This is a genomic window from Mucilaginibacter sp., from assembly GCF_964263795.1.
Lineage (GTDB): Bacteria > Bacteroidota > Bacteroidia > Sphingobacteriales > Sphingobacteriaceae > Mucilaginibacter.
Map to the genome: position 1 here is coordinate 1 of NZ_CAXVWK010000055.1, position 57,671 is coordinate 57,671.

Annotated in this window: 55 protein-coding genes (1 of these 55 running past the window's edge); 26 read left to right on the forward strand and 29 right to left on the reverse strand. The window is 43.6% G+C overall.

Going from position 1 to position 57,671, the window contains the following annotated elements; genetic code table 11:
- Positions 1 to 491: 491 nt before the first annotated feature.
- The 4 genes from ACE5CV_RS09105 to ACE5CV_RS09120 are packed head-to-tail and all read right to left on the reverse strand — an operon-like array spanning position 492 to position 7,389.
- Complete coding sequence (locus tag ACE5CV_RS09105; protein WP_374949853.1) at positions 492 to 2,057, reverse strand: hypothetical protein; 1,566 nt, start codon at positions 2,055 to 2,057, stop codon at positions 492 to 494.
- Complete coding sequence (locus tag ACE5CV_RS09110; protein WP_374949854.1) at positions 2,054 to 3,898, reverse strand: glycosyltransferase; 1,845 nt, start codon at positions 3,896 to 3,898, stop codon at positions 2,054 to 2,056. The genes ACE5CV_RS09105 and ACE5CV_RS09110 overlap by 4 nt, the downstream gene beginning before the upstream one ends.
- A 42-nt stretch (positions 3,899 to 3,940) precedes the next feature.
- The gene (locus ACE5CV_RS09115) at positions 3,941 to 6,028 is read right to left on the reverse strand and encodes a cellulose biosynthesis cyclic di-GMP-binding regulatory protein BcsB (RefSeq protein WP_374949855.1); all 2,088 of its coding nucleotides are present in this window, start codon (positions 6,026 to 6,028) and stop codon (positions 3,941 to 3,943) included.
- A 14-nt stretch (positions 6,029 to 6,042) separates the two neighbouring features.
- A complete protein-coding gene (locus ACE5CV_RS09120) occupies positions 6,043 to 7,389 on the reverse strand; it encodes a sensor histidine kinase (protein WP_374949856.1) in 1,347 nt (448 codons plus the stop codon).
- A gap of 49 nt (positions 7,390 to 7,438) precedes the next feature.
- Between ACE5CV_RS09120 and ACE5CV_RS09125 the strand changes: the two genes are divergently transcribed.
- Together ACE5CV_RS09125 and ACE5CV_RS09130 are read left to right on the forward strand one after the other, a co-directional pair.
- A complete protein-coding gene (locus ACE5CV_RS09125; protein ID WP_374949857.1) occupies positions 7,439 to 8,572 on the forward strand; it encodes a glycoside hydrolase family 5 protein in 1,134 nt (377 codons plus the stop codon).
- A gap of 41 nt (positions 8,573 to 8,613) precedes the next feature.
- Positions 8,614 to 9,594, forward strand: coding sequence for an acyl-ACP desaturase (locus ACE5CV_RS09130; RefSeq protein ID WP_374949858.1), 981 nt, complete (start codon positions 8,614 to 8,616; stop codon positions 9,592 to 9,594).
- A gap of 163 nt (positions 9,595 to 9,757) precedes the next feature.
- Here ACE5CV_RS09130 and ACE5CV_RS09135 read toward each other — a convergent pair whose 3' ends face one another.
- Complete coding sequence (locus ACE5CV_RS09135) at positions 9,758 to 10,084, reverse strand: hypothetical protein (protein WP_374949859.1); 327 nt, start codon at positions 10,082 to 10,084, stop codon at positions 9,758 to 9,760.
- 113 nt (positions 10,085 to 10,197) lie between these two features.
- On the opposite strand from ACE5CV_RS09135, the gene ACE5CV_RS09140 reads away from it, so the two are divergent.
- From ACE5CV_RS09140 to pyrH, 7 genes are all read left to right on the forward strand, one after another.
- Entirely contained in the window at positions 10,198 to 11,217 is a 1,020-nt protein-coding gene (locus ACE5CV_RS09140; protein ID WP_374949860.1) for an aldo/keto reductase, read from the forward strand.
- 115 nt (positions 11,218 to 11,332) lie between these two features.
- Entirely contained in the window at positions 11,333 to 11,770 is a 438-nt protein-coding gene (gene rplM / locus ACE5CV_RS09145; protein ID WP_067062091.1) for a 50S ribosomal protein L13, read from the forward strand.
- Positions 11,771 to 11,789: 19 nt separating this feature from the next.
- A complete protein-coding gene (gene rpsI / locus ACE5CV_RS09150; protein WP_374949861.1) occupies positions 11,790 to 12,176 on the forward strand; it encodes a 30S ribosomal protein S9 in 387 nt (128 codons plus the stop codon).
- A 20-nt stretch (positions 12,177 to 12,196) separates the two neighbouring features.
- The gene (gene rpsB, locus ACE5CV_RS09155; RefSeq protein ID WP_374949862.1) at positions 12,197 to 13,051 is read left to right on the forward strand and encodes a 30S ribosomal protein S2; all 855 of its coding nucleotides are present in this window, start codon (positions 12,197 to 12,199) and stop codon (positions 13,049 to 13,051) included.
- A 149-nt stretch (positions 13,052 to 13,200) separates the two neighbouring features.
- Positions 13,201 to 14,052: a translation elongation factor Ts gene (gene tsf, locus ACE5CV_RS09160; RefSeq protein WP_374949863.1), complete on the forward strand. Its 852-nt coding sequence runs from the start codon at positions 13,201 to 13,203 to the stop codon at positions 14,050 to 14,052.
- Positions 14,053 to 14,169: 117 nt separating this feature from the next.
- Positions 14,170 to 15,288, forward strand: a complete 1,119-nt coding sequence (gene nagA, locus ACE5CV_RS09165) for an N-acetylglucosamine-6-phosphate deacetylase (protein ID WP_374949864.1) — start codon at positions 14,170 to 14,172, stop codon at positions 15,286 to 15,288.
- Between the two features lie 49 nt (positions 15,289 to 15,337).
- A complete protein-coding gene (gene pyrH, locus ACE5CV_RS09170; RefSeq protein ID WP_374949865.1) occupies positions 15,338 to 16,042 on the forward strand; it encodes a UMP kinase in 705 nt (234 codons plus the stop codon).
- 160 nt (positions 16,043 to 16,202) lie between these two features.
- Here the strand turns inward: pyrH and ACE5CV_RS09175 are convergent, their stop codons facing one another.
- From ACE5CV_RS09175 to ACE5CV_RS09200, 6 genes are all read right to left on the reverse strand, one after another.
- Entirely contained in the window at positions 16,203 to 17,957 is a 1,755-nt protein-coding gene (locus tag ACE5CV_RS09175; protein WP_374949866.1) for an ABC transporter ATP-binding protein, read from the reverse strand.
- Between the two features lie 90 nt (positions 17,958 to 18,047).
- Positions 18,048 to 18,524, reverse strand: coding sequence for a GNAT family N-acetyltransferase (locus tag ACE5CV_RS09180; protein WP_374949867.1), 477 nt, complete (start codon positions 18,522 to 18,524; stop codon positions 18,048 to 18,050).
- Between the two features lie 67 nt (positions 18,525 to 18,591).
- On the reverse strand, positions 18,592 to 19,155 hold the full coding sequence (frr, locus tag ACE5CV_RS09185) for a ribosome recycling factor (RefSeq protein ID WP_374949868.1): 564 nt from the start codon (positions 19,153 to 19,155) through the stop codon (positions 18,592 to 18,594).
- Between the two features lie 112 nt (positions 19,156 to 19,267).
- Positions 19,268 to 19,465 carry a lipocalin family protein gene (locus ACE5CV_RS09190; protein WP_374949869.1) on the reverse strand — a complete coding sequence of 66 codons (198 nt, stop codon included), beginning with the start codon at positions 19,463 to 19,465 and terminating at the stop codon, positions 19,268 to 19,270.
- A gap of 106 nt (positions 19,466 to 19,571) precedes the next feature.
- Positions 19,572 to 19,976, reverse strand: a complete 405-nt coding sequence (locus ACE5CV_RS09195) for an RNA recognition motif domain-containing protein (protein ID WP_374949870.1) — start codon at positions 19,974 to 19,976, stop codon at positions 19,572 to 19,574.
- A 143-nt stretch (positions 19,977 to 20,119) separates the two neighbouring features.
- Positions 20,120 to 20,572 (reverse strand): 3-oxoacyl-ACP synthase, encoded by a 453-nt coding sequence (locus ACE5CV_RS09200; RefSeq protein WP_374949871.1) that lies wholly within the window; start codon positions 20,570 to 20,572, stop codon positions 20,120 to 20,122.
- Positions 20,573 to 20,853: 281 nt separating this feature from the next.
- On the opposite strand from ACE5CV_RS09200, the gene ACE5CV_RS09205 reads away from it, so the two are divergent.
- Positions 20,854 to 21,039, forward strand: a complete 186-nt coding sequence (locus ACE5CV_RS09205) for a hypothetical protein (protein ID WP_374949872.1) — start codon at positions 20,854 to 20,856, stop codon at positions 21,037 to 21,039.
- Here ACE5CV_RS09205 and ACE5CV_RS09210 read toward each other — a convergent pair.
- Together ACE5CV_RS09210 and ACE5CV_RS09215 are read right to left on the reverse strand one after the other, a co-directional pair.
- Positions 21,036 to 22,133 carry a CapA family protein gene (locus tag ACE5CV_RS09210; protein WP_374949873.1) on the reverse strand — a complete coding sequence of 366 codons (1,098 nt, stop codon included), beginning with the start codon at positions 22,131 to 22,133 and terminating at the stop codon, positions 21,036 to 21,038. The genes ACE5CV_RS09205 and ACE5CV_RS09210 overlap by 4 nt on opposite strands.
- A gap of 97 nt (positions 22,134 to 22,230) precedes the next feature.
- Positions 22,231 to 22,809, reverse strand: a complete 579-nt coding sequence (locus tag ACE5CV_RS09215; RefSeq protein WP_374949874.1) for a C40 family peptidase — start codon at positions 22,807 to 22,809, stop codon at positions 22,231 to 22,233.
- A gap of 578 nt (positions 22,810 to 23,387) precedes the next feature.
- Between ACE5CV_RS09215 and pdhA the strand changes: the two genes are divergently transcribed.
- The 7 genes from pdhA to ACE5CV_RS09250 all read left to right on the forward strand — a co-directional run bounded on the left by pdhA (position 23,388) and on the right by ACE5CV_RS09250 (position 30,598).
- The gene (pdhA, locus tag ACE5CV_RS09220) at positions 23,388 to 24,383 is read left to right on the forward strand and encodes a pyruvate dehydrogenase (acetyl-transferring) E1 component subunit alpha (RefSeq protein ID WP_374949875.1); all 996 of its coding nucleotides are present in this window, start codon (positions 23,388 to 23,390) and stop codon (positions 24,381 to 24,383) included.
- A gap of 46 nt (positions 24,384 to 24,429) precedes the next feature.
- Positions 24,430 to 26,172, forward strand: coding sequence for a 2-oxo acid dehydrogenase subunit E2 (locus ACE5CV_RS09225; RefSeq protein WP_374949876.1), 1,743 nt, complete (start codon positions 24,430 to 24,432; stop codon positions 26,170 to 26,172).
- 127 nt (positions 26,173 to 26,299) lie between these two features.
- Positions 26,300 to 27,019 carry a DUF3667 domain-containing protein gene (locus tag ACE5CV_RS09230; RefSeq protein WP_374949877.1) on the forward strand — a complete coding sequence of 240 codons (720 nt, stop codon included), beginning with the start codon at positions 26,300 to 26,302 and terminating at the stop codon, positions 27,017 to 27,019.
- Positions 27,020 to 27,070: 51 nt separating this feature from the next.
- Positions 27,071 to 27,844: a zinc-dependent peptidase gene (locus tag ACE5CV_RS09235; protein WP_374949878.1), complete on the forward strand. Its 774-nt coding sequence runs from the start codon at positions 27,071 to 27,073 to the stop codon at positions 27,842 to 27,844.
- Between the two features lie 10 nt (positions 27,845 to 27,854).
- Positions 27,855 to 28,562 (forward strand): uracil-DNA glycosylase family protein, encoded by a 708-nt coding sequence (locus ACE5CV_RS09240; protein ID WP_374949879.1) that lies wholly within the window; start codon positions 27,855 to 27,857, stop codon positions 28,560 to 28,562.
- A gap of 160 nt (positions 28,563 to 28,722) precedes the next feature.
- A complete protein-coding gene (locus ACE5CV_RS09245) occupies positions 28,723 to 29,295 on the forward strand; it encodes an RNA polymerase sigma factor (protein ID WP_374949880.1) in 573 nt (190 codons plus the stop codon).
- The gene (locus tag ACE5CV_RS09250) at positions 29,273 to 30,598 is read left to right on the forward strand and encodes a TonB family protein (RefSeq protein ID WP_374949881.1); all 1,326 of its coding nucleotides are present in this window, start codon (positions 29,273 to 29,275) and stop codon (positions 30,596 to 30,598) included. The genes ACE5CV_RS09245 and ACE5CV_RS09250 overlap by 23 nt, the downstream gene beginning before the upstream one ends.
- A gap of 29 nt (positions 30,599 to 30,627) precedes the next feature.
- Here the strand turns inward: ACE5CV_RS09250 and ACE5CV_RS09255 are convergent, their stop codons facing one another.
- From ACE5CV_RS09255 to ACE5CV_RS09300, 10 genes are all read right to left on the reverse strand, one after another.
- A complete protein-coding gene (locus ACE5CV_RS09255) occupies positions 30,628 to 31,353 on the reverse strand; it encodes a DUF4197 domain-containing protein (RefSeq protein WP_374949882.1) in 726 nt (241 codons plus the stop codon).
- A 33-nt stretch (positions 31,354 to 31,386) separates the two neighbouring features.
- Positions 31,387 to 32,415, reverse strand: a complete 1,029-nt coding sequence (locus ACE5CV_RS09260) for an anion permease (RefSeq protein ID WP_374949883.1) — start codon at positions 32,413 to 32,415, stop codon at positions 31,387 to 31,389.
- Positions 32,416 to 32,429: 14 nt separating this feature from the next.
- Complete coding sequence (locus ACE5CV_RS09265; RefSeq protein WP_374949884.1) at positions 32,430 to 33,080, reverse strand: DUF47 domain-containing protein; 651 nt, start codon at positions 33,078 to 33,080, stop codon at positions 32,430 to 32,432.
- 48 nt (positions 33,081 to 33,128) lie between these two features.
- The gene (locus tag ACE5CV_RS09270) at positions 33,129 to 34,193 is read right to left on the reverse strand and encodes a sensor histidine kinase (RefSeq protein WP_374949885.1); all 1,065 of its coding nucleotides are present in this window, start codon (positions 34,191 to 34,193) and stop codon (positions 33,129 to 33,131) included.
- Between the two features lie 95 nt (positions 34,194 to 34,288).
- Complete coding sequence (locus ACE5CV_RS09275) at positions 34,289 to 34,822, reverse strand: YceI family protein (protein WP_374949886.1); 534 nt, start codon at positions 34,820 to 34,822, stop codon at positions 34,289 to 34,291.
- Between the two features lie 51 nt (positions 34,823 to 34,873).
- Positions 34,874 to 36,184 (reverse strand): carbohydrate porin, encoded by a 1,311-nt coding sequence (locus ACE5CV_RS09280; RefSeq protein ID WP_374949887.1) that lies wholly within the window; start codon positions 36,182 to 36,184, stop codon positions 34,874 to 34,876.
- A 24-nt stretch (positions 36,185 to 36,208) separates the two neighbouring features.
- Positions 36,209 to 36,865 (reverse strand): HD domain-containing protein, encoded by a 657-nt coding sequence (locus ACE5CV_RS09285; RefSeq protein ID WP_374949888.1) that lies wholly within the window; start codon positions 36,863 to 36,865, stop codon positions 36,209 to 36,211.
- 31 nt (positions 36,866 to 36,896) lie between these two features.
- Positions 36,897 to 37,136 (reverse strand): helix-turn-helix domain-containing protein, encoded by a 240-nt coding sequence (locus ACE5CV_RS09290; RefSeq protein WP_374949889.1) that lies wholly within the window; start codon positions 37,134 to 37,136, stop codon positions 36,897 to 36,899.
- 279 nt (positions 37,137 to 37,415) lie between these two features.
- Positions 37,416 to 37,910: a hypothetical protein gene (locus ACE5CV_RS09295; RefSeq protein ID WP_374949890.1), complete on the reverse strand. Its 495-nt coding sequence runs from the start codon at positions 37,908 to 37,910 to the stop codon at positions 37,416 to 37,418.
- The gene (locus ACE5CV_RS09300) at positions 37,910 to 39,085 is read right to left on the reverse strand and encodes a class I SAM-dependent RNA methyltransferase (protein ID WP_374949891.1); all 1,176 of its coding nucleotides are present in this window, start codon (positions 39,083 to 39,085) and stop codon (positions 37,910 to 37,912) included. The genes ACE5CV_RS09295 and ACE5CV_RS09300 overlap by 1 nt, the downstream gene beginning before the upstream one ends.
- An 80-nt stretch (positions 39,086 to 39,165) precedes the next feature.
- Between ACE5CV_RS09300 and ACE5CV_RS09305 the strand changes: the two genes are divergently transcribed.
- A complete protein-coding gene (locus ACE5CV_RS09305) occupies positions 39,166 to 39,528 on the forward strand; it encodes a DUF3127 domain-containing protein (protein ID WP_374949892.1) in 363 nt (120 codons plus the stop codon).
- Between the two features lie 113 nt (positions 39,529 to 39,641).
- On the opposite strand, the gene ACE5CV_RS09310 is transcribed toward ACE5CV_RS09305, so the two are convergent.
- Positions 39,642 to 40,595 (reverse strand): T9SS type A sorting domain-containing protein, encoded by a 954-nt coding sequence (locus tag ACE5CV_RS09310; RefSeq protein ID WP_374949893.1) that lies wholly within the window; start codon positions 40,593 to 40,595, stop codon positions 39,642 to 39,644.
- A 137-nt stretch (positions 40,596 to 40,732) separates the two neighbouring features.
- On the opposite strand from ACE5CV_RS09310, the gene ACE5CV_RS09315 reads away from it, so the two are divergent.
- The 3 genes from ACE5CV_RS09315 to ACE5CV_RS09325 all read left to right on the forward strand — a co-directional run bounded on the left by ACE5CV_RS09315 (position 40,733) and on the right by ACE5CV_RS09325 (position 45,044).
- Positions 40,733 to 42,547: a sensor histidine kinase gene (locus ACE5CV_RS09315; protein WP_374949894.1), complete on the forward strand. Its 1,815-nt coding sequence runs from the start codon at positions 40,733 to 40,735 to the stop codon at positions 42,545 to 42,547.
- Positions 42,548 to 42,637: 90 nt separating this feature from the next.
- Complete coding sequence (locus ACE5CV_RS09320) at positions 42,638 to 43,330, forward strand: response regulator transcription factor (RefSeq protein WP_374949895.1); 693 nt, start codon at positions 42,638 to 42,640, stop codon at positions 43,328 to 43,330.
- Between the two features lie 139 nt (positions 43,331 to 43,469).
- A complete protein-coding gene (locus tag ACE5CV_RS09325; protein WP_374949896.1) occupies positions 43,470 to 45,044 on the forward strand; it encodes a M20/M25/M40 family metallo-hydrolase in 1,575 nt (524 codons plus the stop codon).
- A gap of 154 nt (positions 45,045 to 45,198) precedes the next feature.
- On the opposite strand, the gene ACE5CV_RS09330 is transcribed toward ACE5CV_RS09325, so the two are convergent.
- The 3 genes from ACE5CV_RS09330 to dxs form a co-directional block, all read right to left on the reverse strand.
- Entirely contained in the window at positions 45,199 to 46,005 is an 807-nt protein-coding gene (locus ACE5CV_RS09330; RefSeq protein ID WP_374949897.1) for a sterol desaturase family protein, read from the reverse strand.
- Positions 46,006 to 46,078: 73 nt separating this feature from the next.
- The gene (locus ACE5CV_RS09335) at positions 46,079 to 46,669 is read right to left on the reverse strand and encodes a Crp/Fnr family transcriptional regulator (protein WP_374949898.1); all 591 of its coding nucleotides are present in this window, start codon (positions 46,667 to 46,669) and stop codon (positions 46,079 to 46,081) included.
- A 40-nt stretch (positions 46,670 to 46,709) separates the two neighbouring features.
- The gene (gene dxs, locus ACE5CV_RS09340) at positions 46,710 to 48,638 is read right to left on the reverse strand and encodes a 1-deoxy-D-xylulose-5-phosphate synthase (protein WP_374949899.1); all 1,929 of its coding nucleotides are present in this window, start codon (positions 48,636 to 48,638) and stop codon (positions 46,710 to 46,712) included.
- Between the two features lie 44 nt (positions 48,639 to 48,682).
- On the opposite strand from dxs, the gene ACE5CV_RS09345 reads away from it, so the two are divergent.
- From ACE5CV_RS09345 to ACE5CV_RS09355, 3 genes are all read left to right on the forward strand, one after another.
- The gene (locus ACE5CV_RS09345; RefSeq protein ID WP_374949900.1) at positions 48,683 to 49,516 is read left to right on the forward strand and encodes a segregation and condensation protein A; all 834 of its coding nucleotides are present in this window, start codon (positions 48,683 to 48,685) and stop codon (positions 49,514 to 49,516) included.
- A 347-nt stretch (positions 49,517 to 49,863) separates the two neighbouring features.
- The gene (gene glyA, locus ACE5CV_RS09350; protein ID WP_374949901.1) at positions 49,864 to 51,150 is read left to right on the forward strand and encodes a serine hydroxymethyltransferase; all 1,287 of its coding nucleotides are present in this window, start codon (positions 49,864 to 49,866) and stop codon (positions 51,148 to 51,150) included.
- Between the two features lie 3 nt (positions 51,151 to 51,153).
- Positions 51,154 to 54,279 carry a PAS domain-containing protein gene (locus tag ACE5CV_RS09355; RefSeq protein ID WP_374949902.1) on the forward strand — a complete coding sequence of 1,042 codons (3,126 nt, stop codon included), beginning with the start codon at positions 51,154 to 51,156 and terminating at the stop codon, positions 54,277 to 54,279.
- 94 nt (positions 54,280 to 54,373) lie between these two features.
- Here the strand turns inward: ACE5CV_RS09355 and ACE5CV_RS09360 are convergent, their stop codons facing one another.
- A complete protein-coding gene (locus ACE5CV_RS09360) occupies positions 54,374 to 55,072 on the reverse strand; it encodes a ComF family protein (RefSeq protein ID WP_374949903.1) in 699 nt (232 codons plus the stop codon).
- Positions 55,073 to 55,093: 21 nt separating this feature from the next.
- Positions 55,094 to 56,167, reverse strand: coding sequence for a 23S rRNA (adenine(2503)-C(2))-methyltransferase RlmN (rlmN, locus tag ACE5CV_RS09365; RefSeq protein WP_374949904.1), 1,074 nt, complete (start codon positions 56,165 to 56,167; stop codon positions 55,094 to 55,096).
- Positions 56,168 to 56,309: 142 nt separating this feature from the next.
- Here rlmN and ACE5CV_RS09370 point away from each other — a divergent pair, with 142 nt between their 5' ends.
- Positions 56,310 to 57,482, forward strand: a complete 1,173-nt coding sequence (locus ACE5CV_RS09370; RefSeq protein ID WP_374949905.1) for an amidohydrolase family protein — start codon at positions 56,310 to 56,312, stop codon at positions 57,480 to 57,482.
- A gap of 119 nt (positions 57,483 to 57,601) precedes the next feature.
- Positions 57,602 to 57,671, forward strand: the start of a protein-coding gene (locus tag ACE5CV_RS09375) for an acylphosphatase (protein WP_374949906.1). The gene runs 212 nt beyond the window's last position; 70 of the gene's 282 nt are visible here — the first part of the coding sequence; it begins with the start codon at positions 57,602 to 57,604; the stop codon falls past the right edge of the window.

Below are 57,671 nucleotides of genomic sequence, written 5' to 3' on the forward strand. Positions count from 1 at the left end.
TCTTAGGCCGTAAGTCCCGAAGCTCAACTCACATTCCACCCCAAAGCGTTCACGTTCACTGCCGTGAACACCCGCTTTTCTGCATAAATAACTGTTAATCAAACCATTCCGTTTTGCACTACTGACATACTACTGTCACCACTTCCTTCATTTGCTATAGGTATATTTGGGTATAACCTGCATCCCCATCTATAACTGGCTGCCCTCAGGCTGTACACCTGCGAGTTATTTGAACAGATTTGCTTATCCAAAGATGGTATATAGTATTGATTCGCGTGCTAAATATCGTTGACGTTTCGAACCAGGCAGCGTTGAGTTGTGTGCTTTGGGGCGTGTTCCGGACTGGGAAAGGTGAGTTGCTTTGAGAAGAAGATTTCTCCCTCGCTATCGCTTGGTCGAAATGACAGGGGGTGGTTGTTCGACAGGCTCACCATGACAAGAACGACAGGCTAATCATATGGATTTCGCAGTCCACTAAGAAACCGGTTGATTTAATTGCCTGATATTACGCGGTAAACGATCCAGTCGCGGGTTTCAAAAACCTTGCGGAAATCTATTTGGGGGACGGTGCGCTTTATCTCGACTACGTACTTATTGTTCAGCTGGGTGTAACCGGTAAGGGCGTTTTTAGCAGTAGCGATCACGATGTAGTCTGCATATTTATCCGGCGACTCCAGCGCACTCAAAAAGTTGCCTTCGTAAGGCATTATCAGCGGTTTAATATCGCGGGTAAAGGCTACAATAGGATATGCGGTGGCATCATCTACCAGTATGTGCATATCGCTGGGCAGGCTGCTGATGTAGTTGGCCACGTCCATATTGTCGGTTTGGGTAGCGTCATCGTTCCGTTCAAATAGGATGCTTACAAAATTCTTTTCTTCGGTGATGGATGATGTGGTTAAAAAGTACCCGCCCATATAGATCTGGATGGACACGATGATAGCGATCATCACCTTAAACGCCCCCTGGCTTCTGACGGTGTGCGAGCGGATAACCACGCACAAAAAGCTAAGTACAATAAACAGCATGTAATACTGGTATGCCACAAAAACCTTATCGTACTTAATGTGCAGGAATTCGATAAGCGCAAATGGCGTCAGAATAGTTAACACCTGGTAAGTGCTTTGCCTTAACAGGTACACGGCAACCATTATCATGGGGCAAAATAGCAGCACACGGAACGATAGCAGGATAGAAATTTCAGGAATGCGGTAGGTGATGCCCGTTGTCTGCTCGTCGAAACTGAGCTTATCTATCAGTACGTTCCAAGTGGCATAGGGGCTTTCATTAAAGTAGTTAAGATCGTTAGCGTGGGTAAGGTTAAGCAGCTTGTAGCAAAGCACGGCCACCAGCGGCAGCGCAAATATGATCACGTATAACGAGAAGGTTTTATTGGTAAGCTTACGCCTTAACGACGGGCTGTTAAAACTCTGGAACAGCCGGAAAATAGATTCCTGCTCGCCCAAACTTAAGCTGTGTATGGTGATGGATAGCACCAGCGGTAAAAAGAACAGGGTGAGCCAGATGAATTTATAATCGCAAAAGATAAGTGTTACCAGGCAGATGCTGGCAATAGATACGTGGAATGTGGTGTTGGATTTGTAGAACTTGAACAAGTTAATAAAGAACAAAAAGAAAAAGATGAGGATTATATAAATGTTCTTGCCGGAACAGGCGGTGTACAGTATCCCGGGGTGAAAAAGGAACAGGGCCAGCAGTATCCACAGGTAAAAATCGTCTGCAAGGCGGTTAAGCAGCGTAGTGGCCATCAGGTAAAAGAGCACGGCTGTACCTAATGCCGATGCCAGTACCGGTGCCAGCGTATAACTGATAGGGGTAAAAATAAATGTGGCGTAAAAGGGGATCATGGGCGCTGTTAAGCCCATTACCTTTAGCCGGTTGCCCAACCCGTCGAATACGATCTTAGCCTTTTCAATATAAAACAACGACTCGTTATTGTAATATCCCAGATCATGCAGGTAGATGGCGCAAACTAGGTAATATATGACCAATATCACCGTAAGAATAAGCAGGAATACGGGTTTAGAAATTCTCATTTAACAACGTTTGTAGGATTGTTAACCTTACTTAAACCATGGTTTGTTTTTTCCCAGTAAAACGGTTTTACAATTAGCTGGTAAAGGCCTTTGTAAGCCGCTATAGAGTGCATCAGCCAGTAAATGGGGTTGGCTATCGCAAACAATATCAGCTCGTAATAGCGACGCTTAAATACCGCCATCATATTTACATATATCATCAGTATGTTGCCCACCATCAGGTTAAATATCGACATGAACAGCACCCAATCCGGAAACAGCGTACGGATAGATGACAGATCGAATATGACATAGCAGATAAAGAACATAAGCAGCAGCGGGTAAACCAAAAAGGTTATTGGCGTAGCGCCGATAAAGAAACCGAAACCTAAAAAACCTTTCCAACCGATTTTTTTCCAGAGGGCTACCGGATTACGCATATGTACCAGGTAGGTTTGCATATACCCTTTTATCCAGCGCGATCGCTGGCGGATCCAGTTAAAGGGTTCGTTATTGGCTTCTTCGTAAGTGGTAGAATTAATGATGGCTACTTTATGCCCCTTGGCGTATGCACGTACACCTAAATCGGCATCCTCGGTAACATTAAACGGATCCCAGGCGCCAAGGTCAACCAGTTCGGCCAGCTTAAAGTGGTTGCTGGTACCTCCCAGGGGGATAGGGATATCCAGGGTATCCAGCCCGGGCAGCATATAATCAAACCAGTATGAATATTCCAGGGTGAACATCCTGGTCAGGAAGTTCTCGTTACGGTTAAAGTAGTTTAGCGCGCTTTGAATGCAAATGTATTCATCGGGCAATTTGGCAAACAGCGTAACTATCTTTTTGAGCTGATCGGTATCGGGTATGTCCTCGGCATCGTAGATGGTGATGTACTTGCCCCTTGAAAAATGCAGGCCGTAGTTACAAGCCTTGGGCTTGGTTTTAGGCATGTGAAAAGGGACTACGATCACCTCGAAAATGGCCGGGAAATCCAGGTTTTTTACCGCGTTAAGCGTTTTATCGTCGTCTTCTTCAATAAGTAGTTTGATATCGAGCTTTTGGCGGGGGTAATCCAGCGCCTGCAGGTTCCAGATCAGTTTTTTGATCAGCTTATCCTCTTTATAAACAGGCAGCAGTATGGTGTAGTTGGGCAGATCGTCATCTACCACCAGCTTCAATTCGTCTTTAGTAACAGCCTGGTGCAATTCAAACCGCGAGCCTACCAATGCAAGGAATAGTTTAAAGATTATGGCGATCAAAAAGAATGAACTGAGGATAACATTGATGGTGATGGAGGTGTTTTTAAAACTCACCACCATACCAATAGTTACCAGCGCAATAAGCACAAAAATAAATATCAATTGCGGCGATGTGAATGTTACCACTGCCGAGCTGTCCGGGTCACGCTTTAACAGCTCAAAAACTGCAGACTTTACATATTTTTCGCCCAACAGTTTATTGCTCAGCCACACAATTTCCAGATCGGATGCAAGGATAACCTCAGGCTCCATATCATAGGTGAACTTGATGAAATCCAGAAACAGCGTATCATCCGGATTTGCCATAAGCGTGATCACCTTGTTGTTTTCTATCCGTAGGGGCATGGCCACCCTTTCGTAGGCAAACTGCAGGTCAATCTTGCTCAGCACCTCTTTGTCAAATGCCATGTCCCGTATTTCGGCGAAGGTATAACCGGCGTTGGTTAACGAGCGCTCGTAGTTTTTACGCGATACATAGCCATACGTCAGCAAAATTTTAATGAACGAAATGCCCGATTCTGCTGCGAAAATGTCGATCTCCTCCCTTTCCCTCATGGTTACGAAACCGTCGCTTATCAATAATTCGGGGATGGACATGCTCATTAAAAATATTTATAATAGCTAAAGCGTAAGGCAAAGGGCAGCTTAATCGTTAAACAGCTCCTGCGATTTTTGAACTTTTGAGCGTATGTACAAGAATGACAATAAGATCAACACCAGGATACCTAACAATATGTAAAGGTTGTAGTTGTCCCAGAAACGGGTAAGCGCGCTTTTGGTATCAATGTACTCCAGGTTTTCGCTCGATTTATTGATGTTGAACAGGTATTTATTGTTGTTAACATCAGATATACAAACGTTACTTGACAGGGTCGACAGCTGTTCGGTAATTGATTTTGAGGCCGCCAGGAATGCTTCGGCAAGGTGTTTACCTGTTGCCGTGAGCACCAGCGTAGCATTGTTGCTTCGCCCGTAAAAAATCTGTGCCAAACCATTTGACGTAGTGTCGGACAGCGAGTACACCACCGTATTATTGTCAGTATTGTAAAGCCTGAAGTTGCGGTTAAATTTAATAGGCGCATCCGGGAACTCGTTAAGTAACGGATCATCCTTAGTTAAAAGGGCAATGATGTTATTCTTTTTCAACTCAGGCGCCTCAACCGCGTCAGAGTATATAAACTCGGGGAAGTTGTTGGCGTTAATGTTGTTGTTCAGCTCGTAAATGATCTCGCCCATTGCACCGGCAGCATATTTAGCAAACGGTTTTGATACCACAATGCGGGTAGTGCCGCTGTTAAAGGCTTCCGGATACTGATAAAAGCTCAGATCGCTTGTGATGAATGGGTTCTTTGATTCGAGGTAAGATTTATCTACGTCTATCTCTGCAAAGAAATTGGTAAAGCTGTTATTACAGTTACCGTTGGTTGGATAAAAACGGAATTCGGCTTCCAGCGTATTGTATTTATGGTGCTGATAACGGTTAATGGTTACCGCCGTGTTTAACTTGCCGGATGCATCCAGCTTTTCGCTGCTCAGCAGCAGGCCGTTAAGGTAAATGTTAAAGAAACCACGGTCGCCGGGATTAAGGCTGCTGTAATTGGCAATAATCCTGATCTCAACCTCCTTAGGTGTAAAACTAAAATCGGAGTTTTTAAAGTTAAAAGAGCTTTTTAACGACCCGATACCCGACATAAAGTCGCCAACGCCTCCAATTTGTTTCAACGATAATTTTGAGCGGTTCTCATCAATGGTTTTAAAGAAGGTGTTTTGTGCCTTGTTAACCAGCAGGTAGTCGCCAAAGGTTGAGTTGAGGATATTCATGTTACCCAACGCTGTGATGGTTTTTTCGTAACCGGCATCGTCTCCGCCCGATATGAACAGGATCTCTTTAGGTACGGTTTCTAAACCAATGGTTTTTACAGGCAACAGGCGGCCTTTAAAATCTACCAGGGTGGTTATGGTATCAGTTACGCTTATTATTGATTTGTGCAGGTAAAATAAGCCCTGGTTGTTTTGCGGCGTAACCTTTATTAACGGGCGTTGTGCCGCCGGTATAGATGCCAATTTGCCTACCATAATGTAGTTGCGTACACTATCCGGCAGATTTTTGGCTTCAAATACCTTTATTTCGTGTTGGTTGGTTTTTTTTAATCTGGCGTAAGCCCATGCCACTGCCTTTAAATCGTGCAGGGTAGGGTTTGACGGATAAACAATTGCGGTTTTAGAATCGAAACAATTGCTGACGTTTACATTATTAAAAAAGTTTTTGTTGCTTTTAACCAGTGATATGTAAGAGTAATTTTTAACCTTTAACCACATGGCCGGGTTATCCAGATCTTTACACTGATCATTACTGATAGCCAGCAAAGTTTTTACCTGTATCTTCAAAAAATTATCTGCGCTTACATCCGCACGGGTTAAATTAATGGCAATGCGTTGTATCGAATCGCGCGTCAGCTTACCACTGTAAACCGGTTTTGAACCGATAGAAAGGTTGATGAATGATTTTTCACGAATAAGCGCCTGCGAAGGCTCAAAGTAAATAACCAGCTTACTGCCGTTAACCTCGTAATTAGGAGTTATTTTATAATAAAATGATGATGCACCGCTCATGCCGAAGATAGGTTCATCATCATTATGGCCCATTGCTTTAAATGATATAATAGCCTGCGACTGTGCAAAGGTAGCCGAGCTTAATAATATGAAAGCTAAAATGGAAAGTATTCTCTTCATCGGATTTGTAAGTATTAGTTTATTACGTAAAATTCTACCCTAAAGTAATTGCCGTTATCGTCGCTGCGGTACACAATATCGCCGCCCAGCTCTTTGGTCATCAACTTGGCTATTGATAATCCAAGGCCAAGTCTGCTCTCCATAGAGCCGGATGCATCATTAAGCGTTTTTAATTTGTTAAACATCATATCCAGCTCTTCCTGTCCTATGGCAACACCTTCGTCAATAATCTCAAACACGAACCGCTGGCGCTGCAGGCTGGTAACAACCTTAATGTTGTTGTTGGTTTGCGAGAATTTAATGGCATTTGACAGTAGGTTTTGAAAAACCTGACCGGCAAACACCCTGTCAAGCTTAACATTTAGCGGCAGTTTCAAAATATTATCAACCAGGTGTATGTTCTTCATCTGCGCGGTTTCCTGCAGGCCTCTAAATACGTGAGACACCTCCTGGTTAATGTCGAAGATCTCCATATTAAATTTCATTTCCGGCGATTCGATCTCTTTCACATCCATCAGCTTGTTAAGCATGTACTGCATTTTTTCTGCAGACTCGGATATATAACCGGCATACTCTTTTTGGTCGGCGCTTAGGCGGTAATCTTCCTCTTTGAGCATGTTATTACTCATAATTACCTGGCCAATCAGGTTCTTTAAATCGTGGCCGGCAATGTTGATAAAACTGTTCTTTTGATCGTCCAGTTTTCGCAGCTGCTCATATTGCCTGTCGATAATGTTATTCTTTTCGTTGATGTCGCGGTTCTGATCTTTCAGCTGATCGTTAGATTTTTCGATCAGGATCTGTGAGCGTACTTCACGCGCGATAACTTTGTAGCGGGCGTTGGGTATCAAACAGGATATAAAGGCAATGATGAAAAAGAACTGGCCGCCGTTGCTCACCACCAAATCTAAAGTGTACTCGCTTAGCGTGTTATAAAATATCGCCAGCAGTAAAATAGCTACCAGGGTTTGTACAATAGAGTTGATAGGTTCCCAAAAAACCTGCAGGTTAAAAAACAGCAGGATGGCCGCGTATATTAAATAATAGATATTTTGCTGCTGTATGTTTACTACGTTACAAAGTATGGCCGATGTAACTGAGAGCAGGAAAAAACAGATGTGCAGCAAGGTGCGGTAATTATACCGGCGGGTTTGAAAAAGGTTGTACAAACCTAATATCACCAGCACTGTTATGATCCTGATGATCAGGAACTGTAACCAGATGCTGTTAGCGTAAATAAAATCAACAATGCTGAATATCGGGTAAAGAAATATGATTGTCCAAATGATATTATTTGTTTGGTACCAAGCTTTTTTTGATATTTCTTTTTGATATTCTTCTTTCGAGATCTGAACAAACATTCGCTGTTACTTAGTTTTATAGTGTCAGTATTAAATTCGGTTAAAATAAGTGAAAAATAAATTCGGCACTAACATTTTCTTAAAGCTGCTGGTTATAATCGTAACGATAACCATGCATGGTATTGTTGCAAAAAGCCAACCAATAAGGTTAGCAGAAAGGCAATTAGCATTTAAGCGTGCAAAGAGCCTTGATAATGGTGTAAGCGTATCGGGCCTCGAACAAACCTGGAACAAAGCGCTTTTAAGCGAAAGTATTCTAAAACCTGCCGATTTTAAGCTTATTAAACAGTTAGGTTTTAAGAGCATCAGGCTACCTGTCGCCTTTAACTATTTCGATACTACAGGTACACCTGTTGAGAAAGTATTTACTCATATTGATGATGTTTTGAAACAATGTAAGGTATACGGTATAAAATTAATAATAGATTACCATTACGGTAATTTAAATGATAACAACTATTTAACGGAAACGCCAAGATTAATTGCCCAATGGTTAACCATTACCAGGAGATATATACGGGAAAGCCCCGAAAATGTTTTTTTTGAATTGTACAATGAACCGCCCCACATGAACCCCGCTGTTTGGAAAGACGCTGTTTATAATTTAGTTACGGCCATCCGCAGGGTAGACAAAAAAAAGACATTAATTGTTGGCGCATCGAACTTCAACAGCATTTACGAATTGAGCCGAATGGACCGGCTTGCCGACGAGAATATCATTTATACCTTTCATTTTTACGAACCTTTTTTGTTTACCCACCAGGGAGCAGCATGGGTGGGCAACCAGGTATCCACAACCGGGATCCCGTTTCCATACCGGGCAGATAAATACCCCCCGCTAAATCCCAAAACCAAAGGTACATGGGGCGAAACCAACTATTACCAGTATAAAACAGACGGTAACGAAGTGTCGGTAAAAGATAAGCTGCAGATAGTTAAAAACTGGGCGAATAAATTTGCGGTACCGGTGCTGTGCGGCGAATATGGTGTGTACGATAAATATGCCGATGCCGAAAGCCGGTGCCGGTATATTAAAGCGGTACGCCGCAATTTAAAACTGTTGGATATCCCGGGTATTTTGTGGGATTATAATACTAATTTTTCTATTTTTAACGGCCCCCCTTCAATTGGTAATTTGTCTGATTGTATGAAAGATGCTATTGATTACAAACCATCAAACTGAAATCATATTTAATCGTTAACTTTGTACACTAACATAGTACTATGAAATTTTTCGAAGAAAAACGCAAAGAGGTAATGGGGCATATTGAAACGTTCATGCTGGAAAAGATGAACGAATATCTTAAGCCCATAGATACTATTTGGCAGCCGTCAGATTTTTTGCCCGATGCTTCAAGAAGCACATTTTTTAGCGAAATAAAAGAATTACAGGAAAGCGCCAAAGGCTTGTCTTATGATCTGGTAGCCGTTTTAATTGGCGATACCATTACCGAAGAGGCACTGCCTACCTACGAATCATGGTTGACCATGGTTGAAGGGGTGTCTGACAACGAAGAAGGTGGCTGGATGAAATGGACCCGCCACTGGACTGCAGAAGAGAACCGCCACGGCGACCTGCTTAATAAATACCTTTACCTGAGTGGCCGCGTTAACATGCGGATGATGGAGGTGAGTACCCAATACCTTATTGCTGATGGCTTTGACATTGGTACCGGGCACGATCCTTACCGTAACTTTATTTACACATCTTTCCAGGAATTGGCCACAAATGTATCGCACCGTCGTGTGGCCTCGCAGGCTAAAAAGGATGGTGACGCCTTATTGTCAAAAATGTGCGGCGTAATTGCAAGTGATGAAGCCCGCCATGCTAAGGCCTATAAGTACTTTATAGAGAAAATATTTGAGGTCGACCCCAACGAAGCGATGCTTGCGTTTGAGGATATGATGCGTAAAAAGATTGTGATGCCTGCCCACTTCCTGCGCGAAATAGGCCTGAAGATAGGCCAGACATTCGGCCATTTTACCGATGCAGCAGAGCGTTTAGGTATCTATACCGCTATAGACTATGTAGATATTTTAAAAGAGTTAATTGAAGACTGGCATATCGAAAGCGTTGTCGACCTGAAGGAAGACGGAGAAAAGGCACGTGATTATATCATGAACCTGCCAAACCGCCTGATCCGCGTTGCCGAACGAATGAAAAACCCGATGCTGGAATACAAGTTTAGCTGGATAAACGGATAGACAACATAAGGGCATTAACAAAAATCCCGCTTTGCTTTGCATAGCGGGATTTTTGTTTTTTATATTGTTGTCAGTCTGAGCTTGTCGAAGACTTATACGCCCGGCAAAGTAATGCAGCTAATGGTTCGACAGGCTCACCACGAAATTCCCGGGTTAGGGAAAACTATCCCTCCTGCACCAGATCCGTACCTTGCCCGTCGGATACATCATCAAACAGACTATTTAATATCGATTCTATGGTGATGGAGTTCACATCATCCACGTAATGCTCACTGCGGGTTATCCATAGCTCATCGTCCTGCACGGCAATGGTGAATAATGCGCCTTCGTAAAGTTCAGGCTGGCTTATCTCAATACCGGCCGGTGTGTTAGTGATGGTGAAGGTAATGGTGCTTTGGCGCTGCTCTCTAAAAAGGGGGTTCAGCCGCTGGTTAATGTGCTGATAAAGTTCGTCGATGCTAACCGGTTTATGCAGGGTGATGATCTTCATGATGATGTGTTTGTTATATTTACAATTGCCTTTGGTTATTGTTTACCGTGCATTTTTATTTAAACGGATAAAACAGGAAGTTTGCTAATAACGTTGCATTAAAAAATATCGCTATGAAATATAAATTGCTGGGCCGGTCGGGCCTTAAGGTTTCTGAACTTTGCCTGGGCACAATGGGCTTTGGTACCGAAGGTGGCTGGGGTGCAGATGCTGCCACAAGCTTCGAAATTTTGGATGCTTACGCCAACGCCGGCGGCAACTTTTTAGATACAGCTAACATTTACAAACTGGGCACCAGCGAAAAAATAATTGGCGATTATGTGGCCAATCATGATCGCGACTACTTTGTACTGGCTACCAAGTACAGCCTTAAGGATAACACCACCAACCCAAACTCAAGCGGCAATAACCGCAAAAATATGATGCGCAGCGTAGAGGATAGTTTAAAGCGCCTGAAAACGGATTTTATTGATGTGCTTTACCTGCACATTTGGGATAATATCACCCCGATAGATGAAGTGATGCGCGCTCTCGACGATCTTATTAGACAAGGTAAGGTAACCTATGCCGCCATCAGCGATACCCCGGCCTGGGTGGTAGCCAAAGGGAATACCCTTGCCGAGTTGATGGGCTGGAGCCAGTTTATAGCCCTGCAGGTAGAGTACAGCCTGCTGGCCCGCACGCCCGAACGTGAACTGATCCCGATGGCGCAGCACTTCGGGATGACGGTTACGCCGTGGGCACCATTGGCCGGCGGGGCTTTAACCGGCAAGTATTTAAAAGGGGATAAAGGCCGCATTAAACCCGAAAGCAACCGCCTGAATGAGCGCGCCGAAAAAATTACCCGCGTGGTAATGGAAGTAGCGCAAGAACTGGGTGTATCTGAAAGCCATGTGGCCCTGCAATGGACCATGAGCAAAGGTTTTAGCTGCATCCCGATTGTGGGTGCAACCAAGATCGATCAACTGAAGGACAACCTAAAAACCATAGACGTTACCCTAACGGCCAACCATATCCAGAAACTGGACGAAGCCAGCAAAATTGAGTTAGGTTTTCCCGGCGATTTCTTTAACGAGGACGCTGTGAAGATGAATACGTTTGGTGGGTTTTACGATAGGGTAGAGAAGCGGTAACAAATCATGGTTGAGAAAACCAACAATCCATTTGTTAATTAAATAAATAGGCGTATCTTTGCAGTCCCGTAAATACGGGGTAAAGAATACGTTTAATAAATTTAATTTAAAGCAAGTGAATACGTTAAGTTACAAAACTGTCTCAGCCAACAAGAAAACCGTCAATAAAGAATGGGTTGTTGTTGATGCAAACAATGAGATTTTGGGGCGCTTGTGTACTAAGATCGCAATGATGATCAGAGGTAAGCACAAGCCAGGGTTCACCCCACACGTAGACTGCGGCGATAATGTAATTGTTATCAATGCAGACAAGGTTAAACTGACCGGAAACAAATTCAGCGAAAAGCAGTATGTTTCTTACACCGGTTACCCGGGTGGTCAGCGTTTCATTTCTCCAAAAGAGTTAATGGCCAAACATCCTGAGCGTGTGATTGAAAAAGCCGTACGCGGTATGTTGCCTAAAAATCGTTTAGGCCGTGCTATCTACGGTAACCTGCATGTTTACGCAGGTGCAGAGCACCCTCACGCAGCTCAAAATCCAACAACCATTTAATTAACAGGAGAAAAGAAAAATGCCAACAACTAACACTTCAGGCAGAAGAAAAACAGCAGTTGCCCGCATCTACTTAAATGATGGATCTGGCACCATTACCGTTAACGGTAAAGATTACAAAGAGTACTTCCCTACCTTACCTTTACAATACATTGTTATGCAAAGCACAGAAGTATCTGGCAGCGCAGGTAAATTCGATGTTAAAGTAAACGTAGCAGGTGGTGGTGTAAAAGGACAAGCAGAAGCCGTTCGTTTAGCTATCGCGAAAGCTATTGTTGAACTGGATCCGGAGAAAAAACCGTCACTGCGCGCTAAAGGTTTAATGACACGTGATGACCGTATGGTTGAGCGTAAGAAACCAGGTCGCAAAAAAGCACGTAAGAAATTCCAATTCAGTAAACGATAATTTTAAGGAGGACACAAACAATGGCAAGAACAACATATCAGGATTTACTGGATGCAGGTGTACACTTTGGTCACCTTACCCGCAAATGGGACCCGAAAATGTCACAATACATTTTCATGGAGCGCAACGGTATCCACATTATTGATTTAAATAAAACCTTATCTAAGGTTGAAGAAGCTGCTGCAGCTATCAAACAAATTGTAAAATCAGGTCGTAAAATATTATTCGTAGCAACAAAGAAACAAGCGAAAGATATCGTAGCTGAATATGCAAAAGGCGTAAACATGCCTTATATCACCGAGCGTTGGTTGGGTGGTATGTTAACCAACTTTGCTACCGTACGTAAGTCGATCAAAAAGATGTCAAACATCGATAAATTGACTAAAGACGGTACTTACAGCAACCTGTCTAAAAAAGAGCGTTTGATGATACAGCGCGAGCGTATCAAATTAGAAACTTTGTTAGGTGGTATTGCGGATCTTAACCGTTTACCGGCTGCATTGTTCCTTATCGACGTTAAGAAAGAGCACATCGCGGTATCTGAAGCTTTAAAGCTTAACATACCAACATTTGCAATGGTTGATACCAACTCTGATCCGTCTAACATCGATTTCCCAATCCCGGCGAATGACGATGCTACCAAATCAATTTCATTGATCACCGGTATTATCATCAAAGCTATTGAAGAAGGTTTAGATGAGCGCAAACGCGAAAAAGAAGATGAAACTGAAAAAGAAGCAGCTGCTGCAAAAGCAAAAGCTGATGCCCCTGAAGTAGCAGACCGCTCTGAAGGTGGTAAAAGAAAAAGGACTGCAGATGTAACAGCTGATGCTGATACCGAAACAGCTCCTGCTGCCGATTCGACAGAGGAATAATAATTTAAGTGAGTGGTGATTAGTGAATAGTGAGTTGTTAAAACTTACCGTTTACCATTCACCACTTATTCATTAATGAAATTTAGTGTTTGGAATGATAAGTAAAACAACTACGCGCCACTCACTAGTCACTATTTAACCAAAACAAAATGTCTACAGTACAAATTTCTGCATCAGATGTAAACAGACTGCGCCAGCAAACAGGTGCAGGTATGATGGATTGCAAAAAAGCTTTAACAGAAACCAATGGCGATTTTGAAGCTGCTATTGATTTTTTAAGGAAAAAAGGTGCTAAGGTTGCTGCAAGCCGCCAGGACCGCGAAAGTAACGAAGGTGTTGTTATAGCACGTACTTCAGAAGATTTTAAAACCGGTGTTGTTATTACCCTTAACTGCGAAACCGACTTTGTTGCCAAAAATGCTGAATTTGTTGCATTTGCCAATGAAATTGCAAACGCTACTGTTGAGAACAAGCCTGCTTCTATAGAAGCCTTATATGATTTAACTATCGACGTTGAAAACGTACGTGTTAAAATTGCTGATGCCATTATTGACAAAACCGGTAAAATCGGCGAGAAGATCGGCGTTTCTAAATACGAAGTTATCGAAGGCGAAAAAGTTGTTGCTTACATTCACGGTAACTACCGTTTAGGTGTACTGGTAGGTTTAAGCAAAGCTGTTGAAGGTGCCGACGAAGCCGGTAAAGATGTTGCAATGCAAATTGCTGCCATGAACCCGGTTGCTATTGACAAAGACGGTGTTGACGCTACTACTATTGAGCGTGAAATGGAAATTGCAAAAGATGTTATCCGTGCAGAAGGTAAACCAGAAGCAATGGTTGAAAAAATTGCTGCCGGTAAGCTGAATAAATTTTATAAAGATTCAACTTTATTAAACCAGGAGTTTGTTAAAGACTCATCTAAATCTGTTGCACAGTTTTTAGATACGGTTGATAAGGGCCTTACCGTTACCGCCTTTAAGCGGGTAGCTTTAGGAGCTTAACTATATTATCCCCCTCGTTATTAACGAGGGGGATTTTTTTTGCCCTTTTATTTTGTTATCCTCCGCTTTGCCGAAGGGTAGCATTCGTGAAATACTTAACATCATAATCGCGACGCTATGATAACAGCACTTCATAATCTCCAACTTATCACTAACGGTACCATTGCTACAGGTAAAGCCGTTTTAATTGAAGGCAGCCAAATAACAGCCGTTATAGATGAAGCCGACATTCCGGGTGACGCCTTGAAAAAAGACCTTAACGGCAGTTACCTTGCACCTGGGCTGATAGATTTGCAGATATATGGCAGTGGGGGCAAATTGTTTGCCGGTACTCCCGAAGTCGCAGCCCTGCAACGGATGGAAGACGACCTGCTAAACCAGGGGACAACCGGCTTCTTTGCCACAATAGGCACTAACACTAATGAAATTGTAGAAGAAGGTATTGCAGCTGCAAAGGCTTACCGCGCAAATGCGCGTGGTAACTGCTGGGGGCTGCACCTGGAAGGCCCGTATCTAAACCCGGCGAAAAAAGGCGCCCATCCTGATAGATACATCAAGAAAGCGACTTTTGCGGAAGTTAAAGGTTGGGTTGAGCAGGCAGAAGGCACCATTAGTATGATGACCATCGCACCGGAGTTACAGGACCAGGAAGTGATAGATTACCTTCATGCGCAGGGCATCATCCTTTCATCCGGCCATAGTAATGCTACTTACCAGCAGGGCAAAGGATTTTTAAATAAGCCCATTCCGGCCGTTACACATTTGTTTAATGCCATGCCGCAAATGCATCACCGCGAGCCCGGTTACATTCCTGCCATATTTGAAGAAAAACCTTATACCAGCATCGTTGCCGACGGCATTCACGTTGATTTTGCGATGATCCGGCTGGCTAAACGCGAATTGGGCGATAAGCTTTTTTTAATTACCGATGCCGTTACTGCTGCAACGGTTGGTACATACCAGCATCAGTTTACAGGCGACAGGTACGTAATGCCTGATGGCACGCTATCAGGATCATGTCTTACCATGCTCAAGGCTGTGCAAAATTGTGTGGAGCATGTGGGTATAGATTTGGCAGAAGCTGTGAATATGGCCACACTGTACCCGGCACAATTGGCTAAGAAGAACAAGGGGCAAATTGCAGCCGGTTTTGATGCAGATCTGGTAGTTTTTAACAGCGCCTATGAAGTTGAGCACACCATACTTACTGGTAATTTTTCAACGAAGACGACTTAAAATTTTAACAATACCAATTAATACCTATTTTTGATAAATCCTCTGATAAATGAAGTACAAAAGAATTTTACTGAAGCTAAGTGGCGAATCCCTGATGGGGCAAAGGCAATATGGTATTGACAATAACCAGGTTTTACAATACGCGCAAGACATCAAGGCAGTAGCCGATCAGGGTATTGAGATTGCTGTTGTAGTTGGGGGCGGCAATATATTCAGGGGGTTAAGTGCCGAGAAAAGCGGTATGGAACGCGCCCAGGCCGATTATATGGGTATGCTGGCTACAGTGATCAACTGTATGGCAATGCAAAACGCTTTAGAAACCATTGGTGTAGAAACCCGCTTACAATCGGCCATTAAAATGGAGCAGATCTGTGAGCCGTACATTCGCCGCCGTGCTATGCACCACCTGGAGTGTGGTAAAATTGTGATCTTTGGTGCAGGTACAGGTAACCCATACTTTACTACAGATACGGCAGCATCTTTGCGCGCTATCGAGATCAAAGCCGATGTGGTGTTGAAAGGTACCCGTGTTGACGGCATTTACACCGCCGACCCGGAAAAAGACCCATCTGCAACACGTTATGATGAGATATCTTTTCAGGAAGTGTATGACAAAGGCCTTAATGTAATGGATATGACCGCCATTACCCTTTGTCAGGAAAATAAACTGCCGATAATTGTGTTTGACATGAACAAACCCGGTAACTTCATGAAAATTGCTGAAGGCGAAGCCATCGGTACTTTGGTTAGATAAAAGAGCTTAAGATAATTAACAAAGCCCTGCTGAGTTTCAGCGGGGCTTTGTTATGTAATGCGTAATCGATTCGTATGTTGCAATTAAACGCGCAATGAAAACAGGTTGGAGATTATTCTCGTCCGTACGTTTTCCTCGAAAAGGACATATAAGGATTACCTTAAATTTCTACCACATCCTTTTCACCTATTTGCTGTCTCCACATGGCGTAATACAGTCCTTTCTGATCTATTAGGTCCAGATGTTTGCCCGATTCAATTATGTGGCCCTTCTCCAGCACGAAGATCCTGTCGGCGTGCATAATGGTTGACAGGCGGTGGGCGATAAGTATGGTGATATGGTCTTCCAGTTCAGATACATCACGGATAGTACCGGTGATCTCCTCTTCAGTTATCGAATCAAGAGAGGATGTTGCTTCGTCAAATACCAGGATATCCGGCTTACGCAACAACGCGCGGGCGATAGACAGGCGCTGCTTTTCACCACCTGAAACTTTTACGCCACCCTCGCCAATTACCGTATCTAAACCTTTATCGGCACGGGCCAGCAACGTTTGGCACGCCGCACGCCGCAGCACATCCATACACTCTTCGTCTGTAGCGCCCGGGCGCACAAACAGCAAGTTTTCGCGGATAGTGCCGGAGAATAACTGCGTATCCTGCGTTACAAATCCTATTTTTTCACGCAGCTGATCAAGGTCTATTTCGTTGCTTGGGATGTCATTGTAGCTTACTTCGCCCTGGTAAGGTTGATATAAACCAACCAGTAATTTTACCAACGTGCTTTTGCCTGAACCGGACGGCCCCACAAAGGCAATAGTTTGGCCGGCTATAGTTTCAAAGCCGATGTTGTTTAAGGCATTCCTGTTGGCTGTTAAATGCTTAAAGCTTACATCCTCAAAGGTAAGTTTGCTTATTTTTTCTAACAATACCGGTTTTTCGGGCTTTTTGTCAATCGGCACACTTAATATACCTTTAAAATTATTTAACGATACCTCTGCTTCCCGCCAGCTTAATATCACATTACCCAGTTCCTGCAGGGGATTAAATAAAAAGAAAGAATAGAACAGTAGGCTAAGATATTGGCCGGGGCTGATAGTCTGCTCAAATATCAGCAATAATAAAACCACCACCATAGTACTGCGCACCAGGTTAACGGTAGTGCCTTGCACAAAACTCATGCTGCGTACATACTTAACTTTTTTCAGCTCCAGATCAAGGATCTTGTAGGTAGTATTATTTAAACGCTCAATTTCCTGTTTAGCCAGCCCAAGGCTTTTAACCAATTCAATGTTGCGCAACGATTCTGTTGTAGATCCTGCCAGCGCGGTGGTTTCGCCAACAATTTTTTTCTGGATCACTTTTATTTTTCGGCTCAGCACCATGCTCACAAAAGCAATAACCGGGATTGCGGCAAGGTAAACCAACGTTACTTTATAGCTGATGCTCAGTGAATAAAAAATAACGAACAGCATACCCGTTAAGCTCACAAACAAGATACTGATGAACGACGTGATGAATTTTTCACAGTCTAACCGTACCTTTTGCAGTATGCCCAAAGTTTCGCCGCTGCGCTGATCTTCAAATACCTGGTAAGGCAGCTCAAGCGAGTGTTTTAAACCGTCGGCGTACATTTTGGCACCAACCTTTTGGGTAATAATACTGGTATAGTAATCCTGAAAGTTTTTGGCAATACGCGATACCATGGCCACACCAATAGCTGCACCAACAAAAGTTAAAGCGGCAACTAAATAGTTGTGATAAGTATAACTGTTGCGGTTGCCGATAACCTTATCGAGAATGCGGCCGCTAATGTAAGGATCAAGTAAAGAAAAGCCGATGTTGACGCCCGCAAGCAGTAGTGCCAGCACTACAACGCCGCGGTAATTTTTTAAATAAGAAAGAAGAATTTTCATTGCCGCAAAACTAAAAAAAGGGAACGGCTATGTTGCTCATTCCCTTTAATTTGACAATAAGGTTAATTACTTGCCAAATGGTTTCCCGGATTATTGTAATGGCAACTCCATTTGGATATTGCAGCGCTCGTAGGGCGAGGCTGTGCCTGTAATTTTCTTGAACCCTAATTTATGATATAGTGCAATGGCCGGCTCAAGGATGGAATTGCTCTCCAGGTACAATTTATCAGCACCCATTTCTCTTGCCTGATCAATACAGTGGCTACCCAACAAGTAACCGATGCCCTTACCTTTGGCTTTAGGCGATACGGCCATCTTAGCCAACTCGAACATGTTATTATCCATTTTAATTAGCGCGCAGGCACCAACAGGTTCATTATGATTCAGTGCGATGTAAATGTGCCCGCCTTTGCTTAAGATATAATCGTCCGGATGATCTAAGCTTTTATGATCGTTTGTTTCCATTTTAAACCAGGTGGTTATCCATTCCTGGTTTAGCCGTTTAAAGTCGGGTTGGTATTTTGGTTCGTAGTTAACGATCTGTACAGCGTTGTTTTCCTGTTCCATATCAAGTTGCTCATAAAAAAGGGATGGACCATTGGCCATCCCCTGCTTTAAATTAATTACAGACTGATTAAACAGTCATGATATCTTTTTCCTTAGCGTCGGATAGTTGATCAACCTTTACAATATACGTATCGGTTAATTTTTGCACTTCGCCTTCGCCAACTTTGATCTCATCTTCAGAAACACCTTCCGATTTTAATTTTTTGATCTTCTCGTTAGCGTCTTTACGGATGTTACGGATAGCGATTTTGCCTGTTTCAGCCTCGCCCTTAGCTTTTTTAGCCAGTTCGCGGCGGCGTTCTTCTGTCAACGGTGGTACGTTGATACGGATAATTACACCATCGTTTTGCGGATTAACGCCAAGGTTGGCTTCTTTAATAGCCTTTTCTATAGCGCCCAAAAGGTTTTTTTCCCACGGTTGTACAACTATGGTTCGTGCATCCGGAGTGTTCACACTACCTACCTGGCTTAACGGTGTTGGAGAACCGTAGTAATCAACCATTATATCATCCAGCATAGATGGACTGGCTTTACCTGCACGGATCTTATTTAATTCACTATCTGCGTGAGCAATCGCTTTGTCCATTAAAGCTTTTGCATCATTTACTTGTTTTTTAATGAGTTCGCTCATTGTGTATGGATTTTTGACAAAAATAATAAAAAGTATCAAAGCCCCTCACTTCCTGTGGGATTGATTGGCATTTTTTACCAGTGGCTTTGTTTTTAATCTGTATAACAACTGCTTAGCTGCCGCTATGTTTTTGCGAGGTGAGTTTTTCTACCGGGTAACTCATAGCCTTGTATTTGGCAATTAACATATCATAAGTTTTTTTATCGATACCGGGTTTGCGGCTCATGATAAACAGAAACTGGTGTTCCGTATGGCCAACAACCACGTATGAATAATCGGGGGCAAGGTAACGCAGGAGGATACGATACAAAATGTCGTATACGAAAAAGCACGCTGACAAGTTAATGAAAGCGTGTACAACAGTAGTTAAAGCAAAACGCTATGGTGAAAGCGTTTTGCTTTAATAGGTTAACAGATTACCAACGGCTACCGCCGCCGCCGCCGCCGCCTCTGTTGTTATCTTTTGAGTAGCCGCCACCGCCGCCACCTCTGCTGTCTCTTGAGTAGCCACCGCCACCGCCACCGCGATTGCCGCCACCAAAACCACCGCCACCGCCACTGCTTCTGCGGTCGCCTGGTTTTTTATCTTCTGCCTGGCTAACTGCGATTGAACGGCCGCTAACTTCTGATCCATTTAAGCCAGAAATTGCTTTTTGAGCAGCTTCGTCATCTGACATTTCAACAAATCCAAAGCCTTTGCTTCTGCCAGACTCTCTGTCAATAATAATTTTAACGGTGCTTACTTCACCATACGCTTCAAAAAGCTCTTGCAAATCTGCTTCCTGTAATGAATAAGGAAGGCTTCCTACGAAAATGTTCATTAAAAATTTTGTTTAGTTCTGGCAGTTGCCCGCCATTTTACGTTTTGTTTACACCAAATATAGAATAGATATTAATCACTTGTACATTAATTTGTTAAACTATGTTTTTTATTTTTTGATTTTAGGCGGTTTTGCGTCATTTTTTAGCCAATTGACTGTATTTGATACCCTTTTCCGTTTAAAATAAATTCATCGCCAGCCTGTAAACCTTTCATTTTTATTCCAATCGGCGATTCTGGCGATACAGCATGATAGCTTTTGCCGGCTAACTGCAGCGTCCCGGCGCTTATTGCCAGGTAAAAGTTGCCGTTATCAGTAATAACCAGGCTACCTGGCTCTGCTTTAATTGCCGTGCCTTTTACGCTTAGCTGATTTAATGCTACCATTAATTTATTGGCTTCATTCAATTGCGCAAAATTGCGGTTAGTTTCCTGCTGGGCCATTTCGCGGCCGGTTTCATACTTATCGCCGGCGCTGCTTTTGGTATCATCATTTTGTGCCTGCTGCGCTTCGGCAATAGCTTGTCCGGCAGCCTGCATGCGGCTTTGCACATACGCTACGCACAATTTATATAGCTGCTCTTTAATTTCGCTCATTTTTATTTAATAAAAAAACGAATATGGATAAATGGGAGGAGAAGTTGCAACAGGCATAAATAAAAGCCCCAGGCACTCGCTGCCCGGGGACTTTCAACCTAAACCTTATCACAATGTAAGTGCAGATGCGCTTACAGAAACATAAACGAAATTTTGCCGCTATGGATATGTGACTGATTTGAAATTGACCTGAAAATGATAATTGGGTACTGAGTAAAACAAACCGTATGGATGTTGGTTAAAGTGTAAATCATTTAACAACAACAGCTTATTAAAACGATATGAATTTAAAACGTACTTTTGGCGCTATCCTAACTGTGTTAGGTATTATTGGCCTGATCTATACAGGTGTACAGATCATTCAGCACACCGGTGCTGCTACAACTTTAATTGTTATAGGCCTTATTTCAATAATTTTCTTCTTTACCGGCATTAGCCTGGTGCGTAATACTAAAGACGAAGCTTAATTTGCCCTAACCGGCGTTAGGCGGCCATCTGCGGCGATAATTAATCCGGGCTGCTCAAAATCTGACGTGGTTAAAAACCGGATACGGTTTGCTGCGGCATTACTGCTATCGGGCAGTAAGCCCCTGTCGTGCGATTGCTTGTAAGATATGATACGGCCACTTAAAAAGTGGCCGTTTTTATTTAAGGTAACCTTTAATAAGGGTGCCAGGCCGCAAACACCTTGTACGCTTACACTTTTGTAAGTGCAAAAATTACCCAAGCTGTAGGCAATCAGCCTGTTCTTATAAACTTCCATCGCCCTGCTTACATGCGGGCCGCTACCCAAAACAATATCCGCCCCTGCGTCTATAGCATCATGGGCAAAGGCATTTACGTTGCCGCGGTTCTCGCCTAAATAATGCTCCGTTATACCGAACACATGTTCAAACGGGACGCCTTCTCCACCGCCATGGAACGACACGATCACGATAGCGCATTGCTGTTTAAGTGAATTGATAGTTGCGTTTACATAGGCCTTATCAAGCAATGGGGCAGTTTGGCTGTTTGGCGAAAATGCACAAAAGCCGATCTTGATACCTTTAACGGTAAATGTTGTAGCAGGACGTACACGCAAGCCGGCATAATTTATTGCAAGACTATCCAGGATCTTCCTGGTGCTTTTGCGGCCGGCGCTGCTAAAATCATCTACATGATTATTGGCCAGGCTAATGAGATTAAAGCCGGCCCTTTTAAGCACTCCGCCGTAGTAGGTAGGCATCCGGAAAAAGTAACCTTTACTTTTATGGCGCAGTTTGTAACCAACCGCAGCGCCTGTATCTAATAAAGTACCTTCTAAATTGCCAAAGGTGATGTCCGCATTTTTTAGTTCATGTAAAGCGTGCCTGAAACTCTGGCGGCCGCTATCCGGTGGCAGGCCCCTTTCATCCGGATAGGATGTACCCAGCATGATATCGCCAACGGCAGCAATAGTAAGCGTGGTATCGTTATCAACTTCAAGGCTTGTCGTGTCGGCAGGCTGTGCAACAGGTTTGGAAGTGATAACAACAGGAGGTGCTTTTTCAGGCGCATTCCGGCAGGCAGTTACTATCAGCATTAGAAAGGTAGCTATAACTAAGTGTGAACGTTGAATCATAGGCATAAAAAAACCTCTCATGAACATGAGAGGCTTAATTAATTTATCAGGTTTATAGTTAGTTAGCGTCTTGGTCGGCAGTATTATTTGATGCCGAAAGTTCGTTTTTAAATGACTCCAGCATGCGGCCGCCTTTGTAAAAGAAACGGCTGTAATAAGCGTCATCAAGGCTTGATATAGCAACACCTTTAGATGATGCATGTGCAAACCTGTTATTGCCCAGATAAATACCAACGTGTGATATGCTGCGGCTGTGTATTTTAAAGAAAACCAGGTCGCCTTCTTTCAGGTCGTCTTTACCAACAGGGCTAACCATGCTGAAGATATCGCGTGAACTACGGCGGATAGTGGTGTTGAATACTTCGCTGTAAAGTTGCTTAGTGAATGCTGAACAATCAATTCCTTTTCTTGAACTGCCACCAAAACGGTAAGGAGTACCTATCCAATCGTAAACAAAATGAAAAAGTTTCATGTTAGATGTAGCCGACATAGCGACACCCATTATCTGTGATAAGTAATCTTTAGCTAAGCTCTCTTGTTCTGAGTTATCAGCAACCTGAGTTGGAATAGTTTTTGTTTGTGCCTGAGCTGCTAATACGCTCAGGAATAATGCAATAGCAAGAGTAATTTTCTTCATTTAATCTCTTTAATTGTTGTAATCAGGACAACAAATGTATATTAAATTGGACGTTGTGTCTATTGTTGAATACAAATCTATATATTATTTCTAATCCACCAAATTAAACATGAATTTTTTTTCATGTTCGTTGCGATTAATTTTATTAACCGTTGTTAATTAAACTATCGAATAACTAAATCTTCATCGTAAAAATTTCTGAAACTGCATATAAATTTTCGCAGGGCGATGCTTGGACAACTAGTTAGCATGGATTACTAGTCTATGTGATTACGAAAGGTAGTAGAATCCATGTTTTAATAAGTGGATGCAAGTAGAGGATTTTTAACATCATAATTCAGAGTCAGCATTGCGGTTAAATTAGATAGATTATTGCGGGTAAATAACATTTTCAGCAATTTAAAATGCCTGTGGGATTACTGCTCCAAATGAAATTCGGACTTTGAAAAAATGTAGGCATTGTGCCTAAAAAGCGCTATTTTCAGCCCGGAATAATCTTTACAACAAATTCGTTGCAGTTTCGGTTATTTGCAGGATATAATTAGATTTGCACTTTCTCTTAGAATTGTTTTTAATAAATGAGTTCAATCGAAATAACTAAAGACACCTACCTGATGTGGTATGAGTCTATGCTTTTAATGCGGAAGTTTGAAGAAAAAACCGGCCAGTTATATGGCCAGCAAAAGATCCGCGGATTTTGTCACCTTTATATAGGTCAGGAAGCTGTTTTAGCTGGTGCTATGTCTGTAATAAGGCATGAAGACAGCCTGATAACAGCATACCGTGATCATGCCCATGCTTTAGCTAAAGGGACAAGCCCTAACGCCGTAATGGCCGAGATGTATGGCAAGGCTACCGGTTGCTCAAAAGGCAAAGGCGGTTCTATGCACATGTTTGATAAGGAAAACCATTTTTATGGTGGCCATGGTATTGTAGGCGGCCAGGTACCTATGGGTGCGGGTATAGCCTTTGCCGAACAATATAAAGGTACAGACAATGTTAACATTGCCTACATGGGTGATGGTGCCGTACGTCAGGGTGCTTTAACAGAAACCTTTAACATGGCCGCTTTGTGGAAACTGCCGGTAATCTTTGTTTGTGAGAACAATGGTTATGCAATGGGTACATCTGTATCGCGTACTACCATCCAGCCGGATATTTACAAATTAGGTTTACCTTATGGTATCCCTTCATCACCGGTTGATGGGATGGATCCTGTTGCGGTACATAACGCTATGGACGAAGCCGTTTCACGCGCACGCCGCGGCGAAGGCCCAACCTTTTTAGAAATGCGTACTTACCGTTACAAAGGCCACTCGATGAGCGACCCGCAAAAGTATCGTACCAAAGAGGAACTGGAAAGCTACAAAGCTAAAGACCCGATAGAAGTGGTTAAAGGTGCTATTCAGAAAAATGGTTACGCTGACGACAAATGGTTTGAAGAGATAGATGCGAAGATAAAAGCGCAGGTTGAGGAATCGGTTAAGTTTGCCGAGGAGTCGCCGTGGCCCGAAGCATCTGAACTGTACACTGATGTTTACATACAGGAAGATTATCCTTACATCCGCGACTAATATTCTTATATTTTATAAATATTAACAAAATTCATCACATTTATATATGGCTGAAGTAGTTAAAATGCCTAAGATGAGCGATACCATGACCGAAGGGGTATTGGCTAAATGGCATAAAAAAGTTGGCGACAAGGTTAAATCGGGCGATGTACTGGCCGAGATAGAAACCGATAAAGCCACTATGGATTTTGAATCGTACCAGGACGGCACCGTGCTTTATATTGGTGTTGAAGAAGGCAACGCCGTACCTATTGATGCTGTAATTGCTGTTCTAGGTAAAGAGGGCGAAGACTACAAAGCACTGTTAGATGGCGGCGGCGATGCTGCACCTGCAAAAACAGAAGACAAGCCTGCCGAAGCCGCAAAACCTGCTGAAGAACCAAAACCCGCTGCTGATGCTAAACCGGCTGCACCTGTTGCCGAAAAATCTGCAACGGCCAAACCTAAGGTTGATACATCAAACATCCCGGCGACAGTTATCCGTATGCCGTTACTAAGCGATACCATGACAGAAGGCACCATTGAAAAATGGAACTTTAAGGTAGGCGATAAAGTTAAGGCAGATGACTCACTGGCCGACGTAGCAACCGATAAAGCTACTATGGAAGTTGTGGGTTATGAAGAAGGTACACTACTATACATTGGTGTAAAAGAAGGCGAAGCTGCACAGGTTAACGGTATCATTGCCATTGTTGGTAAAGAGGGTACCGATATACAACCGTTGCTGGATAATGCTGACGGCACCGGCGGTGAAGCTACTGAAGCTGCTGCATCAGAAGGCGCCGGCGAGGCTACACCTGCTGCATCGAATGACCAGGCACCTGCTGCTGCACAGTCATCGGGATCAACTGCAGACGATAGCCGCGTAAAAGCATCGCCTTTGGCACGTAAGATTGCTAAAGACAAAGGCATAAACCTGAATGATGTTAAAGGCAGCGCAGAAGGCGGCCGCATCATCAAAAAAGATATTGAGAATTTAACAGCATCGGCACAGCCTGCTACTGCAAGTGCACCTGCTGCGCCGGCACAAGAGGCTGCCGCTAAACCGGCCGAGGCTGCTGCTCCGGCTGCAAAAGCACCTGTTGTATTGCCAACCTATACCGGCGAAGAGAAATTTACCGAGCGTAACGTTACGCAAATGCGTAAGGCTATCAGCCGCAGGTTATCTGAAAGCTTATTTACCGCACCACACTTCTACGTTACCATGTCGATAGATATGGACCAGGCAATTGCTGCCCGTAATAAAATGAACGATGTGGCACCGGTTAAAATATCTTTTAATGATTTTGTAGTTAAGGCTGTAGCCGTTTCATTGAAACAGCACCCTGCCATTAACTCATCGTTCCTGGGTGATAAGATCCGTACCAACGAGCATGTACACATCGGTGTAGCCGTAGCGGTAGACGAAGGTTTGCTGGTACCGGTAATTAAATTTGCCGATGGTAAATCGTTAAGCCATATCTCGCAGGAAGTAAAAGAGTTTGCCGGTAAAGCGAAAGGTAAAAAACTGCAGCCTGCCGAAATGGAAGGTTCAACCTTTACTATATCGAATTTAGGTATGTTTGGTGTTGACGAGTTTACCGCTATCATTAATACACCCAACGCTTGTATCCTTGCCGTTAGCGGTATAGCACAGGTGCCCGTGGTTAAAAATGGCGCTGTAGTACCGGGCAACGTGATGAAGGTAACCCTAAGTGCCGACCACCGCGTGGTTGATGGTGCAATGGCTGCCGCATTCCTGCAAACATTAAAATCATTACTGGAAGAACCGGTTAGAATGATGATATAGTCTTTGCGACTTTAACAAAGGACAAAGATAAAAGACGAGAGCGATGGTTTTATACCATCGCTCTTTTTTGTTTTGGAGCGTTTAATTCAATCTACTATATTAGGTGAACCTTAATAATTTAAACAAAATGCCTGATTGTAGAAATTGTAACGCAGTGGTAGCCGGTAAATATTGCCATGATTGCGGGCAACCATCAATACTCAAACGGATTGACGGCCATTACATAAGGCATGAAATTGAACACATTTTGCATTTCGAGCGGGGTATTTTTTACACCGTAAAGGGGCTTTTTTTAAAGCCAGGGCAAACCGTCAGATATTTTATGACTGAGGACAGGAGCCGGCTGGTAAAGCCAGTTATCTTCCTCATTATCACTTCTCTTATTTATTCGGTAATAAACCACTTCTTTCATATCGAGGAAGGGTACGTAAATTATCAGGAAACTAAAAAGTCGGTCAACGGCTACATTTTTGAGTGGGTAGAATCACATTATGGTTATTCAAATATTATAATGGGTGTTTTTATCGCAATGTGGCTAAAGCTGTTTTTCAAAAAATACCAGTACAACTTTTTCGAAATACTCATTTTGCTGTGCTTTGTAATGGGCATGGCCATGCTCATTTTTACAGTTTTTGCACTTGTACAGGGTATATCACATTTTAAATTGTTAGAAATTGGCGGCTATGCAGGCGTTTTATATTGTTCATGGGCAATCGGACAGTTCTTTTCTCAAAAGCAGATCGGTAGTTATGTTAAAGCGCTGGCTGCGTATTTGCTGGGTATGGCCACATTTACCTTGCTGATCCTTGCTATTGGTTCGGTAGCTGACCTGATTCTAAAACACTGATCGTTAACACGCCTGCAAAACACAAATACGGCGTTAATGTTATCCTTATCTATGTTGATATTCGTTTTCGTTGCTATCGCTATCATATCCTTCTTCATATTCAACAAAAAAAATAAACCTGTTGCGCAATGGGACATGCCTTTATTAAAGCAGTTGCTAAGCCAGCATGTCGAGTTTTACAATAACCTCAGCAATGCTGATAAATTGATGTTTGAACAACGCATCCAAACCTTTTTAAGCGACGTTCGCATTGAAGGGGTAGGGCTGGAGGTCGATGATACCGACCGTGTGATGGTTGCCTCCAGTGCCGTGATCCCCATCTTCGGGTTTAAGGAGTGGACCTACCGCAATGTTACCAACGTGCTCTTGTACCCGGACACTTTCGATAAAGAGTTTCAATATGAAGGCAATGCAGGTGAAGACCGTAATATTATGGGGATGGTAGGCAGCGGTTATATGAACGGGCAGATGATCTTGTCGCGAAGTGCACTTACTAAAGGGTTTTCTAAAAACGGCGGAAAGGAGAATACCGGCATCCATGAATTTGTGCACCTGCTTGATAAAACCGATGGCGCCACCGATGGTGTGCCCGACAATTTTTTGCCGCATGAGTACACCAAACCCTGGCTAAGTATGATGCACCAGGAGATTAGACGAATAGCGGACGGGCACTCGGACATTAACCCTTACGCCACCACTAACGAGGCGGAATTTTTTGCAGTGGCTGCTGAATATTTTTTTGAGAAGCCGGATCAGTTTAAAACCAAACATCCTCAGCTTTACGATATGCTGAGCAAAATCTTTAGTCAAAACCCGGCGCAATAAATTCACCTACATGACATTCGCCGATAAGGTAATAGCATTTAATAAACAGCTGGAATATACCGGTCCGCCTCTGCCGGCCAATATCCGTATCATGAACCCGTTTAAGGAAGCGGATCAGGCATTAACTATTTCGGAACAATTTTATCGTAAATATTACAGCGATGATAACCAACGCCATTTAATACTGGGCATTAATCCGGGCCGGTTTGGCGGCGGTTTAACGGGCATCCCTTTTACAGATCCTAAACGCTTAATAGCCGATTGCCACATACCTTACACAGGTAAACTAACGCATGAAACATCATCAGCATTTATATATGAAATGATCAATGCATATGGCGGCCCGCATGTATTTTACCGCGACCTGTACATCAACTCCCTGTTCCCATTGGGGTTCACAACCCGGGATGAAAAAGGGCGTGAAAAAAATTATAACTACTACGATAGTAAAGAGCTAAGTAACGCCGTTACCCCTGCTATTATAGAAAACATTAAAAAGCAAATAGCGATCGGTTGCTATACCAATACCTGCTTTTGTTTTGGTACAGGGCAAAATGAAAAGTTCATTAAAAAGCTCAATGATGAGCATGGCTTTTTTAATAGGATAGTTGCGCTGGAGCACCCACGGTTTATTATGCAATATAAAAGCAAAAGCAAACAAGCCTATATAGATAAATACCTGGAGGCGTTTAGCGAGGCAATTACCGGCACGGGTTAAAGGACAATTACTCAAACGTTACGTAACGCCTGTTAAACTGGTTAAATGCCTCGTTAGTGATCCTGATACCGGTTTGTGCGGATAGAGGTGGCTAATTAAAGGGTGTTGCAGAAACATTTCTATAAACGGCTTAAAAGACATATTTGCGGGTATAGACATAATGAAATTCTTTTTCCGATCAGCTAAACCCGAAGATGATGCAGATGATGTGCTGGTGGCCAGCTACAGCAACACGGGCAATATAGCGGTACTCGGTAAGCTTTATGAGCGCTATATGCCATTAGTTTACGGGGTATGTTTAAAATATCTGGCTGATGAGGAGAAGGCGAAAGATGCGGTTATGGGCATATTTGAAGAATTAGTGACCAAGGTTAAGCAACATGATGTTAAACAGTTTAGGCCGTGGCTATATGTTGTAGCCCGAAATTATTGCCTGATGCAGCTGCGTGCCGCTAAAAAGCTGGATGTAGTAGCTTTAGACGATTTTATGGAATTTGCACCTGTTTTGCATCCCGATACCGATGACAGGGAGCTAAGCCTGAAAGCCTTAGAACTATGCATGTCCAAACTAAGTATGGCGCAAAAGCAAAGTATAGATCTGTTTTATCTGCAGGAAAAATGTTATAAAGAAATTGTCGGGCTTACAGGCTTCAGTTTAAATGAAGTGAAAAGCTATATACAAAACGGAAAGCGCAACCTTAAAATTTGCCTTGAGAAAACCAGTGAACAATAAACGGACAGAAATATCGCAAATACAGAAGTACCTTAAAGGGGAGCTTGATACCGATGCCATGCACCGCCTTGAGCGCGAGGCGCAGCACGATCCATTATTGATGGATGCAATGGATGGGTATGAACAGGCCGGGCGTGATCAGCAAGATAGTCTTGATAACTTACAGGGCCGCTTGCAACAACGGGTAGCGGGTAAACAGGCGCGCGTTATGCCTATGTGGTACTGGGCTGCAGCGGCTTCCGTTTTACTGGTGGTTGGTATAGGTACCTACTTGTACCGCAATCATGTAGATTCACAGCCGGTTTTGACAGCTCAGGCCGATAAAACCATTGTAAAACCGGTCACCCCCACTGCGCCGTTTAAAGCCGCGAAAACTGATACAAATATTATTGCGCTTCAGCAGCCCAAGTTATCGCATCATGATCCCGGCAAATCCCCGCTGTTAGCTCGAAATAAAAAGGCCGTATTTGTTTCTCCCTTGAATGAATACGATATCCCAGGCGAACTACCTGTACGCTGGACGGTAGTGCAACCACAGGTAATAGCGGCGAGCCCGGCTAAATTAACGGCTAAAGCAGACAAGGCTGATACTGCCACAGATCTGAGTGACGTAATAATGGCCGGCCTTGCCTCAGAAAAAGTTGCGATAGATACCGGCAATAAGTACCAGGTAACGTTGAATAGCCGGGTTAAAGGCGTACAAACTAACCCTAACTATAACGCGCTCAAACAACCGGTTATAGTGCAGGGTGTGATCATCGGCAAAGATGACGGCTTGCCTATCCCGGGCGTTAATATCAGGGTTTTAGGTACCACAACTGGTACCGTTACCGATGTAAATGGTAAATTTGCACTCAGCGCGGCTAAAGACAAAACGGTTTCAGTTGCATCATTAGGCTACGAATCAAAACAGGTTAATTTTAAGGGGAAAGATTCTGTAAGGATTGCACTTAAACCGAGCAGCAGCGCATTAAACGAAGTAGTAGTTGCCAATAGCGGTAACCTAAACAGGGCTTTACCGCAACATAACGCCCGCCCGCAAACGGGTTGGAAAGATTATAAAAAGTACCTGGTTGCAAACAGCATTGTTACTGATGGCCAGGAAGGGACAGTAAAATTGCAATTTACAGTTAGCCAGTACGGGCAGATAAGTGACATCAGGATAATTAAAAGCCTCGACGCAGCATCGGATACGAAGGCAGTTGAACTGATTAAAAACGGGCCGGGCTGGCAGGGCAACACCAATAAAAAGCCCGAAGTTGTGAAGATCAAAGTCGAATTTAAAAAGCAACATAGCGATTAGTGAATACCATCGCTATGTTGATAAAGGGTTTACCTTTTGTTTTTATCGTAGAAGGAGAATACCTTTTGCAGTAACGGCGTAGTCCGCGCCGATAAATTCTGCCGAATGTTCAACTCTTCCTGCGCAATCTCCACAAATAATCCGTCAATTGCTTTTTGGGTTACATAATCGCTTATATCAGGGTTTACCTTACCAACAAGCGGTACCCGGTTGTAAGCAGCAGCTGCGTCGCTGTAGTATTTGGTTGCTCCAACCTTATTGAGGCTGGTTTGCACTACCGGTTTAAAGCTGGCCGCTAATTGCAAAGTAGTAGTACGTTTAAAATATTGTGTTGCCGCATCCTGATTGCCTAAAAGAATATTGGTAACATCCTGCAGGGTCATTTGCTTAATCGCATTCACAAATATAGGTTTCGCCTTGCCTGCAGCATCCTCGGCAGCACGGTTAAGGGACAATATCACGTTATCGGCAAGTTTACCCAAGCCAAGTGTGCGCAGGGTGCGTTCCACCTTCTGCGCTTCGGGCGGGAAAAGGATCTTAACGGCCGCATTGGAAAAGAAGCCGTTTACGGTTGATAGCTGATCTGAACTTTTGTTAGTGCCCAGCTCCAGCGCCTGTTTAAGGCCGTTGCCGATTTCGAGGCTTGACGGGTTGGTACTGTATTGATTAGCAGTTGTTCTGGCAACCTGGCTAAGCGTATCGCAACCGGAGAAAATAATTAAGATTAACGGAATAAAGAATAAGGTTTTTTTCATAACTCCTTCACAGCAAATTCGCTGCCAAGTTAGTTAAAAGTGACGCGCGAGCACGAACACAGCCCCCGCCAACAATGCCGAAATAGGAATTGTGATGATCCAGGCCCATACCAGGTTAATAGTAACGCCCCAGCGCACTGCTGATACCCGTTTTGTTAAACCAACACCAATGATAGAACCGGTTATAGTATGTGTAGTTGATACAGGGATACCAAAGTTTTCAGTAATAAATAACGTGATAGCACCGGCGCTCTCTGCAGCAACACCCTCAAGCGGTGTAACCTTTGTTATTTTGGTACCCATTGTTTTAACGATTTTCCAACCGCCAGACATGGTGCCTAATGCAATGGCGCTATAGCAACAAATAGGGATCCAGTTAGGCATTGGTGTGCCTGCTGTAATAACCTGTTGTGAAACCAATGCCACATAAATAATGCCCATTACCTTTTGCGCATCATTACCACCGTGGGCAAAGCTTAAAGCTGCTGAAGATACTAATTGCCCTAATTTAAACCATCTTTCTGCCTTGGCTGGTTTGGCCCTTTTGCATAAATGCAGAATAAGGATGGTAACCAAATAGGCTATGAACAATCCAATAAACGGAGCCAGGAAAATATATGCTACGGTTTTTAATACGACCGCTGTGTTTACTGCCGAAAACGCATTGGCGCCAAGAAATAACGCGTTGGTCATCCCTGCGCCGGCAAAACCTCCTATCAGCGTATGCGACGAGCTGGACGGAATGCCAAACCACCACGTAATCAGGTTCCATATGATGGCCGCTACCAGGCCGGCCAACACCACCTGGATGGTAATGAATTTCATGAGTACGGTTTTGGCCACTGTATTTGCTACCTCAAAATTGCCACCGTGGAAACCCCAGTAACGTACGGCAACGTACGCCAAAAAGTTAAAAAACGCGGCCCAAAGTACCGCCTGGAATGGTGTTAATACCTTTGTTGATACAATGGTAGCAATAGAGTTTGCTGCATCATGAAAACCGTTGATGAAATCAAAAATTATAGCAAGAGCAACAGTAGCAACAAGTAGCGTAGTAACCATTAATAGTAGTTGACTTAAGCGTTTTTAACTAAAATAGATTCCATTACGTTGGCAGCATCTTCGCACATATCGGTAGCTGTTTCAAGGGCAGCCAAAATCTCTTTGTATTTAATGAGGCGGATAGCATCAGTTTCATACAGAAACAGGTCGGCAACGGCACGGTCAAAAACGTAATCGGCCTGGTTTTCTACACTGTTTATACGGATGCATGAATCGGCAATGGCACGCACGTTACGCAGGTCTTTCAATTCTCTTACAGCCTTTTCCAAATCGGTACCTGCTTGTAAGATCAATTCAGATAATTTGCGGATATGTTCGTTAAAATCGTCAATTTTATACAGGTTCATGCGGTTTGCAGCGCCATGTATATAATCGGCAACATCATCAATGGCAGTAGCTAATGAGTGGATGTCTTCCCTGTCGAACGGAGTGATAAAATTTTTACCCAACTCCAGGTAGATCTGGTGGGTAAGCTCGTCGCCTTTATTTTCCAGCTTATCAATTTGTCTAAACAGTTCTTCGCGGGTTGCAGGGTTAACAGAATTAACGGCTTCTACCAAAATAGTAGCCATGCTTACTACGTTGCTTGCTGCCTGCTCAAATAAAGGGAAGAACGTTTTTTTGTCTTTAGGGACAAAATATTGAAAAATACTGTTAAGTGACATGCCTAAATTATTTAGCGGTAAAGGTACGTTCTCAATGTTAAGTTAGTGTTAACTTTTAAGTACCGGAATGTTTGGGAATGGTAAACTTTGCTTAGCTTTTTGCAGCGTAAAGCCAAAGGTCGAGCCTAATCCTTCGGTACTGCGCACGTTGATTGTTTGCTGATGGGCCTCAATAATATGCTTAACGATTGCTAAACCCAACCCCGAGCCGCCAATCTGACGCGAACGGCTGGTATCGGTACGGTAAAAACGCTCGAATAGCCTCGGCAGGTTCTTCTCCTCGATGCCTACGCCGTCGTCCGTCACTTCAACCAGTATCTGTTCATGCAGGGCAAAAATGCTAACGGCGGTACTGCCGCCTTCTTTGCCGTATTTAAAGGAATTATCTATCAGGTTTACCAGCACCTGGCGAATCTTTTCGCGGTCGGCGTTTACATACAGCCCCTCATCATATTTTTGCTTAAATACCTGGGTTATTTTATGCTGGGCCGCTTTAAGTTCAAGTGATTCAAAAACTTCCCGCACCAGGTCGTTGATCTTGAATTTGGTATAATTGATAGGGATCTCGCCTGATTCCAGTTTAGAGATCTCATCCAGGTCCTGGATAAGATAGCTCAGCCTGTCCACATTTTTAGATGCCTTGTTTAGAAACTGCATGGCCATTTCTTTGTCCTCCAGTTCATCATCCTGCAGGGCTTCGATATACCCCTGGATGGCAAAAAGTGGTGTTTTAAATTCATGCGAAATGTTGGATAAGAAATCCCTGCGAAATTTTTCCTGTTTTTTTAGGTCATCTACCTCTATCTTTTTGAGGCGTGCCCACTCTTTAACCTCCTGCTCTACATCGTTGATGGGATCAACGCTTACGTGTTCGCCAAGGGCATCACGCAGGTCGCGGCCCAGTTTAAGGTTATGAATGAGTTTATAGATCAGCTTTATTTTTGAATAAATGTACTTTTCTATCAGGTAGTAAAAAACGATATAACTGCTGATGAGCGTCACCAGGAAGGTGACCATCATATCATACCATTTATGCTGAAAGTAGTAGTTAACCGCCGATAAGCTAATGGCTACTGCAACGGAGTTAATAAAAACCAGTACACGCAAATTCATATCATAAAGTTAAGGTTTATAAATAATTAATGCCCGGCTTAGTGGGCATTAACAATTAAAATATGGTTATTAAATTGCTTAAAGCAAATAAAGCGTTATTGCGCTGCGTCGGCTTCTACAAAGATGGTTACCTCGTCGCCAAGGGTCATGCTGTTGCCGCCAACACCAAAATCGCGGCGGTTAATTTTGAAAGTTCCTTTAAACTGATCAACATTACCGGCTTTGGTGTAGGTAAAAGGTACATCAATCAATTTGGTTTTATCTTTTATAGTGATATTAAACTGGCCAGCATACTCATTTCCACTTTTCTTTTTAAACGATACTGACGACATGGTAATGCTCGGGTACTTTGCTACATCAAAGTAATCTTCGTTCTTAAGGTGTTTATCACGCATATTATTATCCGTGTTAATAGTGGTTACATCAGCAACGGCTGTAATTTTACTGGTGGCCAATTTAGCCGGATCGAATTGGATATCGGCTACCATCTTCTCGATAACGCCTCCGGTTTTTATCCCCAGGTTTTTGATCTCAAACCTGATAGTGCCCCTGCTAACGTTATTTTTGATTTGCGCAAAAGTAGCGGTTGCGGCCGTTAGCATTAAAAGTACGATGCAGAGCTTTTTCATATACCTGGTATGACAGTGGTTAGAATAAATGGTTTAAGTAATGGCTTGCGGTTAAAACTCAACGTGTGCCCGCAGCGAAAACACATTTACAGGCCCGCGGTCTTTATTGTAGGCCGGGTTAGCGATGAACTGATAATCGGGCGTTAGCCACAATTTTTTTTGATAAGCATTCACTTTGTAATAAAGTTCTGCTATCAGTTCATGCGCGTAATTGAGTCTGCCATCGCCGATAATAAAGCCGTAACCGCCTGCTGCCAAATAATCGCGGTGCGGGGCAGATATGCCGTTGCCAACAAAAGCTAAGCCTAATTCATCATCGGCACGTTTCCAATTGCCACCTTTTAAAACCGCGCCCAGGCTTAAAGACCGGTCTATCTCGGTAAACGCCCAGGTTTGGGTGCGCCCGTCGTTGTAACTTAATTTAGCAAACACACCGAAGTTTTTTGAAAGATACTGGTCGGCACTTATGCCAAAACCGTATTTGTGTTTACCATAGGTAAGATTATCATCTACATTTGGCTGCGAGGGGTTTGCGGCTATGGCTTGCCTGTAATTTCCCATCTTGCCGTTGTTGCTAAAACCCAATACACGCACCGTTCCGTTTTGGCCGTTTAGTTTGTAGCGCTTCTCATATTCCAGGGTAAGGGTGTTGGCATGGGCAAGGCGCTCGTCCCAGATGGCACCGTTTGCCGATGTTGTCGTCATAGTAAAGGCAAAGCGCAGTGCCCAATCCGGCTGACCTAACTCGGCCATTGCACCCATTACGTATCCCCTTGTATTAGCCGGGTAATCCCAGGCGGCATTATCCATCAAACTCCAGTTCATGAATTGCGATCGCGCATCATGGCTAAATTCATTGCCGTCAAAAAAATCGGCCATGCCAAATTTACCAACGGTAAAACGCAGGTAACGTTTACTGATGGTGCCTGCTAACTGGTTAGCATCGTCACTTAAGGTATCACGCTCATTACCCCATTCAAAATTCTGGGTAAAATAAAGGCGGGCTATGTATATTTTGGGTTCGGCCCCGCCTACCCTAAAGGTTTCGCCGTTAGGGAAACCCGCAATCCCGAGTGTTTTACTTAAGCCGGAACCACCAGACATCTCGGGGTTAAAGTACGCCGAAGCACCTTTCCATAAACGCGCTCCGCCAAAAAAAGTGGTGGTTAATGATGTTTGCGTCTCTTTGCCGGTAAGTAAACTGTTATCGCCGGTGTATGCCGCGCTGAATGCCGGCTTAAACTGCGTAATAACGGTTTGCTGGAAATGAAAATTAAACCGCTGCTGTTTTAAAGTGTCTTGTGCTGCGGCAGTTTTGGCAATGCCGGCCAACGCAATCATGGTAAGTAAAAATTTGTTCATTGTAGGGGGCTTTTTGGGTTGATATTATTGCACTTCCAGGTAAAATTGCGTTAAAAAGGCTTCCATAAAGGTGTGCCTTTGCTGCGCCATGGCTTTACCCGTAGGTGTGTTCATTTTATCTATAAGTAACAGTAATTTTTCGTAAAAGTGGTTGATGGTTGGAGCGGTTGTATTTTTGTACTGCTCCTTAGTCATAGTCAAATTAGGTGGGATGTTAGGGTTGTAGATCTCCCTGTCTTTAAAGCCGCCATAGGTAAACGCACGGGCTATGCCAATGGCGCCAATGGCATCAAGGCGGTCGGCATCCTGCACGACAGCCAATTCTGTTGAGTGGAAAGAAGCCTTGTCAAAGCTTGCTTTGAATGACATGTGCCTGATGATCTGTTGCACATGCACAACAATCACATCATCAATGTTAATGCTTTTTAAAAAGTTACCGGCGGTTGCCGGGCCTATTTCCTCATCGCCATTATGAAATTTACTATCGGCAATGTCATGCAACAGGGCTGCCAGTTCAACTACCAGCCGGTCGCATTCCTCAGCAGGTGCTATAAGTTTGGCATTGGTCCAAACGCGTTGAATGTGCCACCAATCGTGGCCACCTTCTGCATCTTTTAACGTTTGCTGCACAAAGGCTGCTGTTTTTTCAATTATATCTGCATCGCTTAATGTAGCCATCATGCTGCAAATATATCATACTGCTTAATATTAATTAAGCGGCTTCAGCACTTTCGGTATTTATCAATTCTACCAAATCAGTTTCTAATACTTCGGCTATCTGGAAAAGGCGTTCAACGGTTATTTTGGTGTAACCTAATTCAATTTTACTATATGCGTTTTGCGATATGCTAAGTTTAGCTGCAAGGTATTCCTGAGTATAATTTAATTCTTCACGTTTGCCGCGGATATTAGCTGCAACAGCCTTTATCCTCATGTTTAACAAATTCTTCATTAATGATTGAGGTTATAACTGATATATAAACGAGAATAAGAAATGAGCGGATTTAACATTTTTTATTTTTTCAGTTAAAAAATTTATCAACCATTATTGTCAGCAATATATAAGGAACGCAGGCGCGCGAATAAACGGCCAGAGCAACCGGTATATTGCCATTTGCACAACAACTATCGGAATGATTTAACGTAGTACCATAAGCGACGATTCATATTCACCGCTCCGAACCGAAAACTTATTCTCTAACAACAAAGCCGGCTGATGCCGGCTCTGTTGTTATTTGATATCGTATTGTACGGTCACCGTAGGCAACAGCGTTGCAGAATTGAGTGGGATTTGATCTTTGGAGACAATTGGCTTGCGGGTGCGGTAAAAGGCATAAGCTGCTTTTTGTACTTCGGCTACGCCGGTTGTTGGTTTATTAAAGCCGATGGAAAAGGGGATAATAAAATCGTGGAATTTCTCTTTATTGGGTATGATCCATTTTTTAGATGAATTTTTAAGTGCCTCTATAACCGGCAGTGTTAACAGGTAATCATCAGCGTAATAGATCACTATTTTTGAAATGTTGCCGTTAACATCTGCAGTGAATTTAAATACCGCCATACCCGCAGCTTTTTTGGAAATGATCTCCGGGCTAACCTTTAATGTATCTTTAAAAAAGCGCTCCATTACCGGGCTGCCACCTTGAAACGGGAAGGCAAGATCTTCCTGCGCACGGCAGTAAACAGCAGATGTAAGTAAAAGAGCAATTATGATCAGTTTTTTCATTATTCAGTTGGTTTAGGTTCGCGTTTGGTGCCCTCGTAAAGTTCATACTCAAACAAGCGGCAATCTAACTTACCATTATAAAATTCAATACGGCGGCTTGGGCGTAAACCTATTTTTTTAGCCAGGTCGGGGTTCCCTGTAAAAACGTAACCCCTATAGCCTAAGCATTGCTTTTTTAAGTAATCGCCAATGCGCGCGTAAGTTATTTCGAGTTTGGTGTGCACACCCAGTCGCTCACCATATTCTGGATTGAACATTACAATGCCCGGCTCAGCAGGTACTTCTGTGTCCGCAAAATCACAAACAGCAAAATCTATCAAATGTTCTACTCCTGCTGTGTTGGCATTTTTACGTGCAATATCAATGGCGTCGTCAGAAATATCGGTAGCGATAATCTTAAAGTTAACCGCCTTTTTTGCTTTATCCTTTAGTTTACGGCGCTCTACAAAAAACACCTGCTCATCATAACCCATAATGTGCATAAAGCCATAATTCATGCGGAACAAACCCGGATGCTTATCAGTAGCCAGTAGTGCAGCCTCTATAGCTAATGTGCCGGATCCACACATCGGGTTAATGAAGGTACTGTTACGGTCCCAGCCGGTAGCCATAATAGTTGATGTTGCCAGTGCCTCCAGCATTGGCGCCTTGCCCGGTATTTTGCGGTAGCTGTGTTTTGCTAGTGTTTCGCCGGATGTATCCAGGTAAATATCGGCCTTATCGTCCTGCCAGTAAAGGTTAATAACTGTTTTGTTGGAGTCGGCTCCCGAATTGGGGCGGATACCTTTTTGTGCCTTGATCCGGTCTACAACAGCATCTTTTACTTTAACATTAGCAAAAAGCGGTGTTAAGATATGCTCGTTATTAACGTTCGAGGTAACAGAAAAATAGCCCGAAAAGTCGATGAGGTTTTCCCACTCTATCTTCACCAATTCGTCGTAAAGTTCGTTAGGGTTTTCGGCAGTAAAGCTTTTAAGTAAATAGAGCACCTGGCTTGCGCAACGCAGGTTAAGGTTTAAGGCAATAGTATCGGTAACTGTACCCATTAACTCAACCCCTGTTTGGAAAACGCGTGTAGGCTTGTAGCCCAGCGCTTCAACTTCCTGCTGTAAATAAGGCGATAACCTTTTATTGCATGTAATAACGATCTTACTCTCGGTGTGGAAAACTTGCATAATATTTCTGCGAATTTATGAATTAAATACGCCCGTTTTAAATTGATACTATTAACTTTACATTTTAAATATTCTGATATATGGAAATTAAAGGTAAGGTATACGAAGTATCGGCAACACAACAGGTTACCGAGTCATTAAAGAAACGCGAATTAATCATTGAATATATAGAGAACCCGCAATACCCGGAGTATTTGAAGTTCGAAGCAATACAAGATCGCACCAACCTGATGGACAACGTTAAGGTGGGTGATGATGTTGAAGTTTTCTTTAACCTTAAGGGCCGTAAATGGACCGACAAAATGGGTAAAGTGGTTTACTTTAATACGCTGCAATTATGGAAAATTAACGTATTGGGTGGCGCCGGTTCATCTGCAGCACCTGAGTATGCAGCTCCTGCCGATATCAGCTCAGCACCTGACGACGACGATCTGCCGTTTTAATAAGCATTCAGTAGACGGTTAGCATTACAGAGCTGCCGTTAACTATAACAAAAGAGGCCTTCCGGATTTCCGGAAGGCCTCTTTTGTTATACAAACTGAAATTTGCAGATAACTTAATCTTCTTTAATTATCTGTTTGGTTATTGAATTGGTGCCTTGTTTAACAGTAAGCATATAAATACCGTTAAGTGGCAGGCTGATCTTTTTACTAAAACTGCCTGCAACCGCTTTGTCATTCAATATCACTTTTTGCTGGCTATCAGTAATTTTTACTGATGCGGTAGTTTTAGCAGGCAGGTTAAAATTTAATAACGTCTTACCTGTCGAAAATTCGGGGCTCAGGCTTAAGTCGTTCAGTGTTAACCCCTTTTTAGTCACTTCGCCATTTTCGGGCATGGCATCTGTGACCCTGAAACTAATGCGGGTGCTGATGCCGTTATTGTCGGTATTTACAAAATCGAAATTTTGCACGTTGCGCTCATTAAAACGCATCCGCATCGGGCGGTTATTTGGCCTCACGTTGCGTTCGATCCGTAGCCGCATAGGCTGTTCGTTATCCCTATTAAACTGACGTGGTGCCGATGGCCTTGCAGCAGGCTCATCAATGCGAACTTCGTCGCCCGGCATAATACGGCGCAGCCTTATCCTTGACTTGTTAGCCTCAAGTGCATCATTGTTAGAATAAAAATCAGTTTTATATGGGCTTGATGCCGGGTTTTCATTGCCGTTCATGCGGGGCTGGTTGCCCGGTGCCGGCTGGCCGTCGCGTAACAGGTTATCACCACGCAATTCTTTTCTGCGGCGCACAATTATATCGGCCTCACCATCCTTACCCATATGCCTGAAGGTGATGTTGCCCATTTGGTTAAGTTCCTGCATGGCATCGGCGCGCTCCTGTGTGCTTAGTTTTTTAATGTCTTTACCGTTGATGGTGGTATCGCCGTTGACGATCTTGATCTCAAAATCTTTTTGGTTTTGGGCCATAACGATAGGCGGCAGGCAAAGTATGGCGAACAGGCTCAACGAGAAGATGACCTCGAAGCCGGGTTTAGATGTTATTTTTTTCATTTTTAATGACGATTTAAGTTTATAACAACAAAATTAGAAAACGGTTAGCAATCAACCTGTTAAATATGACTGCGCAATTTGTTAAAAATTGTTAAATGCCGTTTGGATAAGCTTAATTAAAATATTTTTGTGATTGCATGAAAAAACGGAGCATCGGTATTTTAATTGGCTTAATGGGCATTGCACTTTTAGGTGTGGTGGTTATGCAGTTATACTTTTTGCGCCAGAGCTACCTGATGCAGTCAGATCTGTTTAGCAACACTGTTAATGAGGCCCTTAATACCGTAGTGTCAAAAGTAGCCAAGCAGGACGCCAACAATTTTTTAAATGCCAAGCTTAAAAAGATCACCCCTTATAATAGCAATGTAACTGAGCGTAAAACCCGCATTAGCATAAATGGCAGCATAGCCAGTTTTGACGATTCTATCCAATCAAAAAAATCACAGACCAAGCGCCAGCGTAAACTCGCCATTTTGCGTGATAGTTTAAGGCGGCTGATCCTCCACAAAAAACTGGACGATGAAGAAGCGGCCCTGGCCCGGAAAGGATCGCTTGATCTGCGCATCCGTGTAGAGGAAGTGATAGACGAGTTTGGCGTGGTACACGGGCGTTTTATCCCTGAAATTGTTAAGACCCCGCCGCCCGTTAAAAAACGGCTGACCAAGTATGATACCATCCGCGCTACCTACATCGATCCGCAATTTGGCAAACAGGTAATATCTGCCATAAATATTAATCCCGAGTGGCAGCGCCACCAGCTTAAGCTGCAAAAAGAGCGGCAGCTAAAGCAGATCAAAAAACTGTTAGAAGTAGATTCTTTGGAGAATGTACCACAGGATAAAAAGAAGTCGCTGGTATTAGAGAACCTGGCTATTGAGTATGGTAAAACTAACGAGCCGTTAAAGAACAGATTAAATAGTTTCTGGATAGATTCGCTGCTGCGTTTTGAGTTGCATAACCGCGGTATTTTTTTACCGTTTAGTTATGAGGTATCAACCGCTAACAGCGATTCGCTCATCTTTTCGAGCGCTATGGACGTAGAGGGGCGCAAACCGCAATTTATTGCTGCAAATACGTATCAAAAAGCCATCTTTAGCAACGAGCTGGTGAACGATCCGGGGATGATCAAGATCTCGTTCCCGCAAAAAAGTTCATTTATCTTAGGGAACATGACGGCTACTATAGGTACTACCGGCGGACTGCTGTTTATCCTGATATTTTGCTTTGGGTTTACCATCTTCTCTATCCTTAAGCAAAAGAAGATCTCTGAAATGAAGATAGATTTCATCAACAACATGACGCATGAGTTTAAAACCCCGGTATCAACCATCATGATAGCGAGCGAGGCTTTAAAAGATGAGGAGATTGCCGAAGATAAAACCCGCGTTGCCCGGTTAGCTAATGTTATTTACGAAGAGAATGTACGCCTGGGCAGCCATATCGAAAGAGTGCTCAATATTGCCCGGATAGAAAAGAACGACTTTAAGCTGGATAAAAAGCCGGTGGATGTGAATGAATCGATTACCCTTGTGCTGGATAGCATGGCGCTTAAGCTGCAAAAGGTGGATGCGGTTACCAACCTGCAGCTGGATGCCGAAAACGCTACGATCATTGGCGACGAGCTGCACTTTAGCAACGTACTTTATAACCTTATAGATAATGCCATCAAATACAGCAATAACCCGCCGGATATTAAGATCAGCACAATAAACAAAAATGGCCACGTTTGTATAAAAGTGACCGATAAAGGCATAGGCATGAACCGCGACCAGCAGGCAAAAATATTTGAACAGTTTTACCGCATACCAACCGGCAACCTGCACGATGTTAAAGGTTTTGGCTTAGGGTTAAGCTATGTGAACACTATTGTGAAAAGGCTTGATGGCACCATTAGCGTTAAGTCTGAAAAAGATAAAGGATCGGAGTTTGAGCTGAAATTCCCGGTTGCTTAGTATAGAGTCGGAAAGTAAGTGTGTTAAATATAGTTTTTAAACCTTTCGGACTTGCCGGCATACGGAATCCGGACTAAACAATCACCCGTCATGAAAAAAATACTACTTGTTGAAGATGACCCGAACCTGGGCCTGCTGTTACAGGACTATCTGCAGCTTAAAGGGAAATTCGACGTAGTGTTGTGTAAAGATGGCGAGGAGGGGCTGCGTTCCTTCACCAAACAGAATTACGATCTGCTGATACTTGACGTGATGATGCCCAAAAAGGATGGGTTTACCCTGGGTAAGGAGGTCAGGAAAATAAACCCGCAAGTGCCTATTATTTTTGCGACGGCCAAAGCGATGATAGAAGATAAAACGCAAGCCTTTAACCTGGGCGGTGACGATTACATTACCAAACCCTTCCGGATAGAAGAATTATTGCTGCGCATCAACGCCCTTTTAAAACGGACAGAAAAGCCCGGGAAACAAGGCGACGATAATCCCACGCAGTTTAAATTAGGTAGTTATACATTTGATTATACATCGCAAACCATAAGCCACGGTACTGGTATGCAAAAGCTATCTACCAAAGAGGCAGAACTTTTACGCCTGCTGTGCCTGAAAAAAAATGAGGTGCTTACCCGAGAGGAAGCACTGCTGAACATCTGGCATGACGACAATTACTTTAATGGCCGCAGTATGGATGTGTTTTTGAGCAAGATCCGCAAGTATTTAAAGGACGACCCATCTGTAGAGATCATTAATGTGCATGGCAGGGGTTACAAGCTATTGATCAATTAGATACCCATTTAAAGTAATTTACTAAAGTTTATTTTCACCTCCCAAAAAACAATAACCTGTAACAGCTTTGTTAAATCTGGCCGCACCGTATCCCCGATATTTTTAAATATGTTTGTTACAGATTAACTAACTGATTAATATGAAATTAAAACTACTTTACACCTGTTTAGCACTTACGGGTATAACAGCTTCAGCTTTAGCGCAGGAAACTGTTGACCAGGCCGCTGTTCAGAAAATTCGCGAAGAGGGGTTAAACCACTCTAAGGTAATGGAAACCGCCTTTTACTTAACCGATGTTGCCGGGCCGCGCCTGGCTGGTTCACCGGGCTTAAAACGTGCGCAGGACTGGGCCGTTAAAACCCTTGCATCATGGGGAATGGTAAATTCAAAACTGGAGCCTTGGGGTAAATTCGGTAAAGGCTGGGAAGTTCAAAAGAATTACGCCGCTATCACCGTTCCTTACTACCACGCCATTATTGCTATCCCTAAAGCCTGGACACCGGGTACCAACGGGCTGATCAAAGGAGATGTTGTGTTGGTAAAAGCTGATACCACTACCGACCTGGACCAATATAAAGGCAAGCTTGCAGGCAAGATAGTTATTATGGATACCCAGGCTAAGCTAACCCGCAGCAAAAACCCTGATCTATCCCGTTATACCGATGAGGAGCTGACAAAAATGTCGGCTGCTACTATGGCACCTGCCGGTGGCCCGCGGCGTGCGTTTGACCCTAACAGCCCGCAAATGGCAGCGCGCCGCAAAGCCCTGGCTATGCGTATTGCTCTTAACAAATTTTTGTTAGACGAAAAAGTTGGTTTAATACTGGCACAAGGCCGCGGTACCGATGGTACAACATTTACTACCAACGGCGCATCATATGCCGATACTGCAAAGACCGTTGCGCCGGAGTTAGAAACCAGCGGCGAGGATTATCTGCGTATTTTACGTTTGGTAAAAGCAGGCCAAAAGGTTTCTATGGAAGCCGATATCAAAACGGAATTTTTTGCTAATGACCTGCAAGGCTACAACGTTGTTGCCGAAATACCGGGTACTGATAAAAAGTTAAAAGAGCAGGTAATTATGATAGGCGGCCACTTAGATTCATGGCATGGTGCAACCGGCGCCACAGATAACGCTGCCGGCAGCGCCGTGATGATGGAGGCTATGCGCATCTTAAAAACCATCGGTTACAAACCAAAACGTACTATCCGTATTGCTTTATGGAGCAGTGAGGAGCAGGGCTTATTCGGCTCGCGCGGTTACGTGGCGGCACACTTTGGCGATCCGCGCACTATGCAGCTTAAACCGGAGCAGGCAAAATTAGATGCCTATTATAACCTTGACAATGGTACCGGTAAAATACGGGGTATCTACCTACAGGGCGATAGCGCAGCTGGTCCGATTTTTAAAGCTTGGTTAGCCCCATTTGCTGACCTGGGTGCTACAACCGTTACCGTTAGCAACACCGGTGGTACAGATCACCAGAGTTTTGACGCGGTAGGTTTACCGGGTTTCCAGTTTATTCAGGATGGCATGGATTACAATACCCGTACCCACCACAGCAACCAGGATACTTACGACCGCTTAAGCGAAGATGATCTGAAACAGGCGGCAACTATCGTGGCATCGTTTGTTTACCATACATCTGAGCGTAAGGATATGATCCCGCGTAAAGCATTGCCAACGCCGCCACCGGCAGCACCCGCAAGATAATTTAACCCCATAACCCGCTGAAGCGGACGGAATAAAAAGGCGATGAGCATAAGCTCATCGCCTTTTTTTGTAGCTGCCTGATTCCTTTATAACAGAGATTCAAAACGAGCAGTGATCTTTTGGCAAGGTGCAAAACCTTCAAAAAGATTAGGTTCTAAATTTCCTGTAATTCAGATTGCGCTTTTTTATGCTTAAGGGCAAGCATCCGGTTGGCCTGTATCCTGTCGTACTCGCGTACATAATCAGGGTGCTCCGTACCCATCAACCTATCCCAAATGCGGAAGTAAAGGCCGTAATTACCCTTAAATTTACTGTGGTGAACGTTATGATGAACCGATGTGTTGATTATTTCAAACAGCGGCGTGTTTCTAAGCCATAACGGTGCTACTTCGAAGCCTAAGTGGCCGTAAACGTTTATAACAAATCCTACCAGGATAAATAGTCCTATGGCAAGGGCGTTCATCGGCAGTAATATGGTCACTATCAGCAGTATCAGCCCTTCTGTAAAGGCCTCAAAAAAATGAAAGGAATACGAGCTCCAGGGTGAGGGATTGGTAGAACGATGGTGTAGCACGTGCGAATGCTTAAATAACCTGGGATGATGAAGCAAACGGTGCATCCAGTAAAAATAAGTATCGTGAATGATAAGGCTCAAAGGAAGGCTAAGCGCAATCCACCAAAGTGGCATTGTGGTGCCGTCTGGCGGTATCTGGGTTATTTGCCTGACAGGTGTAAGAAATATGATGCAAGCGATAACACCGAATATTACCGCGGTTTGCATAGAGTGGAAAATATCCCTGATAAAATCGGCCTTAGATGCGTTCTTTGACTGTATTTTAAGAGATACTGCCTTGCTACTGAATGATTTATAGAAAGTAAAAAATGCTGCACCCGCAATTATAAAATAACGTAATATGGTAACAGCGAGCACTGTAATAAAAAAATTCGCTACTGGATTCATATTTTGTTGATTAGTTTAACTAAACAAAAATATTACATCTGTGACGGTAAAAAATTAACAAAAGATAATTAAGCTATCTTACTGATCGTGCTGTGCGCCTGCGGATCCGGCTAAGTGATACCGGCGTAATACCCAGGAGCGTTGCAAGATGTTTATCGGGGACACGATTATATAAACCAGGGAGTTCGGCCATTAATTTTAAGTATCGTTCTTCTGCAGATAGTAGTATAAAGTCTTCTACACGTGCCATAGCCTCACCCAGCATATGCAGTAAAAGTGAGTGGCGCATTACAGATAGCGCGATGTTCTTGTCGATGATCTGCTCCGCTTTCCGGTAATCCATTTCCAGTAATGAAGTATTTTCAACAGCCTGGTAGGTAAACCGGTTGGGGCGCTGATATAAGATCTGATCAATTGAAGCAAAGATCTGGTTTTCCCATCTTACCATTAGGGTGAGGTCATCTCCATTGGGTTTAAGGTAGTATACACGTATCAGGCCCTGCTTTATAAAAGCCAGCTTAGGCGATTCGGATCCTGCTGCAATGTAAACTTCGCCGGCAGCCAACTGCCGTGTGCGAGTGATGCCCACCAGCGCAGCAATATCTGCAGGCTCCAGATGGGTAAATAACCGCATGTAAAAGTGGGCAGCTTCCTGGTCAGACATGTAAAATTATTATGAAACGATGATTTACCGCTGATATTTGTTATGAGGCAATTGTATGCTTATTGCACTTAATATCCAGGCTTTTTACAGTTGCGGCAATACCGGCGGCATCATAACCGCATTCGGCCCAAAGCTCAGGCTGTTCGCCGTGTTCAATGATCTGATCGGGGATACCCAGGCGGATAACGTTCGCATTGTATTTGTTATCGGCCATAAATTCTAATACCGCGGTACCGGCCCCACCTTCCAGGCAGCCATCTTCAACCGTAATTACACAGCCGAATTTCTGGAACACTTCGTGTAGCATTGCTTCGTCTAACGGTTTTACAAAACGCAGATCGTAATGTGCGGGGTAAAAACCTTCGTTATTTAGTTGGGCTGTAGCCTTAATTACTTCATTTCCAATGGTACCGATAGATAATATCGCCACTTCTTCACCATCGCAAATTTTGCGGCCTTTACCAACAGGTATAGCTTTTAACGGGCGGCGCCAGTCTACCATAACACCATTACCACGCGGGTAGCGTATCACAAACGGGCCCATATCGTCATGCTGGGCAGTGTACATCAGGTTGCGCAATTCTTCCTCGTTCATGGGCGCAGATACCGTCATGTTAGGGATGCAGCGCATGTAGGCTAAATCGTAAGCACCGTGGTGGGTTGGCCCGTCGCTGCCTGCAATGCCAGCACGGTCAAGGCAAAAAATCACATTAAGCTTTTGTATAGCAACGTCATGTATCACCTGGTCATAAGCACGCTGCATAAAGCTGGAGTAGATGTTACAAAAAGGGATAAGCCCTTGTGTAGCCATGCCGGCACTAAACGTTACGGCATGCTGCTCGGCAATACCAACGTCAAAGGCGCGGTTAGGCATGGCCTTCATCATCAGGTTTAAAGAGCAACCTGAAGGCATGGCGGGCGTTACACCCATAATTTTAGGGTTTGCCTCGGCCAGTTCGATAATGGTATGGCCAAAAACGTCCTGGTATTTGGGCGGCTGTGGTTTATCGTAAGTAACCTTTTTGATCTCGCCGGTGATCTTATCGAACAAGCCGGGCGCATGCCATTTGGTTTGGTCCTTTTCTGCCAGGGCATATCCTTTGCCTTTTGTGGTAACGCAATGTAAAATTTTTGGTCCCGGAATGTCACGCAGATCGCGCAGCAATTTTACCAGGTGTTTTACATCATGGCCGTCTACAGGGCCAAAATATCTGAATTTAAGCGCCTCGAAAAAGTTGCTGCGCTTAAGCAGGGTGCCTTTAATGCTCTTCTCCAGCTTTTGGGCTATTTTAAAAGCATCCGGGCCTATTGATGACAGCTTGGTAAGTACACCTGCAATATCATCCCTAAACCTGTTGTAGGGTTTAGAGGTGGTAATATCCGTTAAATATTCTTTAAGCGCACCAACGTTAGGGTCAATGGCCATATTGTTATCATTCAGTATAACCAGCAGGTTAGAGTTTTCTATACCGGCGTGGTTAAGTGCTTCAAAGGCCATCCCGGCCGTCATGCTGCCATCGCCTATAACGGCTACGTGCTGCCGGTCGGTTTCGCCCTTGTATTGCGAAGCTACAGCCATACCCAATGCTGCCGAAATAGAAGTGGATGAGTGGCCTACGCCAAAAGTATCGTAAATGCTTTCGCTCCGCTTAGGGAAGCCGCTAATGCCACCGTGCAGGCGGTTGGTATGAAAATCGTCCCGGCGGCCGGTAAGTATCTTATGCCCGTAAGCCTGGTGGCCAACATCCCATACCAATTGATCGTAAGGGGTGTTTAACACATATTGTAAAGCAACGGTAAGCTCAACAACGCCCAGGCTCGCTGCAAAGTGGCCCCCATTTACCGATACCACATCGATGATATACTGGCGCAGTTCTTTACATACCTGTTCCAGATCATCTTCTTTAACTTTCTTTAAATCAGAGGGATAATTGATGTTTTTTAATAGATCACCGGCGGGTACCTGCATTTACTTATCTGGTATATTTTAACTTACAAAAGTAGGCTATTTAAATGGAATATCTTAAAGGTAAATATTGTTTTGTAATTAGCAACAGATATTTTTTTATAGGTTTTTTAGCTGTAGTTTTGGTTATGACCGATGATGCTTTCGCGATAAGGTTACCACAGTTTGAAGGTCCGTTTGACTTGTTGCTTTTCTTTATAGAGCGCGACGAACTTGACATTCATGATATACCTATTGCCCGCATTACCAACGATTTCCTGAATTACATTCACCAGATGACGGTGCTGAACATGGAACTGGCCAGTGAATTTATTTTTGTGGCGGCCACCCTCATGCGCATTAAGGCTAAAATGCTGCTGCCGCGGCACAATACCGGCGAGGAAGAGAACGAGATGGACACCAAAGAGGGGTTGATCCGTAAGCTGATTGAATATAAAAAGTTTAAAGAACTGTGCGACAAGCTGCGCCCGTTTGAAGACGAGCGGTTTAAGCAGGAGCGCCGGGGCAACATCAAGGCCGACCTGGAGCAGGTTGAAAAAGTGACGGTACCCGGTGAGGAGTTGTCGGAAATAAACCTTTATAAATTAATGACCGTTTACAACCGGGTAATGCGGCAGTTTTTTACCCGTACAGAAGAAGTTACCCATACCGTTACCCAATACCCTTACACCATTGAAAAGCAAAAGGCCGTGATTACCGACCTGCTGCTCATAAACAGCAGGCTTGATTTTAGCAGCATAAAGGGAAGCTCTGAAAACAAGGTGCATTTTATCTATAACTTTTTAGCCGTACTGGAAATGCTGCAACAGGAGCTGGTAGATATCACCATAGGTTTAGGCTATAATAATTTTTGGATAGCGCCGAGGGAAATGGAAGGCTAAAGTCACGCCATCGTCGGCGTCAGGCTTGTGGCCGCGGCAGTAAATCACAGGGCAAAAACTCTACCTTGTCCGGGCTAACTTGACCGGCAAATTCATGTTAACCCACCTTTTTCACAAGTAATTGATTGCCAGTTAATTAACTTGTTTATTTGCAAAAAAGTGTAAACCTTTGTTAACCTTTGTTACGTTTTTTAAGTGGTTAAATGTTGGTCACTATCTAACAGTTGCGCTTTAAATCTTAATTGCAAAATTGCTGTATTTAAAAGGATATTGTTTTTGTCTCAAATCTCAATACCGGTATCTCAAATCTAATATTATAGCTAACTTAGCGCGCATTACACACAACAATGAAAAGAGACAAATTAATATTTAAGCTGTTAGATGAAGAGCAGCTGCGCCAGGAAGAGGGTATTGAACTGATAGCCTCTGAAAATTTTGTTAGCAAGCAGGTTATGGAAGCAGCAGGTTCTGTTGCTACTAATAAATATGCCGAAGGCTTACCGGGCAAACGCTATTACGGCGGTTGCGAGGTGGTTGATGAGATAGAAACCATAGCTATTGATCGCGCAAAACAGCTTTTCAATGCCGAATGGGCCAACGTGCAGCCACACTCCGGCGCGCAGGCCAACGCAGCAGTAATGCTTGCGGTATTGCAGCCAGGCGATAAAATATTAGGTTTTGATCTTTCGCACGGTGGCCACTTAACCCATGGCTCGCCGGTTAACTTTTCCGGCAAACTGTATGAGCCGCATTTTTATGGTGTAGTTAAAGAAACCGGCTTGATTGATTATGAACAATTAGAGCGGGTTGCCTTAGAGCAAAAACCCAAATTGATCATCTGCGGTGCTTCGGCCTATTCACGCGATTGGGATTATGAGTTTATCCGTAAGGTGGCCGATAAAGTTGGCGCCTTGGTACTGGCAGATATTTCGCATCCGGCAGGCATGATAGCCCGCGGCTTGCTTACAGATCCGCTTCCGCATGTGCATATTGTTACTACTACTACACATAAAACCCTACGCGGCCCCCGCGGCGGACTAATCCTTTTAGGTAAGGATTTTCCTAACCCGTTTGGCTTAAAAAACCCTAAAGGCGAAGTAAGGATGATGTCGGCATTATTAGATATGGCGGTGTTCCCCGGCACACAGGGAGGCCCGTTAGAGCATATCATTGCAGCAAAGGCCATTGCCTTTGGCGAAGCCTTGTCTGACAGTTACATGAAGTACATTTTACAGGTGAAACTGAATGCTGCCGCTATGGCTAAGGCCTTTGTTGACAGAGGGTACGAGATCATATCCGGCGGTACAGATAACCACCTGATGCTGATAGACCTGCGCAATAAAAATATTACCGGTAAAGCTGCTGAGAATGCTTTGGTAACTGCCGATATCACCATCAACAAAAATATGGTGCCTTATGATGATAAATCGCCGTTTGTAACATCGGGTATCCGCGTGGGTACAGCAGCAATAACTACCCGCGGTTTAAAAGAAAAACATATGGACCTTATAGTTGAACTTATCGACGAGGTGCTGATGGATCCGGAAAATGAAACTTCATTGAAAAAAGTACGTAAAAAGGTACACAAGTTGATGCATGATCATCCGTTATACAGAGACAAGGATTTAGATTAAAGAATGACTGAGCAGCATCCCCTTCAAGGTAGTGAGCAGGACCGCCTGGCGGCCCTTAACTCTTACGGTATTATGGATACCCTACCGGAGCAGGAGTATGATGCAATTACACGCCTGGCATCCTATATATGCCAGGCACCCATTGCCTTTATATCTTTTATTGACGACACAAGGCAATGGGTTAAATCGCAGGTAGGGTTGGCTATCGATCAGGTCCCGATCGAAGACTCGTATTGCCAGTTCACCATTAAGCAAGAGAATTTAGTTGAAGTTTCTGACGCAACGGGCGATCCGTTTCTTAAAGAACAGGAGATGGTTACCGGGCAGTTCGGCCTGCGTTTTTATGCCAGCGCGCCCCTTATCGACCCGGATGGTTACCGCATAGGCACCCTGTGCGTGCTGGACCAGAAAGTACGCAACCTAACCGACGAACAGCGCGACGCGATGCGCATCCTGGCGAGCGAGGTCATGTCGCACCTTATCTTGCGCAAGCAAAAAAAAGCGCTGGAAAAAAGCCTGGAAGTACATAAGGAGTTTTACACGCTTTTTAACAGCTCATCAGAAATTCACTTCATCGCCAATGCCGATTCCAGGATTGAGCTGATCAATAATGCTGTTAATGATATATTGGGGTACACGCCAGATCAGGCTATTGGATTATCACTATGGGATTTTGTCGTCGGCAAAAACCGTGAGCTGTATGTTCCGCTGATAGAAAAGGCCGTTGCATCCCAGCAACCCATTGAACTGGAAACCCAAACCGTTACCCGCGATAAGCAGGTAAAATGGCTAAGTTGGACAGCTGTAAATAAGGGCGGCAAGTGGTATGCCAGTGGCCGCGATATCACCTTTCAAAAACGGCTGGTGCTCGAAACCGAGCAGCTATCATTAGTGGCCAGCAAGATCAAGAACGGTGTAGTAATTAGCAATGCCAATGATGAGGTGGTTTGGGTAAATGATGCCTTTAAAAACATAACCGGCTATGACCTGGCAGATGTAGAACACCAATTCCTGGGCGCCGTGCTTAAGGGCAAACCACGTGATGCCAGAGCCGAAAAAGAACTTATAGAATCCCGGGAATCCAACAGGTCATACGAGGTTGAATTATCGATGACCACCAAGGATGGCAAACCTATCTGGATCTCGGTTACAAATTCAACCATTTATGCCGGCAATGGCGATATTGAAAAGTACATCCGCATCATCATCGATATTACCGCCCGAAAAAGCGCTGAGCATGATGTAGAGATCCTGTCGTTCGCGGCACGCAAATCGCCAAGCGGGATCATGATCCGCGATGCTGAAGGGAAGATCATCTGGATGAATGAATGTATGGAAAGCATTATCGGCTATTCGCTTGATGAGCTGAAAGGCCATAGCGTCGGCCGCGACCTCATTGGCGAGGAAACCGACATGACTGTCTTTGAAAGTGCCGTACAGGCGGTTGAAGAAAACCGACCATATGAGATAGAACTGAAGATATATAAAAAGGACGGCTCAGCCACCTGGGTGTTTATATCAAACAGCCCTTTGTTTAATGAGGAGGGTGGTGTAGAGCGGCAGATAGGCGTAATGGTTGATATCACCGCCCGCAAAAAATCGGAAGAGCAATTAACTATGCTATCACTGGTGGCCAGTAAAACTACCAGTGGTGTGGTAATTAACGATAGTGAGGGTTGTGTTGAATGGGTGAACGACGCATTTGAACATATTACCGGATATACGCTTGCTGATGTAAAAGACAAACACCTGGGCGACTCACTTAAAGGGGAACTGACAGATGTATCGATCATCACCCGGTCGCGCGAGTTATCGCAGCTTAAGCAATCTTTCGAGGTTGACCTGTTGATTTACCGTAAAGACGGCCAGCCGCTATGGATCTCGGTGATCAATTCGGTGATAATGGCGGATAACGGCAAGGTAGATAAGTATATTGAAGTGATCATTGACATCACGGCCAAGAAAAAGGCCGAGCAGGAACTGATTGCCGCTAAAGAAGAAGCGCTTCAGCTTAATCGGGCCAAAGACATGTTTATAGGTGTTATGAGCCATGAAATCCGTACCCCGCTCAACGCGGTTATCGGCATGTCGCATTTGTTGCTCGATGATAACCCATTGCCTTCCCAAACAGAAAATCTAAGCATCCTAAAGTTCTCTGCCGAGAACCTGATGACCTTGATAAACGATGTGCTTGATTTTACAAAAATAGAGACTGGTAACATTGAACTGGAAGAAGCCCGGCTTGATCTGCGTGATACGGTGAACAGCATTACCGCATCTATGCAATACAAAGCTGTGGAACATGATATTTACTTAAAACAGCATGTAGACCCGGCAATACCCGCATTTGTTATTGGCGACCGGGCCAGACTTACGCAGATTTTACTAAATTTGGTGAGTAATTCGGTTAAGTTTACAGCTAGTGGCGGGGTAACTATTGATCTTAAGCTGATTGAAGATAATCAAAGTGCGGTTAGGATAAGATTTGCCATAACTGATACCGGGATAGGTATCGCTAAAGACAAATTTAACACCATATTTGAATCTTTTAAACAAGCCGAGGCTGATACTACCCGCAATTACGGCGGTACCGGATTAGGGCTGGCGATCAGTAAACGCCTTATCGAGCTTCACGATTCACGCATAAACGTGGATAGTGTTTTAGGCGAAGGATCGACGTTTTGGTTTGCCATTACATTTAAAAAGTTAGATAACGACACTACTAATAACGATAACAAAGTGGAAGCAGGACTAAATATTAACGTACTTGTTGTTGATGATAATCAGATAAACAGATTACTAATAAATAAAGTATTAAAAAAATGGGGCGCCAGTGCCGACTTTGCCGAAAACGGCCAGGAAGCGATTGACAAACTTGAACTGCACAAAAATTTTGATGTTGTGTTAATGGATATCCACATGCCTATTATGGGCGGGTTAGAAGCTGCAGGCGTTATTCGTAGTAAAACAGACTCCTACTTCCAAAATCTGCCGATCATTGCACTTACCGCGTCTATGCTTGGAAGCCAGATGGGCGAGATAGAAGGTGCCGGTATGAATGACTACATCCTGAAACCGTTTGATCCTAAAGCGCTTTACGATAAACTGAGCCGGTATCAAAAACAATAATTGTTAGTTGATCGGGTAAGTGCTTTTGTAAAGTCCATTCCGATATTATCAGCTTGCCGAATCAACTCCCCACAAATCAACCGCATAATCCAGGTTATTCCGCATAAGCTATTGTTGCAATGCTCAAGGTTAATCCCGGTACTTTTAATAATTCAATCCCGCATGCCTCAAGTGTCGATCCGGTGGTGACAATATCATCAACCAGCAATACATGCTTACCGGCAAGGTCATCCGGGCGGGCCACCTCAAAAACCTCCTTCATATTCTCGAACCTTGCAAAGCGCGATTTATGCGTTTGTGTTTTGGTGGCCACGCGGCGTACCAGGTTATCAATATCTACCGTTGCATCAAGTTTTTGCGCAAGGCCTTCGGCAAAGCAGGCGCTTTGATTATAGCCACGCTCCCTTAATCGTTTTTTGTGCAATGGTACCGGTATGATCACATCGGCAGCGTTAAATACAACTGATTGTGAAAGCTGCCTGCCTGCTATTTGCCCAAGTAGGTTACCAATTTTGTGCATTCCGTTGTATTTAAACTGGTGCATCATATTTTGTATATGGCCGCCTTTGTTAAAATAGTATAATGCATAAGCACCATTGATAGATAGCTTGCCCCAAAACTGGCGCGCTACACTATTATCCGGTTGTTGATGGAAATTAGTAAAGGGTAGATTATAAAGGCAATCAGTACAAAGCAAGTCTTCGTTAGCCATCAGGCTGGCGCGGCAGGCAACACAAAGTTGTGGGAAGATCAGCGAAACAAAATCGCCCAGGTAGGTGCGTAAAACTTGCATGCCTGTAATTTAGGCAGAAAATTAAACTACTGCCGCAGTTTCTTTCTCTTTTTCATTAATGGCCAGTTGTCCGCATGCTGCGTCGATATCCTTACCACGGCTGCGGCGCAAGTTGGTGTTTATGCCCTGGCTGCGCAGGTAATCTGCAAACTTTTCTACCTTATCTTCGCCAGCGTTGATATAGGAAGCAAAAGATATCGGGTTATATTCAATGATGTTTACCTTGCACGGCAGGTGTTTGCAAAACTTGGCCAATTCTATAGCATCCTGCAAGGTATCGTTTACACCGTCAAAAATTATGTATTCGTAAGTTACGGCGTTTTTGGTTTTAGCGTAGTAATATTTAAGTGCATCGGCGAGTGACTTTAACGAATTTTGCTCATTGATAGGCATTATGGTATTTCGTTTTTCGTCGTTAGCGGCATGCAGCGATAAAGCCAGATTAAACTTCACCTCGTCGTCGCCCAATTTGCGTATCATCTTGGCAATGCCCGCTGTAGATACCGTTATGCGCTTTGCGGCCATGTTCAATCCGTCTTCGGCAGTAATGCGTTCTATCGATTTTAAAACGTTGGCATAATTCAGCAAAGGCTCGCCCATGCCCATGTAAACAATGTTAGACAAGGGAATGCCATAATTTTCGCGCGCCTGTTTATCTATCAGCACAACCTGGTCGTAAATTTCACCAGGGTTAAGGTTGCGTTTGCGCTCCATGTAGCCGGTAGCGCAAAATTTACAGGTAAGGCTGCATCCAACCTGTGATGATACGCAGGCGGTCATCCTATCGGCTGTAGGAATTAAAACACCCTCAATTAGGTGAGTATCATGTAATATAAAGGAATTTTTTATAGTTTTATCAGCACTAATCTGTGAGGTGTTTATTTTAACATTATTGATGCTGAAATTTTCATTGAGTTTAGTACGTAGTTCTTTTGAAATATTGCTCATTTCATCAAAGGATAAACAAGATTTTTTCCAAAGCCATTCGTAAACCTGTTTTGCGCGGAAGCCCTTCTCGTCCATCGCGAGAAAGTGCTGTTGCAAAGCGTCTAAGCTAAGGCTGCGTATATCTATTTTACCTTTTATGTTGTTCACAATGCAAAAGTAACTATTTTTAAAAAATTCGTTCCTTTTTTAAAGTCATTCTTTTATAACATTAAAAACAATAACTAAAGGTTAATTGTTGCTTTATCTGAATGGATTTAAAAGTTTTTTAGAAGATGCTAAGTTATATTTCATGAAAAGTTTTAAAGCCGATTACGTTTTCCCTGTTTATGCCGATCCAATAAAGAATGGAATTGTTACTATAGATGATTTTGGAAAGATCCTCTCCGTTTCAGACACTCCTAATCCCGAATATGATCAAATCCCGATAGAAACCCTTTCGGGCATCATCACCCCCGGGTTTATCAATACACACTGCCACGTTGAATTATCGCACCTTAAAGATAAAGTAAAACCCGGTGGCGGCCTTATCAATTTTATTCAGGATATACAGTCGGTGCGCAATGCCGACGCAAGTGAGATACGCGACGCTGCTCTGCAGGCCGACCAGCAAATGTACGACAATGGCATTGTTGCAGTAGGCGATACAGCTAACAGTAACGCTACCGTTAGGCTGAAAGAACAAAGCAAGCTTTACTACCACACCTTTGTTGAAATATTTGGTTTTTTGCCCGACCGTGCTGATGAGCTGTTTGAAAAGGCCGAGCAATTGGCAAATGAATTTCGCCCACAGGCTGTGTCTATCACTGCTCATGCGCCGTATTCAGTTTCAAAAGAATTATTTAAATTAATAAAGCGCTACACCGACGAGAATAAAAATTTGCTAAGCATCCACAACCAGGAATGCGAGGACGAGAATAAATTTTATCGTTATAAACTGGGCGGCTTTGTTGATATGTACAAGCATTTTGGTATCAACATCGATTATTTCCGGCCGCAGGCCCGTAATTCTTTGCAGTCGGTTATACCGTTATTAAGTAACCGCCAAAAAATATTGATGGTGCATAACACCTGCACCAATCTTAAAGATATTTATTTCATCAAACGGTTCGACCGGAAAATCAACTGGTGCTTTTGCCCTAATGCTAATATCTATATTGAAAAGCGCCTGCCAAAAGTTGAGCTTTTTGTAAACCAGGGGCTCAATATAACCCTTGGCACAGATAGCCTTGCCTCTAACAGCGGGCTAAGCATACTAAGCGAGATGCAGACCATCGATCAAAAGTTCCCGTCATTAGGTTTAGAAACATTGTTACAATGGGCCACCCGCAACGGTGCCGAATTTTTGGATATTGCCGAAACTAAAGGCACTATTGAACCTGGTAAAACCCCCGGCTTAAACTTGCTTACCAGTGTCGACGGCACAAAACTTACTCCCGAAACCAAAGTGAGAAAGCTTATTTAATAACCTTATTTGACGATTTGAAATTAATATGTGTTGCTTATTTAATTAAATAGGCAGTAATTTGGTGTGATTGGCTTCCCCCGGATGAATCAACAATCTTCAGATTAAATATTTTAAAATTGAAAAAGCATATAAATATTACGGTTAAAGGTAAAGTGCAGGGCGTTTTCTTTAGGGCGGGTGCCAAAG

Excerpts from the sequence above, each read along its gene's own strand:
- ACE5CV_RS09205 (WP_374949872.1), top strand. The coding sequence starts at position 20,854 with ATGAATTTAAAACGTACTTTTGGCGCTATCCTAACTGTGTTAGGTATT.
- ACE5CV_RS09200 (WP_374949871.1), bottom strand. The coding sequence starts at position 20,572 with ATGAGCGAAATTAAAGAGCAGCTATATAAATTGTGCGTAGCGTATGTG.
- dxs (WP_374949899.1), bottom strand. The coding sequence starts at position 48,638 with ATGCAGGTACCCGCCGGTGATCTATTAAAAAACATCAATTATCCCTCT.
- ACE5CV_RS09120 (WP_374949856.1), bottom strand. The coding sequence starts at position 7,389 with ATGTTTGTTCAGATCTCGAAAGAAGAATATCAAAAAGAAATATCAAAA.
- ACE5CV_RS09275 (WP_374949886.1), bottom strand. The coding sequence starts at position 34,822 with ATGAAAAAGCTCTGCATCGTACTTTTAATGCTAACGGCCGCAACCGCT.
- ACE5CV_RS09255 (WP_374949882.1), bottom strand. The coding sequence starts at position 31,353 with ATGAAAAAAACCTTATTCTTTATTCCGTTAATCTTAATTATTTTCTCC.
- ACE5CV_RS09285 (WP_374949888.1), bottom strand. The coding sequence starts at position 36,865 with ATGATGGCTACATTAAGCGATGCAGATATAATTGAAAAAACAGCAGCC.
- ACE5CV_RS09240 (WP_374949879.1), top strand. The coding sequence starts at position 27,855 with ATGACATTCGCCGATAAGGTAATAGCATTTAATAAACAGCTGGAATAT.
- ACE5CV_RS09215 (WP_374949874.1), bottom strand. The coding sequence starts at position 22,809 with ATGAAGAAAATTACTCTTGCTATTGCATTATTCCTGAGCGTATTAGCA.
- ACE5CV_RS09370 (WP_374949905.1), top strand. The coding sequence starts at position 56,310 with ATGAAAAGTTTTAAAGCCGATTACGTTTTCCCTGTTTATGCCGATCCA.
- ACE5CV_RS09210 (WP_374949873.1), bottom strand. The coding sequence starts at position 22,133 with ATGCTGATAGTAACTGCCTGCCGGAATGCGCCTGAAAAAGCACCTCCT.
- ACE5CV_RS09295 (WP_374949890.1), bottom strand. The coding sequence starts at position 37,910 with ATGAAAAAACTGATCATAATTGCTCTTTTACTTACATCTGCTGTTTAC.
- ACE5CV_RS09130 (WP_374949858.1), top strand. The coding sequence starts at position 8,614 with ATGAAATTTTTCGAAGAAAAACGCAAAGAGGTAATGGGGCATATTGAA.
- ACE5CV_RS09225 (WP_374949876.1), top strand. The coding sequence starts at position 24,430 with ATGGCTGAAGTAGTTAAAATGCCTAAGATGAGCGATACCATGACCGAA.
- ACE5CV_RS09355 (WP_374949902.1), top strand. The coding sequence starts at position 51,154 with ATGACTGAGCAGCATCCCCTTCAAGGTAGTGAGCAGGACCGCCTGGCG.
- ACE5CV_RS09265 (WP_374949884.1), bottom strand. The coding sequence starts at position 33,080 with ATGTCACTTAACAGTATTTTTCAATATTTTGTCCCTAAAGACAAAAAA.
- rpsI (WP_374949861.1), top strand. The coding sequence starts at position 11,790 with ATGCCAACAACTAACACTTCAGGCAGAAGAAAAACAGCAGTTGCCCGC.
- ACE5CV_RS09105 (WP_374949853.1), bottom strand. The coding sequence starts at position 2,057 with ATGAGAATTTCTAAACCCGTATTCCTGCTTATTCTTACGGTGATATTG.
- ACE5CV_RS09345 (WP_374949900.1), top strand. The coding sequence starts at position 48,683 with ATGGAATATCTTAAAGGTAAATATTGTTTTGTAATTAGCAACAGATAT.
- ACE5CV_RS09140 (WP_374949860.1), top strand. The coding sequence starts at position 10,198 with ATGAAATATAAATTGCTGGGCCGGTCGGGCCTTAAGGTTTCTGAACTT.
- ACE5CV_RS09175 (WP_374949866.1), bottom strand. The coding sequence starts at position 17,957 with ATGAAAATTCTTCTTTCTTATTTAAAAAATTACCGCGGCGTTGTAGTG.
- rpsB (WP_374949862.1), top strand. The coding sequence starts at position 12,197 with ATGGCAAGAACAACATATCAGGATTTACTGGATGCAGGTGTACACTTT.
- ACE5CV_RS09315 (WP_374949894.1), top strand. The coding sequence starts at position 40,733 with ATGAAAAAACGGAGCATCGGTATTTTAATTGGCTTAATGGGCATTGCA.
- ACE5CV_RS09335 (WP_374949898.1), bottom strand. The coding sequence starts at position 46,669 with ATGTCTGACCAGGAAGCTGCCCACTTTTACATGCGGTTATTTACCCAT.
- nagA (WP_374949864.1), top strand. The coding sequence starts at position 14,170 with ATGATAACAGCACTTCATAATCTCCAACTTATCACTAACGGTACCATT.
- pyrH (WP_374949865.1), top strand. The coding sequence starts at position 15,338 with ATGAAGTACAAAAGAATTTTACTGAAGCTAAGTGGCGAATCCCTGATG.
- ACE5CV_RS09300 (WP_374949891.1), bottom strand. The coding sequence starts at position 39,085 with ATGCAAGTTTTCCACACCGAGAGTAAGATCGTTATTACATGCAATAAA.
- ACE5CV_RS09320 (WP_374949895.1), top strand. The coding sequence starts at position 42,638 with ATGAAAAAAATACTACTTGTTGAAGATGACCCGAACCTGGGCCTGCTG.
- ACE5CV_RS09325 (WP_374949896.1), top strand. The coding sequence starts at position 43,470 with ATGAAATTAAAACTACTTTACACCTGTTTAGCACTTACGGGTATAACA.
- tsf (WP_374949863.1), top strand. The coding sequence starts at position 13,201 with ATGTCTACAGTACAAATTTCTGCATCAGATGTAAACAGACTGCGCCAG.
- ACE5CV_RS09235 (WP_374949878.1), top strand. The coding sequence starts at position 27,071 with ATGTTGATATTCGTTTTCGTTGCTATCGCTATCATATCCTTCTTCATA.
- ACE5CV_RS09330 (WP_374949897.1), bottom strand. The coding sequence starts at position 46,005 with ATGAATCCAGTAGCGAATTTTTTTATTACAGTGCTCGCTGTTACCATA.
- ACE5CV_RS09310 (WP_374949893.1), bottom strand. The coding sequence starts at position 40,595 with ATGAAAAAAATAACATCTAAACCCGGCTTCGAGGTCATCTTCTCGTTG.
- glyA (WP_374949901.1), top strand. The coding sequence starts at position 49,864 with ATGAAAAGAGACAAATTAATATTTAAGCTGTTAGATGAAGAGCAGCTG.
- pdhA (WP_374949875.1), top strand. The coding sequence starts at position 23,388 with ATGAGTTCAATCGAAATAACTAAAGACACCTACCTGATGTGGTATGAG.
- ACE5CV_RS09280 (WP_374949887.1), bottom strand. The coding sequence starts at position 36,184 with ATGAACAAATTTTTACTTACCATGATTGCGTTGGCCGGCATTGCCAAA.
- ACE5CV_RS09135 (WP_374949859.1), bottom strand. The coding sequence starts at position 10,084 with ATGAAGATCATCACCCTGCATAAACCGGTTAGCATCGACGAACTTTAT.
- ACE5CV_RS09180 (WP_374949867.1), bottom strand. The coding sequence starts at position 18,524 with ATGGAACAGGAAAACAACGCTGTACAGATCGTTAACTACGAACCAAAA.
- ACE5CV_RS09245 (WP_374949880.1), top strand. The coding sequence starts at position 28,723 with ATGAAATTCTTTTTCCGATCAGCTAAACCCGAAGATGATGCAGATGAT.
- ACE5CV_RS09230 (WP_374949877.1), top strand. The coding sequence starts at position 26,300 with ATGCCTGATTGTAGAAATTGTAACGCAGTGGTAGCCGGTAAATATTGC.
- ACE5CV_RS09270 (WP_374949885.1), bottom strand. The coding sequence starts at position 34,193 with ATGAATTTGCGTGTACTGGTTTTTATTAACTCCGTTGCAGTAGCCATT.
- ACE5CV_RS09305 (WP_374949892.1), top strand. The coding sequence starts at position 39,166 with ATGGAAATTAAAGGTAAGGTATACGAAGTATCGGCAACACAACAGGTT.
- ACE5CV_RS09115 (WP_374949855.1), bottom strand. The coding sequence starts at position 6,028 with ATGAAGAGAATACTTTCCATTTTAGCTTTCATATTATTAAGCTCGGCT.
- ACE5CV_RS09360 (WP_374949903.1), bottom strand. The coding sequence starts at position 55,072 with ATGCAAGTTTTACGCACCTACCTGGGCGATTTTGTTTCGCTGATCTTC.
- ACE5CV_RS09290 (WP_374949889.1), bottom strand. The coding sequence starts at position 37,136 with ATGAAGAATTTGTTAAACATGAGGATAAAGGCTGTTGCAGCTAATATC.
- frr (WP_374949868.1), bottom strand. The coding sequence starts at position 19,155 with ATGAGCGAACTCATTAAAAAACAAGTAAATGATGCAAAAGCTTTAATG.
- ACE5CV_RS09195 (WP_374949870.1), bottom strand. The coding sequence starts at position 19,976 with ATGAACATTTTCGTAGGAAGCCTTCCTTATTCATTACAGGAAGCAGAT.
- ACE5CV_RS09260 (WP_374949883.1), bottom strand. The coding sequence starts at position 32,415 with ATGGTTACTACGCTACTTGTTGCTACTGTTGCTCTTGCTATAATTTTT.
- ACE5CV_RS09110 (WP_374949854.1), bottom strand. The coding sequence starts at position 3,898 with ATGAGCATGTCCATCCCCGAATTATTGATAAGCGACGGTTTCGTAACC.